At 68.9% G+C, this 50,342-nt stretch carries 44 protein-coding genes and 2 pseudogenes; 21 read left to right on the top strand and 25 right to left on the bottom strand.

The genetic code is table 11. The features are described from left to right. From G5C60_RS20560 to G5C60_RS53710, 6 genes and pseudogenes are all read left to right on the top strand, one after another. On the top strand, positions 1-303 hold a 303-nt coding region (locus tag G5C60_RS20560), incomplete at its 5' end, for an IclR family transcriptional regulator domain-containing protein (RefSeq protein ID WP_277611359.1). A 100-nt stretch (positions 304-403) separates the two neighbouring features. After that, positions 404-1,399, top strand: coding sequence for a 2Fe-2S iron-sulfur cluster-binding protein (locus tag G5C60_RS20555; protein ID WP_165261378.1), 996 nt, complete (start codon positions 404-406; stop codon positions 1,397-1,399). A gap of 44 nt (positions 1,400-1,443) precedes the next feature. After that, positions 1,444-2,658: a cytochrome P450 gene (locus tag G5C60_RS20550; protein WP_165261376.1), complete on the top strand. Its 1,215-nt coding sequence runs from the start codon at positions 1,444-1,446 to the stop codon at positions 2,656-2,658. Positions 2,659-2,927: 269 nt separating this feature from the next. Then, the gene (locus G5C60_RS20545; protein ID WP_338145875.1) at positions 2,928-3,656 is read left to right on the top strand and encodes a TetR/AcrR family transcriptional regulator; all 729 of its coding nucleotides are present in this window, start codon (positions 2,928-2,930) and stop codon (positions 3,654-3,656) included. Between the two features lie 674 nt (positions 3,657-4,330). Beyond that, positions 4,331-5,077 carry an SDR family NAD(P)-dependent oxidoreductase gene (locus G5C60_RS20540; RefSeq protein WP_206439774.1) on the top strand — a complete coding sequence of 249 codons (747 nt, stop codon included), beginning with the start codon at positions 4,331-4,333 and terminating at the stop codon, positions 5,075-5,077. A gap of 154 nt (positions 5,078-5,231) precedes the next feature. Then, positions 5,232-5,432: pseudogene (locus G5C60_RS53710) on the top strand (hypothetical protein); the annotation flags it as partial. Between the two features lie 93 nt (positions 5,433-5,525). Here G5C60_RS53710 and G5C60_RS20530 read toward each other — a convergent pair. The 4 genes from G5C60_RS20530 to G5C60_RS20515 all read right to left on the bottom strand — a co-directional run bounded on the left by G5C60_RS20530 (position 5,526) and on the right by G5C60_RS20515 (position 8,736). Beyond that, entirely contained in the window at positions 5,526-6,398 is an 873-nt protein-coding gene (locus G5C60_RS20530; RefSeq protein WP_165261374.1) for an oxidoreductase, read from the bottom strand. A gap of 127 nt (positions 6,399-6,525) precedes the next feature. After that, positions 6,526-7,284 carry an IclR family transcriptional regulator gene (locus G5C60_RS20525; protein WP_165261372.1) on the bottom strand — a complete coding sequence of 253 codons (759 nt, stop codon included), beginning with the start codon at positions 7,282-7,284 and terminating at the stop codon, positions 6,526-6,528. A 118-nt stretch (positions 7,285-7,402) separates the two neighbouring features. Then, positions 7,403-8,545 carry an FAD-dependent oxidoreductase gene (locus G5C60_RS20520; RefSeq protein WP_165261370.1) on the bottom strand — a complete coding sequence of 381 codons (1,143 nt, stop codon included), beginning with the start codon at positions 8,543-8,545 and terminating at the stop codon, positions 7,403-7,405. Continuing rightward, positions 8,542-8,736, bottom strand: coding sequence for a ferredoxin (locus tag G5C60_RS20515; protein ID WP_165261368.1), 195 nt, complete (start codon positions 8,734-8,736; stop codon positions 8,542-8,544). The genes G5C60_RS20520 and G5C60_RS20515 overlap by 4 nt, the downstream gene beginning before the upstream one ends. 565 nt (positions 8,737-9,301) lie before the next feature. Between G5C60_RS20515 and G5C60_RS20510 the strand changes: the two genes are divergently transcribed. The 3 genes from G5C60_RS20510 to G5C60_RS20500 all read left to right on the top strand — a co-directional run bounded on the left by G5C60_RS20510 (position 9,302) and on the right by G5C60_RS20500 (position 12,058). Beyond that, positions 9,302-9,724: a GlcG/HbpS family heme-binding protein gene (locus G5C60_RS20510; RefSeq protein WP_165261366.1), complete on the top strand. Its 423-nt coding sequence runs from the start codon at positions 9,302-9,304 to the stop codon at positions 9,722-9,724. A 114-nt stretch (positions 9,725-9,838) separates the two neighbouring features. Continuing rightward, positions 9,839-11,056 (top strand): alpha-hydroxy acid oxidase, encoded by a 1,218-nt coding sequence (locus tag G5C60_RS20505; protein WP_338145876.1) that lies wholly within the window; start codon positions 9,839-9,841, stop codon positions 11,054-11,056. A 249-nt stretch (positions 11,057-11,305) separates the two neighbouring features. Beyond that, complete coding sequence (locus G5C60_RS20500) at positions 11,306-12,058, top strand: dienelactone hydrolase family protein (RefSeq protein WP_165261362.1); 753 nt, start codon at positions 11,306-11,308, stop codon at positions 12,056-12,058. Between the two features lie 296 nt (positions 12,059-12,354). Here the strand turns inward: G5C60_RS20500 and G5C60_RS20495 are convergent, their stop codons facing one another. The 6 genes and pseudogenes from G5C60_RS20495 to G5C60_RS20475 form a co-directional block, all read right to left on the bottom strand. After that, positions 12,355-13,584, bottom strand: a complete 1,230-nt coding sequence (locus G5C60_RS20495) for a cytochrome P450 (RefSeq protein ID WP_241266938.1) — start codon at positions 13,582-13,584, stop codon at positions 12,355-12,357. Positions 13,585-13,626: 42 nt separating this feature from the next. Next, a pseudogene (locus G5C60_RS52200) lies at positions 13,627-13,695 on the bottom strand (succinyl-CoA--3-ketoacid-CoA transferase); the annotation flags it as partial. A gap of 379 nt (positions 13,696-14,074) precedes the next feature. After that, positions 14,075-14,875 carry an SDR family NAD(P)-dependent oxidoreductase gene (locus G5C60_RS20490; protein ID WP_206439773.1) on the bottom strand — a complete coding sequence of 267 codons (801 nt, stop codon included), beginning with the start codon at positions 14,873-14,875 and terminating at the stop codon, positions 14,075-14,077. 101 nt (positions 14,876-14,976) lie between these two features. After that, the gene (locus tag G5C60_RS20485; RefSeq protein ID WP_165261360.1) at positions 14,977-15,819 is read right to left on the bottom strand and encodes a fumarylacetoacetate hydrolase family protein; all 843 of its coding nucleotides are present in this window, start codon (positions 15,817-15,819) and stop codon (positions 14,977-14,979) included. After that, complete coding sequence (locus tag G5C60_RS20480; RefSeq protein ID WP_165261358.1) at positions 15,816-16,688, bottom strand: fumarylacetoacetate hydrolase family protein; 873 nt, start codon at positions 16,686-16,688, stop codon at positions 15,816-15,818. Before G5C60_RS20480 ends, G5C60_RS20485 begins: the two co-directional genes overlap by 4 nt. 83 nt (positions 16,689-16,771) lie before the next feature. Further along, the gene (locus G5C60_RS20475) at positions 16,772-17,386 is read right to left on the bottom strand and encodes a carboxymuconolactone decarboxylase family protein (protein ID WP_165261356.1); all 615 of its coding nucleotides are present in this window, start codon (positions 17,384-17,386) and stop codon (positions 16,772-16,774) included. An 87-nt stretch (positions 17,387-17,473) separates the two neighbouring features. Here G5C60_RS20475 and G5C60_RS20470 point away from each other — a divergent pair, with 87 nt between their 5' ends. Further along, complete coding sequence (locus G5C60_RS20470) at positions 17,474-18,325, top strand: IclR family transcriptional regulator (protein WP_206439771.1); 852 nt, start codon at positions 17,474-17,476, stop codon at positions 18,323-18,325. Positions 18,326-18,371: 46 nt separating this feature from the next. Here the strand turns inward: G5C60_RS20470 and G5C60_RS20465 are convergent, their stop codons facing one another. Beyond that, positions 18,372-19,127, bottom strand: a complete 756-nt coding sequence (locus tag G5C60_RS20465; protein WP_165261354.1) for an SDR family NAD(P)-dependent oxidoreductase — start codon at positions 19,125-19,127, stop codon at positions 18,372-18,374. Between the two features lie 363 nt (positions 19,128-19,490). Between G5C60_RS20465 and G5C60_RS20460 the strand changes: the two genes are divergently transcribed. Beyond that, positions 19,491-21,101: an MDR family MFS transporter gene (locus tag G5C60_RS20460; protein ID WP_241266937.1), complete on the top strand. Its 1,611-nt coding sequence runs from the start codon at positions 19,491-19,493 to the stop codon at positions 21,099-21,101. Between the two features lie 137 nt (positions 21,102-21,238). On the opposite strand, the gene G5C60_RS51170 is transcribed toward G5C60_RS20460, so the two are convergent. From G5C60_RS51170 to G5C60_RS20445, 3 genes are all read right to left on the bottom strand, one after another. Beyond that, positions 21,239-21,454: a hypothetical protein gene (locus tag G5C60_RS51170; RefSeq protein WP_206439770.1), complete on the bottom strand. Its 216-nt coding sequence runs from the start codon at positions 21,452-21,454 to the stop codon at positions 21,239-21,241. 188 nt (positions 21,455-21,642) lie between these two features. Further along, on the bottom strand, positions 21,643-22,542 hold the full coding sequence (locus tag G5C60_RS20450; protein WP_165261352.1) for a dioxygenase family protein: 900 nt from the start codon (positions 22,540-22,542) through the stop codon (positions 21,643-21,645). 32 nt (positions 22,543-22,574) lie between these two features. Next, positions 22,575-23,768 carry an FAD-dependent monooxygenase gene (locus G5C60_RS20445; RefSeq protein WP_165261350.1) on the bottom strand — a complete coding sequence of 398 codons (1,194 nt, stop codon included), beginning with the start codon at positions 23,766-23,768 and terminating at the stop codon, positions 22,575-22,577. 605 nt (positions 23,769-24,373) lie between these two features. On the opposite strand from G5C60_RS20445, the gene G5C60_RS20440 reads away from it, so the two are divergent. Further along, positions 24,374-26,083 (top strand): MFS transporter, encoded by a 1,710-nt coding sequence (locus G5C60_RS20440; RefSeq protein ID WP_206439769.1) that lies wholly within the window; start codon positions 24,374-24,376, stop codon positions 26,081-26,083. 165 nt (positions 26,084-26,248) lie between these two features. Next, entirely contained in the window at positions 26,249-26,668 is a 420-nt protein-coding gene (locus G5C60_RS20435; protein WP_165261348.1) for a nuclear transport factor 2 family protein, read from the top strand. A 28-nt stretch (positions 26,669-26,696) separates the two neighbouring features. Here G5C60_RS20435 and G5C60_RS20430 read toward each other — a convergent pair whose 3' ends face one another. Further along, the gene (locus tag G5C60_RS20430) at positions 26,697-27,476 is read right to left on the bottom strand and encodes an IclR family transcriptional regulator (RefSeq protein ID WP_165261346.1); all 780 of its coding nucleotides are present in this window, start codon (positions 27,474-27,476) and stop codon (positions 26,697-26,699) included. Positions 27,477-27,840: 364 nt separating this feature from the next. On the opposite strand from G5C60_RS20430, the gene G5C60_RS20425 reads away from it, so the two are divergent. From G5C60_RS20425 to G5C60_RS20415, 3 genes are read left to right on the top strand one after another with little or no spacing between them, the layout of a single operon-like run. Then, on the top strand, positions 27,841-29,538 hold the full coding sequence (locus G5C60_RS20425; RefSeq protein ID WP_165261344.1) for a thiamine pyrophosphate-binding protein: 1,698 nt from the start codon (positions 27,841-27,843) through the stop codon (positions 29,536-29,538). A gap of 41 nt (positions 29,539-29,579) precedes the next feature. Continuing rightward, complete coding sequence (locus G5C60_RS20420; RefSeq protein WP_165261342.1) at positions 29,580-30,398, top strand: SDR family NAD(P)-dependent oxidoreductase; 819 nt, start codon at positions 29,580-29,582, stop codon at positions 30,396-30,398. 59 nt (positions 30,399-30,457) lie between these two features. After that, positions 30,458-31,006, top strand: coding sequence for a VOC family protein (locus G5C60_RS20415; protein ID WP_165261340.1), 549 nt, complete (start codon positions 30,458-30,460; stop codon positions 31,004-31,006). 335 nt (positions 31,007-31,341) lie between these two features. Here the strand turns inward: G5C60_RS20415 and G5C60_RS20405 are convergent, their stop codons facing one another. The 6 genes from G5C60_RS20405 to G5C60_RS20380 form a co-directional block, all read right to left on the bottom strand. Next, positions 31,342-32,409: a maleylacetate reductase gene (locus G5C60_RS20405; protein WP_165261338.1), complete on the bottom strand. Its 1,068-nt coding sequence runs from the start codon at positions 32,407-32,409 to the stop codon at positions 31,342-31,344. 58 nt (positions 32,410-32,467) lie between these two features. Beyond that, positions 32,468-33,064, bottom strand: a complete 597-nt coding sequence (locus G5C60_RS20400) for a nuclear transport factor 2 family protein (protein ID WP_165261336.1) — start codon at positions 33,062-33,064, stop codon at positions 32,468-32,470. 236 nt (positions 33,065-33,300) lie between these two features. After that, a complete protein-coding gene (locus tag G5C60_RS20395) occupies positions 33,301-34,791 on the bottom strand; it encodes an aldehyde dehydrogenase (protein ID WP_165261334.1) in 1,491 nt (496 codons plus the stop codon). A gap of 143 nt (positions 34,792-34,934) precedes the next feature. After that, positions 34,935-35,348, bottom strand: coding sequence for a nuclear transport factor 2 family protein (locus G5C60_RS20390; RefSeq protein ID WP_165261332.1), 414 nt, complete (start codon positions 35,346-35,348; stop codon positions 34,935-34,937). Beyond that, the gene (locus tag G5C60_RS20385) at positions 35,345-36,307 is read right to left on the bottom strand and encodes a PDR/VanB family oxidoreductase (RefSeq protein WP_165261330.1); all 963 of its coding nucleotides are present in this window, start codon (positions 36,305-36,307) and stop codon (positions 35,345-35,347) included. The genes G5C60_RS20390 and G5C60_RS20385 overlap by 4 nt, the downstream gene beginning before the upstream one ends. Positions 36,308-36,316: 9 nt before the next feature. Beyond that, a complete protein-coding gene (locus G5C60_RS20380) occupies positions 36,317-37,615 on the bottom strand; it encodes a Rieske 2Fe-2S domain-containing protein (protein WP_165261328.1) in 1,299 nt (432 codons plus the stop codon). A 297-nt stretch (positions 37,616-37,912) separates the two neighbouring features. Here G5C60_RS20380 and G5C60_RS20375 point away from each other — a divergent pair, with 297 nt between their 5' ends. Further along, the gene (locus tag G5C60_RS20375) at positions 37,913-38,554 is read left to right on the top strand and encodes a TetR family transcriptional regulator (RefSeq protein WP_165261326.1); all 642 of its coding nucleotides are present in this window, start codon (positions 37,913-37,915) and stop codon (positions 38,552-38,554) included. Between the two features lie 177 nt (positions 38,555-38,731). Beyond that, positions 38,732-39,154 carry a GlcG/HbpS family heme-binding protein gene (locus G5C60_RS20370; protein ID WP_165261324.1) on the top strand — a complete coding sequence of 141 codons (423 nt, stop codon included), beginning with the start codon at positions 38,732-38,734 and terminating at the stop codon, positions 39,152-39,154. A 448-nt stretch (positions 39,155-39,602) separates the two neighbouring features. Here the strand turns inward: G5C60_RS20370 and G5C60_RS20365 are convergent, their stop codons facing one another. Together G5C60_RS20365 and G5C60_RS20360 are read right to left on the bottom strand one after the other, a co-directional pair. Next, entirely contained in the window at positions 39,603-40,769 is a 1,167-nt protein-coding gene (locus G5C60_RS20365; RefSeq protein WP_165261322.1) for an NAD(P)/FAD-dependent oxidoreductase, read from the bottom strand. Positions 40,770-40,801: 32 nt separating this feature from the next. Further along, on the bottom strand, positions 40,802-41,515 hold the full coding sequence (locus tag G5C60_RS20360; RefSeq protein ID WP_165261320.1) for a GntR family transcriptional regulator: 714 nt from the start codon (positions 41,513-41,515) through the stop codon (positions 40,802-40,804). Positions 41,516-41,929: 414 nt separating this feature from the next. Here G5C60_RS20360 and lat point away from each other — a divergent pair, with 414 nt between their 5' ends. The 3 genes from lat to G5C60_RS20345 are packed head-to-tail and all read left to right on the top strand — an operon-like array spanning position 41,930 to position 47,054. Beyond that, positions 41,930-43,270, top strand: a complete 1,341-nt coding sequence (lat, locus tag G5C60_RS20355) for an L-lysine 6-transaminase (RefSeq protein ID WP_165261318.1) — start codon at positions 41,930-41,932, stop codon at positions 43,268-43,270. Between the two features lie 41 nt (positions 43,271-43,311). Next, positions 43,312-44,865, top strand: a complete 1,554-nt coding sequence (locus G5C60_RS20350; protein ID WP_165261316.1) for an aldehyde dehydrogenase family protein — start codon at positions 43,312-43,314, stop codon at positions 44,863-44,865. Continuing rightward, on the top strand, positions 44,862-47,054 hold the full coding sequence (locus G5C60_RS20345) for a transketolase C-terminal domain-containing protein (protein WP_338145874.1): 2,193 nt from the start codon (positions 44,862-44,864) through the stop codon (positions 47,052-47,054). The genes G5C60_RS20350 and G5C60_RS20345 overlap by 4 nt, the downstream gene beginning before the upstream one ends. A gap of 24 nt (positions 47,055-47,078) precedes the next feature. On the opposite strand, the gene G5C60_RS20340 is transcribed toward G5C60_RS20345, so the two are convergent. Continuing rightward, on the bottom strand, positions 47,079-48,908 hold the full coding sequence (locus G5C60_RS20340) for an ABC transporter permease subunit (RefSeq protein WP_165261314.1): 1,830 nt from the start codon (positions 48,906-48,908) through the stop codon (positions 47,079-47,081). Between the two features lie 6 nt (positions 48,909-48,914). Further along, the coding region (locus G5C60_RS20335) for an ABC transporter substrate-binding protein (protein ID WP_165261312.1) at positions 48,915-50,342 on the bottom strand (1,428 nt) is incomplete at its 5' end.

Here is a 50,342-nt window from a genome sequence, read left to right as displayed (position 1 = left end):
GCCACCCCCGCCACCCCCGCGCGGCTGCGGGCCGTGCTGGCCGAGGTCCGCTGGCAGGGGTACGCGTACTGCCCGGGATACGTCCACCCGGACGCCCTGGGCGTCGCAGCGCCGGTGCGCGACGCGCGGGGAGACGTGGTGGCCGCGCTGGCGGTGATCGTCCCCAACGATGCGGGCGCCTCGTCCGTCGTGCCCGTGGTGCGGACGGCGGCACGCGGTGTCTCCCGTGCGCTCGGGGTACCGGACACCCCCGGGCGGCGAGACCCGGGTGACACGCGTGACGGCAGTGCAACTGCCGTATGACAGCCGTCGGAAGTTGGTCTCTCACTGATTGAGAATGCCGTCGCGACCGTCCCTCTTCGCCGCGCATCCTGCGTGCAACCCAACGACGGGAGGCGACGACGTGGTCGGAACCAGTGTGGTTGCGGATGCCCAGTCCGGCATCGGCAAAGGGAAGTCGGCGGCGACTCTGACGGTCTCCGCGAAGGAGCACGTCGCCGAGGGCGTCGTAGCACTCACCCTCACCCACCCGGGCGGCGCCCGGCTGCCTGACTGGACGCCGGGTTCCCACATCGACCTCGTGCTGCCGGACGGGACGACCCGGCAGTACTCGCTGTGCGGCGACCGATGGGACGCGTACACCTACCGGATCGCGGTGCTGCGGGAGCCCGCGAGCGGGGGAGGATCCGCGTACGTGCACGACCGGCTGCGTCAGGGCGACCGCGTCGGGGTCGGTGGCCCGCGCAACCACTTCCCCCTCGTTCCGTCGGAGAGGTACCTGTTCATCGCGGGCGGCATCGGCATCACCCCGCTGCTGCCCATGGTGCGCCAGGCCGAACTGCTCGGCGCGGACTGGCAGTTGCTGTACGGCGGGCGTACGCGGTCGTCGATGGCCTTTCGCGAGGAGCTGACGGCGGCCTACCGCGAGCGGGTGCACATCGTTCCGCAGGACGAGCTCGGACTACTGGACCTCGCGGCCTGGCTGGGCACACCGCGACCGGACACCAAGGTGTACTGCTGCGGCCCCGCCCCGCTGCTCGCCGCCGTCGAAGCGGCGTGCGCCCCCTGGCCGCCGTACGCCCTGCGCGTCGAGCGCTTCACCGCCGGCGCGCGGACCGCGCCGGTGCGGGACACGCCGTTCGAGGTGGAATTGCGCCGTACTGGACGCACCGTCACTGTCACTTCGGACGTCTCCGTGCTGGAAGCAGTCCGCCGCGCCGGCGCCGACGTGCTGTCCTCCTGCGAGCAGGGCACCTGCGGCACATGTCTGACACCGGTGCTCGAAGGGCAGCCGGACCACCGGGACTCGGTGCTGGCCGACCATGAACGGGCCGCGAACGACTGCATGTTCCTGTGCGTGTCGCGCTCCTGCGGCGACCGCCTCGTCCTCGATCTCTGAGCCGGTCTCCGATCTCGAAGACTTTCACTTCCCAAGGAGCCGCCATGACCGAGGCACTGGAGTGTGCTGTCGTGCCGCCCGTCAGTGACGCCGACCCGTTCACGCACGAGGCCCTTCTGGACCCCGAACCGCTGCACCAGGCCCTGCGCGAGGCCGGTCCGGTCGTATACCTCTCGCGCTACGACGTCCACGCCCTGGCCCGCTACGAGCAGGTGCACACCGCGCTGGTGGACTGGCAGCACTTCGAGTCGGGTTCGGGCGTGGGTCTGGCCAACTTCCGGCACGAGAAGCCGTGGCGTCCGCCGAGTCTGCTGCTGGAGGCCGACCCGCCCCGGCACGACGCCCCGCGCCGTGTGCTGCGCGAGATCCTGGCCCCGCCCGCCCTGCGTCGTCTGCGCGAGACGTGGCACGCGGTGGCCGAAGACCTGGTCGATCAACTCCTCGCCCGGACAACCGAGTTCGACGGCTTCACCGCGCTCGCGGAGGCGTTCCCGCTGCGGGCCTTCCCGGACGCGGTGGGCCTCGGCCCTGACGGACGGGAGAACCTCCTGCCGTACGGCAACATGGCCTTCAACGCCTTCGGCCCGCGCAACGACCTCGTCGCGGCGGACGCGCACCGGGTGGCCGAGCTGTCGGCATGGGTGAACGCCCAGTGCGCACGTGAGGCATTGACCGAGGACGGCTTCGGGGCTGCCATCTGGGCCGCCGCCGACCGTGGCGATCTGACGTACGAACAGGCGCCGTTGGTGGTGCGTTCCCTGCTCACCGCCGGCGTCGACACCACCGTGCACGGCCTGGCGGCCTGCCTGTACGCCTTCGCCACCTACCCCGAGGAGTGGCAACGGCTGCGGGAGCGGCCCGAGCTGGCGCGGGCCGCGTTCGACGAGGCGGTCCGCTGGCAGTCACCGGTGCAGACCTTCTTCCGTACCGCCACCACCGAGGTCACCATCGCCGGCACGGTCATCCCGGCGGACACGAAGATCCTCATGTTCCTCGGCGCGGCCAACCGCGACCCGGCCCGCTGGAGCGACCCCGACCGCTTCGATCTCACCCGCGACCCCTCCGGCCACGTCGGCTTCGGCATGGGCCTCCACCAGTGCATCGGCCAGCACGTGGCCCGACTGGAGGCCGAGGCACTGCTGACCGCACTGGTCCGACGCGTCGAGCGGATCGAACTCACCGGAACACCGCACCGCCACCCCAACAACACCCTGCGCTCATGGGCGTCCCTGCCCGTGCGCGTCCAGCCGGCTGCTTGATCAGCCATCGCATCATCTCTGCGGAAAGTGAGGGAATCCAGCAATGTCCCAGCCGCGCCTGTTCAGCGCGGGCGGCCCTGGTACTGCTTCAACACCCACAACGCGCGGCAGAAAATGACCCTCGCCGACGGCACCGTCCTGCAGAGCGACGGGCCTGTCGACCACCGTGACGTGTTCCTGTCCCTGAGTGGCGGCACCGGCGCTTCGCTGTGCGCGCTTGTGGTCCCGCTCGGGACAGGCGGAGCCGGAAGGAAGGCTATATTCGAAAGGTGATCGACAAGGACGAGCACGCCCCCGACCCCGCAGGGCGGCGCAAGCCGCATCGGCGCCCGGCCGATCCCCGCCGTCGACACGATCCCGAACGCACCCGCCAGAGCATCATGGACGCGGCGAACGAGGAGTTCGGCAAGCACGGCTTCAAGGGGGCACGTGTCGAGCGGATCGCCGCCGCGGCCGGAGTGAACCATTCGCTGATCACCTACCATTTCGGCGGCAAGAAGGGCCTCTACGACGCCCTCACGGAGCGCTGGATCACCAAGGGCGCCAACATGATGAGCGGCGCGGAGACGTTCGCCGAGATCGTCCGGGACTATGTGCGCTGGGACCACGACGACAAGGTGCCGATCGTCCGCACGCTGGTCCGCGCCGAACTCGACGGCAAACCCACTCCCCCCGAGGCATGGGCGAACCGCCTGCTCGACGTCGTCGACGAAACCCGGAACAGGCAGGCCAGGGGCGAAATCCGCGCCGATCTCGATGTCGGCGCGTTGACCCTTGCATTCTTCGCCGCGGCGATCGCGCCGGAAGTGCTGCCGCAGCTGGCCGCCGCCGTCACCGGCGCGGACCCGGCTTCCCCCGAGTTCATCGACCGCTACGCCGAACAGCTGGCGCGCGTGATGTACGCGCTCGCCGAAACCCCCGAGGAGGGACCGGGGAGTCGGATGGTCCCCTCTCGCGGCGTCGATGAGGCGCAGGACGGGGATCAGCCCGGCAGCTGACGGCGCCCGGCTGTAGATGGGCCGGCTGCCAACCGGCCCGCTCCTCAACCACACTCGCGTGGTGGCGGCCCGGATGACGAACGGAGTGCCGCGTGCCGGGGGAAGGCCGCCACGCGTCGATGGCTCCACCGCTGCGCACGACGATGCATTTCGGGGGCAGCAGGCGGCGCATCGCAGCCGGTCCGGCGGCCTTGGCTTCGAACTTCACGGCCTCTGCCGGTCCGACGGCGGCGGTGTCTCCGGTCGCCGGGGCCGGCGTGACTGCGGGGGCCTCGTTCACAGGTCCCGGTAGGCAGACGGCCAGCGCCTCCGCCCACGTCACGACTCTCCCACCGTCACGCTCCGGCTGCGGGAACAGCCCGCCGCGTCCCTGCTGCTCAAAGAGCCACGGGACCGGCGTGGCCGTCAGCCGAAGAGGGCGCACCGGTACGCCTTTCGTTGAACGGAATGCGGCGTATCACCGCGAGTGGAAGCCCCGCACCATGGTCGGTCAGGGGGTGCGCCGCATGCCCGGCTACGTGGGCGAGGTACGTCGTTCGCCGTGGGGGCGGCGCTGGGCCTCTCTCCCCGATCGAGCCGGGAGCTGGGCGCGGAGCACTGGTCTTGAGGTGCCGCGGATGGCTGAGCGGGCAACGCTCACGGACATCTCCGGCCCGCGGAAAAGGAGTTGTGTCATGGCGGGACGTCTTGCGGGAAGAATTGCTGTGGTGACCGGCGGCAGTGCCGGGATCGGTCAGGAGATCGCCAGGAAGTTGTCGTCCGAAGGCGCCGATATCGCGGTCGCCGATTTCGACGCGGCGGACGATACGCAGGGGTTCGTCGAGGGGAACGGCCGCCGGTTCTTCAGTACGAAGGTCGACGTCTCCGACGAGGCGCAGGTGAATGCCTTCGCCGCGGAGGTCCGGTATGCGCTGGGCCGGATCGACATCGTCGTGAACAACGCGGGTATCGTGCCGTTCGCCGACATCGACGACGTGACGTTCGAGCAGTGGAACAGGGTCTTCGCGGTCAACGTGAACGGAGCCTTCCTGACGGTCAAGGCTTTTCTCGAGGACCTCAAGCAGTCGGACACCGGCCGGGTGATCAACATAACGTCTGGGAGTTACTGGGTGAGCCCGCCGCCGTTTGTCGCTTACGTCTCTTCAAAGGGCGCCCTCAACGGGCTTACCAATGTGCTGGCGGCGAACCTGGCGAAACACGATGTCACGGTCAACGCGGTCGCCCCCGGTCTGGTCCCGACGGCCACGGCACTCCGGAGCGCTGGTGAGGAATTCTTCGACATGACCGTACAGATGCAGAATCTGAAGCGGCGTCAGACGTCGGCGGACGTCGCCAACACGGTGGCATTCCTCGCCGGCGACGAAGCCGCGTTCATCACCGGCCAGATCCTCGCCGTCGACGGAGGACTCACACGCCGCTGACGCCTTGACGTCGCAGGTGGTCCAGCCCGTACCGGATTCACGGGAGACTGCCCGCCACCGCGGCCGGCAGCCGATCTCGACGAGGAGACGCCGTGCCAACCACCGATCGCGCGCCTGCCGGCCTCTCGACCTCTGACCTGTTCATCGGAGGTAAGTGGCTGCCGGCAGAAGGCGGCCGGTACGTAGAGACGGCTCAGGCCCTGACCGGACAACCGATTGCCCGAGTGGCGGCTGCGTCTTCAGCGGACGCATACTCGCCGAGGCCGCCGCACAGGCGTACTCCGCGGGCGGTGAAGTGATCCCGTCCGACGTGCCCGGGCTGACCGCACTGGCGATCCGGCAGCCGGCCGGAGTGGTGGTCGGCATCGCGCCCTGGAACGCACCACTGATCCTCGGCGTACGAGCGATCGCGATGATGGGACACGCTTTGGTTCATCGGCGGATCGGGCTAAGGACTCATGGCGAAGCCAGTGTCGGTCAGTTCCTCGGACAGCGCCCACAGGCGTTCAGCCGCCGCCGGATCGCTCGCGGCCGCGGTAGGGCTGACCAGGGTTGGGCCGCCGCGCATCCCGGACAGTCCGTCCGGCCCGACGTAACTCGCACCGGGAAGATCCTGGGTCGCGGCGAAGAGCGTCGGCAGGGCACCGGCCTCAGCGCTCTGCGCGACCACCCGGATGAACATGCGCAGCACCGGTTTCGGGGTGCGCAGCAGGTCTGTCGCCGCGAGGCCGGGATGCGCGGCGAGCGCACGCACAGGCGATCCGATCTCGCTGAGCCGCCGCTGCAGCTCAAGCGTGAAGAGCAGGTTTGCCAGCTTCGACTGGCCGTATGCCTGCCGGGAGTTGTAGGCGCCGCTGAGGTCCGGGTTGTCGAAGTTGATTCCGCTCACCCACCGGTGCGCAGCGGCGGAGACCGTCACGACACGGTCGGTGATGTGCGGCAGCAGCAGATTGGTGAGCGCGAAGTGGCCGAGGTGGTTGGTGCCGAAATGCGTCTCGAAGCCGTCCTTGGTGCGCCCCTCGGGAGCCATCATCACGCCCGCGTTGTTGATCAGCAGGTCCAGATCGCCGTCCCAGGAGGCGGCGAACTGACGCACCGACGAAAGGTCGGCGAGGTCGAGGTGGCGGACCTCATGGCTGCCAGGGACCGTGGCCGCGGCCTGTCTGCCCTTGTCGAGGTCGCGCACGGCGAGCACCACGTGCGCGCCTGCCTTGCCCAGCGCCTGGGCTGTAGGGATGCCCAGGCCGCTGTTCGCGCCGGTGACGACTGCCGTTCGGCCGGTCAGGTCGGGCATCTGGCTGATGTTCCAGGTGCTTTTCATAGGGTCAATGCCGCGGTACAGCGCCTCATCCTTGTCACGGGGCCACTTTTGACCGGGCTCGCCGACCGACGCCAGCGAGCCTTTCGATCATCGAAATCCAGACCTCAAATCCAGACCTCAAGGAACATCAGGCGTTGGCGGGAAGGCGCCGTGAGATGGCATCCGCGGCTCTGCGTACCTCGGGTGCCAGCCGGTCCACCTGCTCCGCTTCCGGAGCCAGAACTCCGAGTGCCGCGACGAACCGGCCCTCGGCGTCGAAGACAGGCGCGGCGACCGATGCCGTTCCGACTGTCAGCTCACCCCACGAGTAGCCGACCCGCGCATCCCGTACCCCGGCCAGCTCGGCTGCCAGCCGGCCGGGACCGGCGATGGTCCGTGCCGTGTACCGGCGCAGCGACGTGCACTGCAGGACGGCGCAGAGGTCCGGGTCGTCCGAGTAGGCGAGGATCACCTTTCCCACACCGGTCGCATGCAGCGGGAGGCTGCCGGCCACCTCCGCCACATTCGCGACCGCCCGGGGCCCGGCGACCTTGTCGACGCACACTGCCTCGTGATGGCCGGCGACGGCCAGATGAACGACCGTGCGGGTATGGCCCGCCAGCGACTGCATGACCGGGCGTGCCGCGCGGCGGAGGCCACGCTGTCGCGGTGCGGCGGAGCCCAGTTCCCACAGCCCGATACCGATCTGGAGGCTACCGTCGTCGTTCCGCTCCAGGGCGCCCTCGGCTATCAGCTCCCGTGACAGTCGGTGGGCGGTCGCCACCGGGATCCCCGACCGGCGTGAGATTTCGGTGAGCGTCATCGGGGCGGGGCTGCGCCGGCAGGCGTTCAGAATCGCGAAAACACGGCTCGTGCTGCTGCGGCCCGGTTCATTCGAGGTTGGCATGATTGCGCCGACGCCGTCTCAGAGGGCCGCTCGAAGGCTGAGGCGCCGATGATCGGCTTGGCGGGCGGGGGAGAGCGGATCGTAGGGGGCAAGGCGCGGGTGAGTCATGGTCAGGTCCTTACGTACGGGCTCTCGTACGGGCCGGGACTGGCGTCGGTACTCCGGCGCCAAGGCGCTTGAGTTTGATGACGGGGAGTCGATGATTGACGGCCACGGCGGTTGCCGTACCCCCGTCATGGCGCCATCTCAGCAGCGCACAGCGGTCGTCCACCGATCCGGCCAGGACTTCGGGGGTTCCAGTGAGCGGGAGTTCGCCGCTGATCTTGATGTCGAGTCCGGACTGCTCGGTCCAGAAGTAGGGGTCCGGTCGGTACGGGCGCACCGACTCGCCGTGCAGCAGGCTTGCCGCGGCCGTACGCCCCTGCTCAACGGCGTTGGTCCAGTGGGGTGTTCGGCGTCCCTGGCGAGATGCGACGTCTCCGGCGGCGACGATGCCGGGAGCGACGCGGCAGCATGCGTCGACGACGAGGCCGCCGCCCGCGTCCAGGGCCAGGCCGGAGTCCTCCAACCAGTCGGTGTTGGGCACATCACCGGCCGCGCAGACGATCACGTCGGCCGTCAGGACCGAATCGCCGCAGCGCACGCGGTGTTCGTCGAGCACGTCGACGCCGTCCGGTGCGACCCGGATCCGTATGCCGTGATCACGGGCGGCCGCGACGGCGAGATCGGCCACCCACGGACCGAGCAGCCTGAGCAGCGGCGGTACGAGGTCGACGACGGTGACCTCCAGACCGAGGGCGCGGCAGGTGCTGGCGACCTCCATGCCGAGGAAGCCACCGCCCAGCACGATCGTGCTGTGGGCCGCGGCCAGCCGGGCGGCGAGGGTCGAGGCGTCGTCCAGGGTGCGCACCACCAGGTCACTGTCGCCGGTGAGGCGGCGTGCCCGGGCACCGGTGGCGATCACCAGGCCGTCGTACGGTATGTCGGTGCCGTTGGCCGTTGTCACCCGACGGCCGCGCGTGTCGAGCCGCACGGCCCGTGCTCCGGTACGGAACTCGATGTCCTCGCTCGGGGGCGGCAGCAGAGCCGACTCCACGGACTCCCGCCCTGCCAGCACGCCTTTCGAGAGTGGAACGCGCGAGTAGGGCGGATGAGGCTCCTCGGAGAGCACGGTCACCTGGCCGTCGTAGCCCTCGGTACGCAGGCTCTGCGCCGCCGTGACCGCGGCGATGGATCCACCGACCACGACGATCCGTTTCACGGCCGCACCTTCAGCGCCGCGACGGGACACACCCGAACCGCGGCCGCGACGACGCTCTCGTACTCCGCGTCCACCTCGTCACGCGTCAGGTGCAACTCGCCCTCGTCGTCGAGGCGGAACACCTCGGGCGCGGCCTGTTCGCACAGCCCGTGGCCCTCGCAGCGCTCGAAGTCGACCACGATCCGGGTCATCTCCCTGTCCTTCCATGAATGTCAGGCATGCGAGGGCACTCCGGTCAGGCTTCGAGGGAAAGAACCGTTCGATCAGACCGGGGATGAGGGCGACGTCCCTCACTCAGGGAAGCCTTCATGACGTTGCCTTTCATCGGGCGGCATCGTGGATTCTCCGGCCTCGACGGCTGCCCGACCTCTGCTGAAACCGCAACGTAGCACCCAGATGTCGCTTTGATTAATACCTTCGACAAAAGTTTGTCAGACCTGTTCAGTGAGGCGAGTCGCGGTGCTACGTTGATCGCGTCGCGGAGGCGGGGCGGTCGATGATGCCCCGTCTGATGGCGCCGAGTCCTCGGTGCGTCGTCCTCTGAGAGAGCGTGACGACTGAGGAACGTCGCCCTGAGCTGAAACAGCGTCGCCGATAGAGGCCGGCCGGGCGGCGCATCGATGTCCCGCCCACCTCGGGCCGCCCAACGACAACGCCGCCACCGTCACCGCCGGTGCCCAGTGGCGTGCGGCCTGACCACTCTTCAGCTGGCAGAACCGGTTGTGAATCCGGTAACACGCATGGAAAGGGAACGATATGAGGGAACCGCTGAGCTACGAGATCGCCCGCCGAGCCACCGAGGCGGCCCTTGACGCGGCGCGTGCCGAGGGAGAGCGAATCAGCGTCACTGTGGTCAACCGCAGCGGTATCACGAAGGTCGTGCTCGCTGACGACGGCGCCGGGCCGATCGCGGTCTCGACGTCGCGTCTGAAGGCCTACACAGCTGCGGTCATGGGCATGACGACCGCCGACTTCGCAGAGGCGGCCGCGAGCCCGGTCATGAAAGCCAATCCGGTACATCTGGTCGACCCTCAGCTGCACCCGGTGCCAGGGGGATTCCCGATCGTCGCGGACGACGGCGAGGTCATCGGCGGCATCGGGGTGGGCGGGGCTCATGGAGGTGTGGACGCCCGCATCGCGGGCGAGGCGCTGAAGAGCATTGCCGACCTGCTGACTTGAGGGATGAGCGTAGGCGGACAAGAGGGTGATCGAGGACGTCCTCGTGGCCAGGGCGCGGCACTTGATGCGCCCAGGACATGGCGACAGAAGGGATGAATCGCATTGACCGCCAAGGTGCACCGTCGGCTGCTGCGCCCAGCTGAGCTTCGTGAGCTGTTGCGCCCCGCTCCGATCCAACTCAACGGCACGGAGCGACGATTGGCGCGAGCGGCTTCCATCGCCGACCTTCGCGCTCTCGCACGACGGCGGGCGCCCAGGGCGGTCTTCGATTTCGCCGACGGAGGAGCCGGGGTGGGAGAGCTCGCGCTGCGTCGAGCTCGTGAGACCTTCCGGCGCCTCGAGTTCCATCCGTCGGCACTCCGCGACGTCTCCCATGTGAGTACGGAAACGGTGATCCTCGGTAAACCGTCCGCCCAGCCTTTCGCGTTCGCTCCCACCGGCCTTACGCGCATGGTGCACACCGGAGGCGAACGCGCCGCCGTCGCCGTCGCCGAGCAGGCCGGGATTCCCTACGCCCTCTCCACGATGGGCAGTACCACGATCGAGGACACAGCGACGGCCGGTCCTCAGGCGCGCAAGTGGTTCCAGCTGTTTCTGTGGCGTGATCGGAGCTCGGCCAAGGAACTGGTCGACCGTGCGGCCGCGGCCGGGTACGACACGTTGATCCTCACCGTGGACACCCCGGTCGCCGGGACTCGGCTGCGCGACGTGCACAACGGGCTCACGGTGCCGCAGCAGCTCACGTTGCGCACCTTCGTCAACGGAGCCCTTCACCCCCGCTACTGGTTCGACCTGCTGACCACCGAGCCACTCACCTTCGCCAACCTGGCGACCTCCGAGGGCACGATCGCCGACCAGATAGACCGCGTCTTCGATCCCGCGATCACGATGGCCGACCTCGAATGGCTCCGCGGCTACTGGCAGGGCAGCCTTGTGGTCAAGGGCATCCAGTCGGTGCCGGATGCCCAGCGAGTGGTTGATGCCGGCGCGGACGGCATCGTGCTCTCCAGCCACGGCGGGCGGCAGTTGGACCGGGCCCCCGTACCCGTCGAGTTGGTCCCGGCCGTGCGCGAGAGACTGGACGGGCGGGCGGAAATTCTGGTCGACACCGGTATGACGACCGGTGCTGACATCGTGGCCGCCCTGGCGTTGGGTGCCAACGCCGCGTTGGTGGGTCGTGCCTTCCTCTACGGCTTGATGGCAGGCGGTCAGCGTGGGGTCGCTCGTGCCGTGGAGATCCTGTCGCGTGAGGTCGTCCAGACCATGGCACTGCTCGGGGTCAACAGTGTCACCGAACTACGCCCGGAGCACGTGTCGATCCGCTTCCCCTGACCACTGGGGCGAGCGCGCCAGGCGTGCGGGTGGCGCCGGCCGAGCCGGACCGTGTGCCTCTCCCACAGTGCCGCCCGCGTAGCGACTGCGCCCGCCGCGCCACTGCCCGGACCTGGCGCTCTCGTGGACGCGCGGCCGTCTGCGGAGACCAGGTCGCTGCGCCGCAGACAGAACGGCCGCCTCGGGCTCCGAGTGCGACCCACGCTGACTGACAACTGTTCATCAAGCTCGGTAGGAAGTAGTGAGAGTATGGCCAACGAGATCAGTTCCCCCGCCACCGCCGATGTCCCGCGTGCTGGTGAAAACGTCACTGTGGCCGGGCTGAACGCGTATCTGTCCCGCCCGCGGGAGGCCTCCACAGGCGGAATGTTGCTGTTGCCGTCGATCACCGGGATCTCGCCGCAGTTGCGCGAGTTCGCCGACGGCCTGGCCGCCGCTGGAGTCACCGCGCTGTCCTGGGACATCTGGCGCGGTCGGCCCGGCAGCGATGACCCGTCACAGATGGAGACCCAGTTTCAGTGGGCGTCGGAGCTGGATGACGAGTCCAGCCTGACCGAAATGGGCCAGCTGCTCGACCACATGTTTGGCGAGCTGGGTTGCCGACGGGTCGGTGTGATCGGCTGGTGCATAGGCGGCCGGTTCGCGCTGCTGCTCGGTGGACGGGACAGCCGGATGGCGAATGTGGTCGCCTATCACCCCACCGTGCGAGACACCCCGGCACCGAACCACACCCTGGATGCCACGGAGTTCACCGCCCGGATCGCCGCGCCTACCATGATCCTTTATCCAGGTGCGGACGAGGTCGTGTCGGTGGAGAGCTTTCGTCGGCTGCAGGCCGCTCTGAACTCGCGGACCACCGGGCCGAGCATCGCGCATGTCTACCCCGGAGCCGGGCACGGCTTCACCGCCCGCGCACAGCACGGCAACCCGATCAACAAGGCGGCCACCGACCTGTCCTGGCCCCAGGCCCTCGCGTTCATCCGGGCCACCACCCTCGTCTGAGCGGACTCGTTCCCGCGTCTCGTCGGCAATGCGTCTTCGAGCAGGACATCCACGATCGCCGATGACCGAGCCCCCTTCCGCGGATTCGCGTAAGGGGGCGTCGACGCAGCGGGCGCTTCCTCGACCACAGCCCGCTCACCGACACCGAATACGCGGAAGCCGTCGTGACCCACGCGGTGATGTGCATCGGGGGCCCCAACGCGGCCCCCGATGCACATCGTCCAGCCGGAACACGGCCGGGTGATCGCCCCGCACAACTCGTGGCCGGCACAGTGCGTGGCCGGCCACGATGTCCTCTACCTGAGTGTTCCCGTCGTCACGGTGACCGGGAGACTTTCCAGACCTCGGATGACGTTGTTGAGGTGCCGTCGTGGCGGGCCGGCCAGGTGGATCTCCGCTACATGATCCAGCAGCGCCGACAGGATCGCGTTGCCCTCCACCCGTGCAAGTCCCTGGCCGGCACAGGCGTGCACGCCGGAGCCGAACCCGACGTGGTCCATCGGCGCCCGGCCCACGTCGAACTTGTCCGGCTCCGGCCACTTGCGCGGATCCCGGTTGGCCGAACCGAACAACATCGCCACTTGAGCCTGCGGCGGGATGGTGACGCCGTCGATCTCAACCGCTTGAGTCGTGCGGCGGAAGAACACCTGCACCGGTGACTCGAAACGCACGACCTCCTCGAAAGCGGAACGGAGCAACGTCCGGTCGGTGCGCAGGGCCGTCCATGCGGTCGGGTGCTCGGCGAACAACCACAGCGCACTGCTGATCGCATTGATCGTCGTGTCCATGCTCGCCACCAGGTAGGCGCGCAACAGCCGTCCCACCTGGTGCTCCTCGATCACGCCCCGGTCGGCCGCCTGATACAGCGCCTCGCCCCAGCCACCTGGCGCAAGGTTCTCGCGGTTCATCATCGAGATGAGCTCATCGAGCAGCCGGTCGGAGACCTGCACCGACGCCGTCGTCCGCTCGTTGAGGGGGCCGAAGGTGTTGAAGAACGCGTCGGCGAATACGAGCACCTCGTCCCGCGCGCGCAGGGGCATCCCGATCAGATCCGCCACCACTGTCAGCGGGAACACCCGCGCCAGATCACCCACGACGTCGAATGAACCGCGGGCCACCACTGACTCGACCAGCTCAGCCGCACGCCGGGCCATGCCGTCTCGCAGGCCCGCCAACGCACGCGGGGCCAGGCTCTCCGACAGCACCGCGCGCAACACCTCGTGCTCCGGCGGGTCCGTCGCCAGCACACCACCTCGGCGGCGTTCGTTCAGCGACGGCTCATAGCCCACGCTGTCCACGGAGGAGAACCGTTCGTGGTCGCGCAGCGCCGCCCGTACGTGCTCGTACCGGGGCAGGGCCCAGCAGTCGTAGCGCTCCAGGTACACAGCGGCGCCCGTCTCCCGCAACACCGCATAGGCGGCGTAGGGATCGGTCAGGACATCGTCGGTGAAGATGTCCACATCGGATACCGGAACAGCGGCCGTAGTCATCCTTGACTCCCCATCATTCATCGCGGTGAACCGCATCAGTTCGTCTTTGAAGCTTCATTGAGGCCGCCCGTTCGCAGGGGTGACGTCGAGGACGCCGAGGTCGGTGATGATCCGGTGGACGCAGCGTTCGCCGGTGAGGGGCAGGCTGGTTGGCCAGGTCGCTGTGTTCCGAGAAGACCTGCGGGGGGCGAGGCCACGGCGACCGAGCCTGCCCCGGCCTCCGGCCGAGTGGGGGTACCCCAAGCGGTAGCTGGGGGAGTGCCCGCAGACGCGTACCGCCAGGGCAATCCGCTCCGGGCGACGCGCCGTCGGGGATGTCGGCCACCGCATGCGGCCGCCGGCCTGGCCCCGCAGTGAAGCGGCGTGTCCGCTGGGTCCTGGGCGAGGGCCGTTTCCGAGTGCGGAGCCTGGACGTGGCACGCCTGCGCGGTGATGCTCTTGTCGCCTGGGCATTCGTCTCCCACTGAGTCGTGGGGAGGCCATGCGCCGCGTCAGGCCGGGCATGCTTCCGGGTCCGGCGCTCTTCTCAGGCGCCGATCATGTTGAAGCCGCCGTCGGCGTTGAGGTAGACGCCGGTCATGTGGGCGGCGTCGTCGGTGGCGAGGAAGAGGGCGGTGCCCGCGAGTTCGGCCGGGCCGGGGATGCGGCCCATCGGGGTCTTGGCGATCATGTCCTCGCGGCGGCCGGACTTCCAGTCCGCCCGGCCCAGGAGTGTCTCGGTCTCGATGAAGCCGGGTGCGAAGGTGTTGACCCGTACGAAGGGGGCGAAGGCCTGGGCGTAGGACTTGGTGATGCCGAGGATGCCGTACTTCGCGGCGGCGTACTGCGGGGCTCGCGCGCTGCCGCGCACGATGACCGTGGAGCCGATGTTGACGATCGCGCCGTGGCCCTGGTCCAGCATCCGGGAGCCGAACTCGTGCGTGCAGAGCATGGTTCCCTTGATGTCCACGGCGAGTACGTGGTCGATGGACTCCTCGGTCAGGTTCCGCCAGGACATCTGGTCGCCCGCCACGTCACCGACGTTGTTGACCAGCACGTCGAGGCCGCCGAACTGGCTGAAGACCTCCTCGGCCATACGGATGACGTCGGCGTGGACGGCGATGTCGGCCTGCACGGTGAACGCCTCGCCGCCCACTTCCTTGATACGGGCGACGGTCTTCTCGGCTCCGGCGGCCGAGCTGCGGTAGTGGACGGCGACGCGGGCGCCCTCCTGGGCGGCGCGGACGGCGATCTCGGCGCCGTAGCCGGTGCCGGCACCGGTGACCAGGACGGTTCGGCCTTCGAAGCGGCGGGGAATGGGCACGGGGGGCGGGGTGTGGTCGGACATGCGGGTCCTTGTCTGCGATGGTCGGACGCGGGTTCCGGGGCAGGGGTGACGGAGACAGGTGGCGGGCTGTCGCGGCCCTCAGCCTCAGGCGGCTGGGCGGGTCAAGGGCCGGTGAAGTGCTGGCGGATTTCGCCGATGCCCTCGATGCGGCTGACGAGTTCGTCGCCATCGGTGAGGTAGCGCGGCGGGTTCATGCGGTTGCCGACGCCCGCCGGGGTGCCGGTGAAGACCAGGTCACCGGGGAAGAGCGGCAGCACGGCCGAGAGCCGGGCGATGAGCTCCGGCACCGGGAAGATCATGGACTTGGTGCGGTCCTGCTGGACGATCTCGCCGTTCAGCACTCCGGTGATCTCCAGGTCGTCGGGGACGTCGAGTTCGTCGGGGGTGACCAGGACAGGACCGATGGGGCCGAAGCCGGGGAAGGACTTGCCCAGGCTGAACTGGGCTGGTTTTCCCTGGAGTTGGGTGATGCGTTCGGAGAGGTCCTGACCCACGGCCAGGGCGGCCACCGCCTTCCAGGCGCGGTCCTCGCTCACCCGGTACGTCTCGCGCCCGATCACCGCGACGAGTTCGACCTCCCAGTCGACCTTGCCCTGGGGGAGGGCGACGCTGGTGTGCGGTCCGGTGACGCAGGCCGGGAACTTGGTGAAGACGAGCGGTTCCTCGGGGGGAGTGAAGCCCGCTTCCGCGGCATGCGGCGGGTAGTTGAGGGCCACGGCGAACACCTGGCGGGGGCGGGGCACCGGCGCGCCGAGCGCGGTGGGGTCGACCGGGATGTCGTACGCATCCTCGGGCAGCCCGGCCGCCCAGTCGCGTATGCGTGGCCAGTCCTCCAGCAGTGCCATCGGGTCGGTGGGCAGTCTGCCCCGTGAGGCCCAGCGGACGTTGGCGGCCCGGGCGCCGCTGACCACGACGGTGTGGCCGTCGAGGACGCCGAGCCTCACCAGTCCACCTTCTCGGGTACGGGGGTCCCGTGCCCCTCCTGCCAGCTGACGATGGGGGTGCGCAGGACGCCGAGGCGCTCGACCTCGGCCTCGACGACGTCGCCGGGCTTGAGGTACATGTCCGGGTCGCCGCTGAAGCCGGCCACGCCCTGGACGGTTCCGGTGGTGATGAGGTCGCCGGCGCTGTAGCCCTGCGGGGAGTGGTAGGCGACCAGGTGCGGGATGGAGACCGACATGCGGTTGGTGTTGGACTTCTGCCGGACCTGGCCGTTGACGCGCAGTTCCATGTCGAGGTTCTGCGGATCGGGGATCTCGTCGGCGGTGACGATGTAGGGGCCGACGGGGCAGAAGGTGTCGATGGCCTTGCAGAAGGAGAAGACGCCGGACTTCATCTCGCGGCGCTGGATGTCGCGGGCGGTGATGTCGTTGAAGACGACATAGCCGGCGATGTGGTCGGGCGCGTCGTCGACGCCGAAGAACTTGCCCGGCTTGCCGATGACGACGGCGATCTCCAACTCGTAGTCCAGCTCGCTGGTCAGGTGCTCCGGGTAGATGACCGGCTCCTCCGGGCCGACGATCGCGTCGACGTTCTGGAAGAAGACGATGCCCTTGTGCATGGGGTGCGACCAGTCGACGTTCTTCGACTCGGTCTCGTGCTCACGGAAGTTGCCGGACGTATGGAAGAACTTCTTCGGCTCGATCGGCGCGCGCAGCGTCACGTCGTCCAGCCGCAGCCGCTCACCGGTCTCCAGGACCTTGCCGTCGCGTTCGAAGTACCCCCGGGTGCTGTGGACTTCGAGTGGCAGCACGAGCCGTTCCTCGAGTTCCAGCCTGCCGACCCGCCCGTCGTCGAAGGTGATCAGCTTCACGATTTTCTGCTTTCTTTCGTAGAGTGAAAGCAATATTCACTGTGTGAACTTTGAGTTGAGTATTGAAGGGTCACCGTGGACTGTCAAGGCGTTGCCAGGGGTTGAGGTCCGCGGTCATCAGAACTGGATGCGCTGCCCTCGTCCAGGAAAACGCGCAGCTGGAGGGCGAGCATCGAGTAGTAGCCGACCAGCGTCGTCAGCTCGAACACGCCTCGCTCTCCGACCGCGGCCACGGCGTCGGCGTACTCGTCGTCGTTCAATGTGCCGTGCCGCAGCAGCGCTGTCGTCGCCCACAGGGCAGCTTGCTCGGCCGGCTCGGTGAGCTCCGGCACCCGGCCGGCCCGCAGTGCGGCCATCTCCGATTCGGCCAGGCCGCCGCTGGTGCGGCCGAGGGCTTCGTGAGCTTCCCGCTCGAAGGCGCTGTCCCAGTGGGCCGCCACGGCGAGGATCGCCATTTCCCGCACGCGATCGCTCAGCGAGGAGCCGTAGCGCACAGCCGTGCCGAGGGCCTGCGTCGCCAGCCCCACCGGGGGGCTCAGCAGCATGGCGTTGAAGGGGCCGCGCAGTCGCCCCTCCTGGTCGGTCAGCGGGAACGCCTGCGGCCCCGAGGCGCGGGCGCCGCCGGTGATGGCCCGGTAGACCTCGGCCTGCTCCTCGTCCAGTTCACCGGGCAGCAGCCCGCCCAGTCGCACTCCCATTCCGTCCTCCTTGTCGTCGCCTATGGCAGATGTCTGATGCTGACTTCCATACAATGAAAGTGACCGTGTTCCGTCGTAGTGCTCACCATGCCCAGCAGACAGAAAGCGAGGCCCTTGGTGCCGCCGCCTGAAAAGCCGACCAGCCCTCTGCCCGCCGACGGCTCCGCGGCGTCCAAACGCAGCTACCAGGTCGAGGCGCTGGCCAAAGGGCTGCGGTTGCTCGGGCAGTTCTCCGAACAGCGGTCGTCGATGAAGCTGACAGACATGGCCGCCGGGGCCGGCGTGCCGTTGCCGACCGCCTTCCGGATGGCCGCCACCCTGGTGACCGAGGGGTTCTTGGAGCAGCTGCCGGACGGCGCCTACCGTCCGGCCCCCAAAGTCCTCACGCTGGGTTTCGCGGCGCTGCGTGGCATGAACGTGGTGGAACTCGCCGACGGGCCGCTGCGCCGGCTCGCCGCGGCGACGGGTCAGACGGTCAACCTGGGCACCCTGTCGGGCGACCAGGTGCTGTACCTGATCCGGCTGCGCAACAACGACCTGGTGACCGCGAACATCCAGGTGGGCTCGCGGCTTCCGGCAGTCGGCACGTCCATCGGAAAGGTACTGCTGAGCAGCCTGGACGATGCCGAGCTGACGCAGCGCCTGACGGAGGAGTCCTTCGCCGGGGCGACCGGCCCGAACGCGATCCGGTCGCCGGCCGAGCTGCGGCCGGCGCTGGCCGAGATCCGCAAGCGGGGCTGGGCGGTGCAGGACGAGGAACTCGCCTACGGGCTGCGCTCGGTGGCCGCGCCCGTGCGCGACGCGTCCGGCTCGGTGGTGGCCGCGGCCAATGTGGCGGTACCCGCGATGGGGTACCCCGTCACCCGCCTGCTCGACGAACTGCGCCCGCGCCTGCTGAACGTATGCCAGGAGATCACGCGGCTGCTCGGCGGAAGTTGACGGACGAGGCGGCCTGCGGTGCCGTCCCGTCCGGCCGGCTCCTGACTCAGACGAGTGTGCGGCCGCCGTCCACATACAGCACCTGCCCCGTGATGAACGACGCCCGCGCCGAGGCGAGGAACAGCACCGCGCCGACCACATCCTGCGGGGTGCCCAGACGCCCGGCCGGGACCAGGCTGACCATCTCCTCGCGCATCCCCGGCCTGTCCAGGTACTCGCGAGTGAGTTCGGTCTCGGTGTAGCCAGGGCCAACCGCGTTGACGGTCACACCGTCGGCGGCCCACTCCCGGGCCATCACCCTCACCAGCTGGTCAAGGCCGCCCTTGGTCGCCGCGTACGGGGCATGGTGCGGATGGGCGAGCCGGGAGGAGACCGAGGAGAAGAACACCATGCTCCCGCGCCCTGCCTGGCGCATCAGACGTCCCACGGCGCGCCCGGCATAGAACGCGCTCGACAGGTTCAGCGTGACGATCCGCTCCCACACCTCGTCCGGTGTGTCGACCACCGCCCGGCGGTCGTTGGTTCCCACCGCGTGTACCAGTACGTCCAGCCCGCCGAGTTCATCTGCCGCCGCCCGGACGGCTTCCTCGCACCCCACCGAGGTCGTGACATCGGCGGGAATCACCCGCACATCGGCGTCGGCGAGCGCCGGATCGGCTTGCAGGGCCTTGAGCTTGGCCTCGTCCACGTCCACGACGGTCAGGTGCGCCCCGGCCTGCGCGAGCCCCTGGGCGCAGGCGGCACCCAGGCCGCCTGCACCCATGACGAGCGCCCGGCGGCCCTCGAGTCCCAACCAACCCATGGCGCACTCCTCTATTGACTTTCATGCAATAAAAGTGACTTTCAAGCATGGACGGTAAGTCGAACGATGACGCGATGTCCATCGTTCCTGCCGGACCCGCTCTTGACCTTCACCCGGTCGCAGTGCTTTCGTTTGCTGACAGTTGAAAAAGTTACTTTCATTCTGTGAAAATCGTTGGGAGCGTGTGCAGGGGCTGCCTACTCCTGCACGTCGCTCGCCGAGGCGCTTGCGCAGCGGCTCGCCCCGGCCTGGAGCGCTGGGCGAGTCAGGAGTCTCCGGGCGACAAGGACGCCTTCCCGCTTCCGTACGTCGAGCGCTCGCTATGTGCTCCCTTGCCCTCACTCATTCATCTCAGGAGCCCCCTTGAGCGACTCGACCCCGGCTGTGGAGGCGGAGGAACACAACTCCTCCGGCACTCCTCGCCACTTCGGCCTCATATTCGCCGCTCTCATGGCGGCGATGCTGCTCTCGTCCCTGGACCAGACGATCGTCAGCACCGCGCTGCCGACCATCGTCGGCGAGCTGCACGGCGTGAACCACATGGCATGGGTGACCACCGCGTACATCCTCGCGGCCACCATCGCGATGCCCGTCTACGGCCGCCTCGGCGACCTGATCGGCCACAAGTCCCTGTTCCTCGGCGGCATCGGGGTCTTCCTCGTCGGCTCCGTGGTCGCGGGTGTGGCGCAGGACATGACCTGGCTGATCATCGGCCGGGCCGTGCAGGGGCTGGGCGGCGGCGGACTGATGATCACCTCGCAGGCGATCATCGCCGACCTCGTGCCACCGCGGCAGCGCGCGAGATACATGGCCCCGATCGGTGCCGTCTTCGGCCTCTCCGCCGTCGCCGGACCACTGCTCGGAGGCTGGTTCACCGACAGCATCGGCTGGCGCTGGTCCTTCTGGATCAACCTGCCGGTCGGCGCCCTGGCCCTCGCCGTCGGCGCGTTCGCCCTGCGCCTGCCGCGCAGAGCCGCCGAGGTCGCCTTCGACTACCTCGGCTTCGCCCTCATGGCGTTCGCGGTGACCTGCACGGTGCTCGTGACCACCTGGGGCGGCACGGAATACTCCTGGTCCGATCCGCTCATCATCGGCATGGCCGTCGGCGGCCTGCTGGCCTGGGTGGTCTTCTTCTTCTCCCAGAGCCGTGCCACGGAGCCGATCATCCCGCTGTGGCTGTTCCGCAGCCGGATCTTCAACATCGCCACCCTGATCGGACTCCTGGTCGTCGGCATCGGAATGTTCGCGATCCTCGGCTACCTGCCCACATACCTGCAGATGGTCTACGGTCTCAGCGCCACCGAGTCCGGGCTGCTGCTCATCCCCATGGTCGTCGGCATGATGGCCACCTCCCTCCCGTCCGGAAGGCTGATGAGCAGCACCGGACGCTACAAGGTCTTCCCGATCGTCGGCACGGTCCTCGTCTGCCTCGCCGCGCTGCTGATGTCCACTCTGGACACCGGGACCTCGCTCGTGCTGGTCTGCGTCTACGTGTTCCTGCTGGGAGCCGGCCTCGGCATGACGATGCAGCCCCTGGTCCTGGCCGTGCAGAACGACTTCCCCGGCTCCGACGTGGGCACCGCGACCTCCGCCAACAACTTCTTCCGCGAGATCGGCTCCACCCTCGGCACCGCGGCCGTCGGCTCACTGTTCACCCACCGCCTCATCGACCAGCTCGGCGACCGCCTCTCCGCCGACGCCACCAGGCCCGACACCCAGTCGCTCACCCCGGCCCTGGTCCACTCCCTCCCGGACAAGATCCAGGACGCGGTGATCCTGGCCTACCAGCACGCCCTCACACCGGTCTTCGGCTACCTGGTCCCGGTGTTCGCCCTCGGTCTCGTACTCGCCTTCCTCCTCCCGGAGAAGAAACTCGCCGACGACAAGGACCCCGGCCCCGACCCGACGTCGGCCGCCCAGCCCGGTGTGACAGGGCCGGACAACACTGAGGCGCCGGCACCGACAGGGCGCTGAGCCGCACGCGTCGTCAATGGAGTCGGCGCTCATTTGGCTTCCCGTGGCCACCGGTTCCAGCCGCCGGGCATGGTCGGTGACCCACGCCTGCATGTCCGTGTCCTGGCTCGGATCGTCCCATACCGTGACCAGCTCAATCAGGGTTTCTCCGAGGAGAGAGAAGGCCATGTCCGGCAGCTCGGGGCGTACTCGAGGTTCATCCAGTTGACGTGTGACCGCGGGGTGGGGAGCGAGGTGAGAGCCGCGTCGAGGGCCGGCACCAGGGCGGATGCCGACGCGTTCGACATGATGTTGTCGTGGGCGTACCGGAGACCGGCCGGGTACAGGTCATCCACGCCCGTGAGGTCCTGCATGCCCCCGATCGCGGCGGGGTCAATGTGCCAGATCGCCTTGTCCGCAGGGGCGCGTTCGTGAAGGGCGCGAGTGACTCGTCGGCCTCGCGCTCGGAGTCGGCGAAGGCAAACAGACCCAGCATCATCGTCGGGCCATCCGGGAAGCGGGCTGTTCGCGACCGGAGCCGCGGGGTCGGATGCGCGGGCGGTCAGGTCTGCTGCGGGGGGAGCACGATGTCGAATCGCACGCGGGACCAGCTCTTCCCGGACAGGTCGCGCCCGTCGGGGGTCGGGGTGCCCGCCGGCTGCCGTTCGAACCGCTTGACCAGCGAATCCTTGACGCCGAACACGGCGTCGGAGTCCAGCAGGCTGTCGCCCTCGACGAAGATGTGGGTGACGAGGGTGCGCAGGCCGGGTGCGATGGCCATGAAGTGCAGATGGGAGGCGCGCAGGGGTGAGCGTGCGGTCTTGTCGAGCAGGGTTCCGACGGGGCCGTCGTGGGGGATGGGGTACGGCGTGGGAGTGAGCCCCCAGAAGGCGTAGCCGCCCTTGTCGTCGGTGTACAGATGCGCCCGGCCTGCCAGGTGACCGTCGTCGTACTGCACGTCGTAGAGGCCGTCCTCGTCGGCTTCCCAGACCTCCAGGCGTGCGCCGGGGACGGGGTTGCCGTCGGTGTCGGTGACGGTGCCCTCGACCCAGCAGGGTTCGCCCGGGGCGCCGGCGGCCATGTCGCCGCCCAGGGGGATCTCGGGAGAGCCTTCGACGAAGAAGGGGCCGACGACGGTGGCTTCGGTGGCATCGGCGGTGGCTTCGTGGTTGATGTTGATGGTCTGCATGGACGCGCCGAGGACGTCGGAGAGCAGGACGAACTCCTGGCGGCGGTCGGTGGTGATGTGTCCGGTCGCGGTGAGGAAGTCGATGGCCTGCTGCCATTCGGCTTCGGTCAGGCGAACTTCACGGATGAAGGCATGCAGGTGCCGCGCCAGGGCCTGCATCAACTGCTTGAGGCGAGGGTCCGGTGAGTTCCGGAACGATGCGAGCACCGTCCGGAGCAACTCCTCCTCGACCTGGTGCTGTTCGTCCGACACTGCGGGAGCGGTGGTGGTCATACTCGGCTTCTTCCAGTCTTCGGCAGGGGTGTTCACGCGGCGGAGACCTCCTCGGCGTCGTGGCCGTAGATCCAGCCGTTGCTCACCAGGGGGTCGGACCCGGCCAGCGCCGCGTCACGAGCTTGTTGCTCGGGCCCGTCGGGCAGATGGTTGATGTCTCTACGGGCGCGACTGATCTGCTGAAGGCGCGTGGTGCGTTCGATGCGTGCCGACTCGTACTGCTTCAGCGCCTGCTCGGGGTCGTCCAGGGAACCGGCCAGGCAGCGCGCCAGTACGGCGGCGTCCTCGATGGACTGTGCGGCACCCTGGGCGAAGAAGGGGAACATGGGGTGCGCGGCGTCACCGAGCAGCGTGATCCTGTCCCGGCTCCAGTGCCGAAGAGGCGCCCGGTCCAGCAGTGCCCAGCGTCCGGGGACGCTGCCGGCTGCGATCAGATCCGTCACCCGCGGATCCCAGTCGGCGAACTCGGCGTGGAACTCCTCGATCGTGGCCGTCGCGCTCCACGACTCGTCGGTGAAATCGCCGGCGGGAGCGAAGGCCACGACGTTGACGGCGCTCCCGTCGCCGATCGGGTAGTGCACGAAGTGCCGTCCGGGCCCGAGCCAGAGGGTCTGGGCAGGGCGAAGGGCGAAGTCGGGCGCGGCGTGGGCGGGCACGATGGTGCGGAAGGCGCAGATGCCGGAGTACTCCGGCGGTTCGGGTTCGGCCACCGCGCCGCGGACGACGGAGTGCACGCCGTCGGCGCCGATGACGACGTCGGCCTCGACCTGGCTGCCGTCGGCGAAGCGCAGCAGCGCGCCGTCCGGGCTCGCGTCGACCGCCGTGCACCGGGCGCCCAGACGAATCCACTCGCCGGGCACGGCCGTCCTGAGGGTGTCGAACAGATCGGCTCGGTGAACGACGTAGGTGCGCTCGCCGTAGAGCCGCTCGCACACACCGCTCAGCTTCTCCACCGACAACACGCTGCCGTCCGTCCAGCGACGGAACTCCCAGCCCCAGTCGAGCGGAACGGCCCGGCGCAGAAACTGTTCCATGACGTCGAGCCGACGCAGCAGCCGTGCGGCATTGGGAGCCACGACCAGCCCGGCGCCGACCTCGGCGAGTGCGGGCGCCTGCTCGTAGACGGTGGCGGTCAGCCCGGCGCGGCGCAGGAAGGCGCCGGCGGCGAGACCACCGATGCCACCCCCGATGATGGCGATGCGCGGGCCGTGCACAAGGGCGGGCATGGACCCACTCCTCTGTCTCGAAGGAAACATCCTGGTCAGACCTCGATCCTCACCGATGTCCCGCACAGCCGAGAACGTCTATGTTCGTTCAATGGACACCTTCTTTCGGCAGCCGCCACGATGAGCTGAGTTCCGGCCCGGCCATTCCCGGCTCACCCTCGCCGACCCGACCCGACCCGGGAGACCGGGCTGCCTCATGCCACGGTGTGCCGGCCGGCGCTGGAGCTCGTCGAGGCCCGTTGAGAGAGCGAGGCGTGACCTCAGCGTCAGGCATCTACGGTCCCTGCCGCTTCGTCTGTACTGAGGCTGTCACTCATGGGCCTTGGGTGTCGGGGCTGCGGATGAGTAGTGGCTTGTTCGTCCAATGAACATGCCCATTGGGCGTGACGGGGGCCACACCCTACGTTGTCGCTGCTCGATGGGTTGGCCACCAGGCCGCGCGTCCTGAATCAGGTCCGGTCGAAGAGTCACGCGGAGGCGGTCCGCGAAGGCTCCTGGGGCGTTCGGCAGCGGTGTTGCCGGACGACCGAGACAGAAGCACCCACAGCTGGGTCCGGCGGCGAACGCCGGTCCGATGGCAGCGCTTTGTGCGCGAGGAGTCGTCCATGGTCCAGATCGATTCACCCAGTGCGTCAAAGGGAGAGGGCGGCAGATACACCCTGAGCCCAGGCACTCTCGCGGCGGTGGTTCTCGCCGTGTGCCTTGCGCAGATAGCCCTGTCCGTCCCCTCGCTCATCAACGGGCTGATCCAGCAGGATCTCGCGCCGTCCTCGGCCCAACTGACGTGGATCACCGAGGCCTTCATGCTTCCCGTGGCCGCGTTGGGACTGGGCTTCGGCGTGTTCGGTGACCTGTTCGGCCGCAAGCGCCTGCTCATCGGGGGCGCCGCGCTCATAGTCGTGGGCTCGGCTCTCGCGGTCCTGGTGCCGGCTGAGGGATCCTCGACCGACACTCGGGTGACGTTGCTGATCCTTGCCCAGGTCCTCAACGGCATCGGGGCCGCGGCCATCTTCCCGACGAGCCTCGCCATGGTGGCGGCAGGCACGCACACCACCGCCACTCGCGCCCGTGGTGTGGCGATCTGGGCCACCGCGCTCTCGGTCGGCGGCTTCCTCGGACCGTTGCTGGCGGGCGTCGCCGCCAAGATCGAACTCGGCTGGGCCGGGAACGCGAACTGGCGCTGGGCCTTCGTCGGCGTCCTTGTCATCGCCGCGGTGAGCGTGGTTCTGTCGCTGGCCCGCGCCCAGAACTCCGCCTCGCCGGAGGGCCGATCCATCGACTGGCCGGGTCAGATCACTGCCGCGCTGGGCCTGTTCGCTCTGATGTACGCCGTGATCCAGGGCCCGGAGAGTGGTTGGGGGAACCCGCAGATCGTCATCGCGTTCATCGTCGCGGCCGTCTTCCTCGTACTGTTCGTCTTCGCCGAGAGCCGTGCGGCCGAGCCGCTGCTTCTCCTGAATGTGTTCAGGAACCGGGCGTTCGCCATGAACACGGTGGTCACCCTGATCGGTATGTTCGCGTTCCTCGTGATCATGTACGGCACCAGTATCCGCCTCACCACGATCCAGGGATTCAGCCCACTGAAGAGCTCCGTCGCCTACCTCTTCTTCGGAGGCATCGGCTTCGTACTGCTGCCCCTCACCTCCAAGCTGCTCGAGCGCTACAACCCCCGGTGGGTTCTCTGCACAGCCCTGACCCTCATCGGCACCAGCGGGCTGTGGTTCGCCGGCGTTCCGACGAGCGATCGGGCCCTGGGCGCCATCGTCGGGCCTCTGATCCTCGCCGGCGTCGGCTCGGCACTCGCCTTCGCCTCCATCAGCGCGGTCGCGGTCAACACGTTGCCCAACCACCTCGCCGGTATGGCGAGCGGTGTCACGAGCACGTTCCGCGACCTCGGGTTCGCCCTCGGCCCCGCGATCGCCGGTGCTGTCGCACTAGGGCGAGCTGCCGACGAGATCGACCGCAAACTGGCCGGTGATCCTGAACTGCAGCACGCCTACGAGGCTTTCCAGGCCTCCGCGGCCAATGCTCCCGCGGAGCAGAGACCGCAGCTGGAGGCGGCGGTACACGCCGTGGAATCCGGCCCGCTCGGCGCCAACTCGGTGCCGGCCGACATCACCCTGCCGGATGGTCAGGTGGTGCCCTTCAACCCACTCAAGGACGTTGCTTTCGACGCCCTCAGCAGCAGTTACTCCCTCGCATACGTGCTCGGTGGTGTGGCTGCTCTCGTGGCGGCGGCACTCACTCTCGTCGGCGCACGCGGTGGTGTGGGCGAGTCTCATCTCGAGGACGACCCGCACACCCTCGAGGGCTGACCGCCTGACGAACGGCCGGCGCCGGGACACGGGTGGCAGGCCGGTCAGGACAACCGGTGCGCCCGCCGCGACTTCTCCCCGGCAACAGCAGTCGCGGCGGGCCACGGCGCACAACACACAACGATCACCAGACACACTCAGACAGGCTCTGACAGGAGACGAACAATGACCACTGCGCACCCAGGGGCGAGCGGTACGAACGACGTCCGCATGCCGGCCACGGTCGCTCAGGCGGAGGCGGCGTGGCTCGTCGCGATCACGAAGGGCGACGAGGAGCAGCGTGAACTCATGCTCCCCGACTGCGTGACCGTTCACGGCCCGGTCGGGAATGTCCATGGACGTGAGCACTTCCTCAGCTACAACGCGTCCATGGGACCGACCGTCGAGGCTGAGACCAGCGAGGTGACGTGTCTGGAGCGAGGGGGACGGGCCATCGTGACGTGCTTTCAGAAGATGCGCATCCGGCGCCTGCCCGACCTGCCGCCGTTCCTGGTGCAGGCCGTGGCCACCCGGGTGTGGTTCTCGACCGACGAGGGATGGCGCCTCGGTCACATGCAGCTCTCCCGGCGGCAACCACCGGCCTGACGTGCCGGTTTCCTCGCCCCACGAAGGGTTAGGAGATGCGAATGGGGATGCCCGGCCTCCAGCCGAGACTCCTCGACAATCCCAGTCCGCTCGTGACCAGTGAGGGGACGGCCGCTTGCAGTTTGATCGAGCCCGCAGCCACCACAACAGACAGAGCCGCGACGACTTTGCCGCGGCCATCAAGGATGCGCGTCGCGACCGACTCGGCCCCTTCGCTCATCTCTTCCTTGACGACCACCGTTCCGGTCGAGCGGCAGGACGCCAGTTCGCGACGGAGCTCGGTGGGGTCCACGATCGTCTTGGGAGTGAAGCGCTGCAGCCTTCCCGCCAGCACCTCATCGATGAAGGCGGGACTGCTGTGGCTCAGAAGGACCTTGCCGACACCTGAGCAATGCAAGGGCAGGAGGCCGCCGACCTGCGATGTCAGACCGACGGCGTTGACCGCCGACAACCGCTCGATGATCACGGCCTGGTCGCCCTGGAGAACGGCCAGCTGCACATGCTGGTGAAGAGCCGTGTACAGGTCTTCCACAAACGGCTGCGCGGCGCTGCGCAGCGTCTCGGCGCGCGGTGCGAGGGTTCCGAGGCGCCACAGAGGCAGGCCGATCGCGAACCGATTGTCGCTGGTGCGCTCCAGAGCACCGGCCTCCAGAAGGTCGAGCGTGAGGCGCCTGGCGGTGGCTTGCGGCATGCCGGTACGCCGGACCAGGTCGGCGAGGCTCAGCTCGGTGTGGTTGGGGTCGAAGGAGAACAGCAGATCCCACAGCCGAGAGCTGACTGAGCGTCCTGGCTCGTGCGCGCGAGGCATGGCTCTCCTCCATCGTTGGCGGCCTCGGTCACCCTACCTTTCCTGTTCGTTGGATGAACGTCGATGTTCTAACAATGCGCGCTTTGCTGACGCCCTGCACGCAGCCAGTCACCCACCCACCCACCTGGCGTACTTGCAGGCGGCACATGTGCGTCCCGGCCGGACATGGCTGGGAGCACGGTAAGTATCTGCAACGGGGTCCCGTACTTTCCATGCCGAACAAGGCGTTGACCATCCAACGAACACGGCCATTGTCGTCACCCGGGCCACACCCGAGACTCCGGTACGGACGGCCTGAGATACGGCCCTGTCACCAGCGACTTTTGTTGGAACCCTGAGTACGTCCAGAAGGGCGGATCACCGAATGGCACCCGCAACCGGTAGTGGGCTCGTCGTGCGAACACTGGAGCGAGCCGGAGTCAACGTCGCCTTCGGCCTGAACGGAGCACACGTCGACGGCATCTTCCAGGACGCCCTGGATGCCAAGCTCCGCATCGTCGACGTGCGCCACGAGATGAACGCCGGCCACGCGGCCGAGGGCTATGCGCGGGTCACCGGGGACCTGGGTGTCGCTGTCGTCACGGCCGGCGGCGGCTTCACCAACGTCCTGACCTCCATCGCCAACGCCCATCTGGACTGGACCCCCGTCCTCTACATCGCAGGCTCCGGTCCTCTTGAGACGGACCAGATCAACGACCAGCAGGCCGGATTCGACCAGATCGCCATGGCCGCCCCTGTGACCAAGTTCGCGCACCGCGTCACCCGTGCCGAGCTGATCCCCCGCCTGGTCGCCCAGGCGATCCGCATCGCACAGTCCGAGCCCAAGGGCCCGGTGCTCCTCGACATTCCCTGGGACGTCCTGCGCCAGTCGGTCGACGTCGACGAGGTCGAGGACTACCGCCTCGACATCGACGGCACCGGAATCGCCCCCGCCGGTGGCGTCGACCGGATCCTCGACGCGCTCGGCGCCGCCCAGCGGCCGATCGCGCTGGTCGGCAAGTCCTTCGTCACCGCCGAGGCACGGGCACAGTTGCACGAGTTCGCGGCCCGCACCGGAGTGCCCCTCTTCTCCGACTGGGAGGGCCTCGGGGCGATCGTCGGCTCGAAGCAGCACGTCGGTCTCGTCCAGACCCTGGCCACCGTCCCCGAGGACGAGCGGCCCGACCTGGTCCTTCTGCTCGGGCTGCGCTTCGGACTGGCCACCCAGTTCGGCACGGGCCGACTGCTCCCGACGAGTTCGCGGATCTTCCAGATCGACCCCGACGGCCGTGAACTCGGCCGTCTGCAGGATGTCGAACTCGGCATCCAGGCCGACCCGGTCGGCACGGTCGGCGTGCTTAACGAGCGCCTGGGCGACAGCCTCGTCCCCTCCGGGCGCGACGACTGGCTGGAGACCCTGCGGGACGTCTCGGCCACCCGGCGGTCCGCACTCGCCGCCGAGACCGAGGAGCACGAGGACGCCGCGATCCACCCGTACCTCGCGGTCCGTACGATCGCCGAGAGCGTCCCCGACAACGCCACTGTGGTAGTCGACGGCGCTCTGACCGAGCTGTGGCTCTCCGAGACGATCGCGCTGGCGCCGTTGGCCCACTACCTGGGGCACGGCTACCTCAGCTCGATGGGGAGCAACTTCGGCGTGGCCCTGGGAGCGCAGTGCGCGGCCCCCGACAAGGCGACGATCCTCGTCACCGGCGACGGCGCCGTCGGCTACAGCCTCGCCGAGTTCGACGCCCTCGTCCGGGCGGGACTGCCGGTCATTGTGATCGTCCTCAACAACCAGGCCTGGGGCGCCACTCTGCACACCCAGCAGTTTCTCTTCGGACAGGACCGCGTCACCAACAACCGCCTGGAGAACGGCTCTTACAGCGGCGTGGCACGAGCGCTCGGCGCGGACGGCGTCGACGTCACAGAACTCGACCAGCTCCGCCCGGCGATCGAGGCCGCCCTCGCGGCCCGCCGACCGACCTGCATCGACGTACGCGTGAGCCTTGCGCCCATTCCTCCGGAGGAGCGCGTCCTGAACGGCGGAGCTCCGTTCGGCGGCATCGAGATCGACGCATGAGCCGCCGCTCCCGACCGACCGACCGAGTACGAAGGAGAACCATGGACGACACGACTGATGCGGGAAGCCGAGACCTGGCCGTCGAGGACCGGCGTCAGCGTTTCCTCGGGAAGACCTGCCTCGTCACCGGCGGCAGCAGAGGACTGGGCCTGGCAGCCGCACAGGCGTTCGCGCGCGAGGGTGCACGCGTGGTCATCATCGCGCGAGACCCTGACCAGCTGAAGACCGCGAGCGATCTGATCGGCGACGGCACGATCGCCGTCCGGGCCGACCTCTCCTCGGTGACCGGCATCAAGGCCGCGGTCACGGAGGTCGCCGCACGAGTCGACCACCTCGATGCCGCCTTCCTCAATGCCGGGCAGGCGGGCATCAAACGCCTCGACGACATGGACGAAGCAACCTGGGACATGGTGTTCGACACCAACGTCAAGGGCTCGTTCTTCCTCATGCAGGGTCTCAGGCCCTTGCTCGCACCCGGCGGGGCCGTCGTCTTCTGCGGCTCGGCAGCCGGCCGAAGGGCCAGTGCGGGAATCGCCGCGTACGGAACCAGCAAGGCCGCACTCGAGCACCTGACACGCATCCTCGCCGCCGAAGTCATCGGCGAGGGAATCCGGGTCAACATCGTCATTCCGGGCGGCATGAACACCGACATCGCCACACGCACGACGGGCCTTCCGCCCGGCGGAGCCGACGCTTTCCGAGAGCGGGTCAGGCTCAGCACTCCCATGCTCCGAGAAGGAGAACCGGACGAGCTCGCCGACGCCGTGCTCTTCCTGGCCTCGTCCGAAGCCGGCTACATCACAGGTGCGGCTCTCCCGGTGGACGGCGGCGCCACCGGGTTCACCCGCCCGCCGACATAGAGGCGACGGCCGCCGTCGATCACCACCTGCGCCACAGGACCCGAGCGAGGACAACCACCATGGAGTTTCCCTTCGGCCAGCCGACCGACGCCATCATCCAGGTCGCGTACGCGGTCCCCGACCTCACTGCCGGGATGCGCTGGTGGACCGACGAACTCGGCGTCGGGCCCTGGTTCGTGAACGGGAGGATCGGCGGCGAGGGCTCCACCTACCGTGGTGAGCCGGGGAAGGCCGAGTTCACCCTCGCGCTCGCGTTCTCGGGGCACATGATGGTCGAGCTAGTCCAGACCCTCGACGACGAGCCCTCCATCTACAAGGACGCCTACGAACGCCATGGCTACGGCTTCCATCACGTCGCCAAGGCCGTGCCGAACGTCAGGGAAGAGGTCGAACGTCGTGAGGCGAGCGGAGCGTCGGTGCATTTCCACGATCGTGCCCCAGGGGGTGAGGTCTTCTTCCTGGACACCGGTGAAGATGCCCCGGGAATGATCGAGCTCGTCCAGGACAACGAGATCACGCGAGGGGTCTTCACCTCCGTCTGGCGGGCATCAGTCGACTGGGATGGGGCGCGACCTCTGCGCGACTTCGCGGAGTTGCTGCCGGACTGAGCTCAGCGCGTCGAGCTCGGCGTCCTACTGCCGCCGAATCCCTCCTGCCGTGCGGCGACAACCACCCTTGTTCCGCCGGTTACGTCACCGCTGACAGCGGCCTGCCTGAGCCTTCGCGGACAAGGAGGTGGCCGGACTCGCAGCCATCGCGACGGTGCGCGCCGCCGCGCGGCAGGACCCGCGGCTGCAGGAACTCATGATCTCCCTGGTCAAGGAGGCGGCTCGAGCCGCTGCTCGACTGTCTGCTGCTCCGGCGACACCTCGCGGTGGATCGTGCCGCGGTCGACGGCCTGGGCCGAGCCGAGGTTGACGTAGGTAGCCATGACGGGCTTCGTTCAGTCGATCGGGTCGCCGGCCCACGCCGCCTCCAGCAGCGCGGTCAGGTTCTCGTCCGTGAGGGGGGTGGGGTTGTTGGCCGGGACCGCCTTCATGATCGGCCCCACCGCCTTGGCGATACCGTCCTCGGGCATGCCGTAGTCGCGCAGCGCCTTCGGCGCGTCCAGGACCTGGCGCAGGGCGGCGAGGCCGGCGCCCGCCGCCTGGGTGTCGAAGACCGCGCCGAGGGCCTCGGCGATGCGCGCCTCCGCCTCCGGGGCGTGTGGGGCGTTGAAGGCCAGCACGTAGGGAAGCACGACCGCGTGGGTCTGTGCGTGCGGGAGGTTGAACATGCCGCCGAGAACGTGGCAGATCTTGTGATGCATGCCTGAACCCGCCGAGGCGAACGCGACGGCGGCGAGGTAGGCGCCGTACAGCGTCTGTTCGATGCCCTCGACGCTCGTCGAGTCGTCGGCCACCGCGGGCAGGCCGGTCGCCAGTGCGCGGATGCCCTCCTGGGCCAGCGCCCGGTCGAGCGGGTCGGCGCGTGGCCCCCACATCGAGTCCACGCAGTGCGCCATCGCGTTCAGGCCGCTGGCCACGGTCATCGCGCCGGGCAGCGTGGTCAGCAGACCGGCGTCGTACACGACCGACGCGGGCAGTACCCCGTTGTCCACACCGGTGGTCTTGGTGTCGCCTTCGGTCAGGCCCCAGACGTTGGTCGCCTCGGAGCCGGCGTACGTGGTGGGTACCGCGACGATCGGCAGCCCGGTGGTCATCGCCACCGCCTTGGCCAGACCGGTGGTCGAGCCGCCGCCGACACTGACCAGGATGTCCGCGTCGGCGGCGGCCGCCGCCTGACGAGCTCGTCGCGCGACCTCGACCGGTACGTGCATCACGACCTCGTCGTGACGCAGTACGACCGGGATCTCCTTGGCGATCGGGTCGGCCAGTTCCTTCTCGCGGTCCGATGCGATGAGCATGACCCGGGAACCGCCGAGTGCCTCGACCTCCGCCGCCACGGCGGCGGGTGACTCCCCGGCCGCGAACACCACCCGCTGGGGAAGGGTCTCGTGGGTGAACCTCATCGTTTGTTCCTCGGGTAGGTCTTCGGCTGGGTCGACCGCGTGCGGGTGACGGCCCGCATCAGGCCCCGGCCAGCCATTGTGTGCCTTCGGAGTGGAGCTGCTCCACTGCGGTGCCGGTGAGACCGGGAAGCCCGTTCTTCACCGTGAAGCCCGCCTTGGTCTGAAGGTAGGCCAAGTGCCGATATCCGGTCGGAAACCGATGCAGGAGCTCGGGGTCCAACGTCAGTGAGGCAGCGGGGTCGACGACGTCGAGCCGGTCCTTCTCGTAGATCGGCTGTCGGCGCACGACGGTCCAGCGGCCCTCGTCGCGGGAAAGGAAGTCGTAGAAGCGGCCGGTGCAGACGACGTCGACCTCGACGGTGTCGATGCTCGCACGCTGGTTGATGGTCATCTTCGTCTGGGCGATGGCTCGGTCGCCGACGATGTCCGCGGTGTGGCCACCCAGGAAGTGCAGGATGCTGACCCCGTTCTCGAAGCCTTCACGACTGGCCTTGATGAAGTCGGTGGCGCTTCCCTGGAACCAGGTGGCGGTCATCCAGCCGTCGCGCGGATGCCAGACCGTGGCGAATCGGCTCCAGTCCCCAGCATCGCGCCACAGTGCCCAGTTCTCGATGAGCTGCCGGATCTCGTGGCGGTCGGTGTCGGCCTGCGGCATTGTTGACTCCTTGGAGGGGCGGAGATCCCTGATACAGGGGCCTCGTCAGCCAGACTTGAGGAGTTCCTCCAGCTCTCGGTCGAGCCGCTGGGAGGCCTCTGTCTCTCGGGCGTCCACCAGCCATGCCGCGCCCACCGCCGGGCTGAACGCCGCGGCAAGGCACCACAGCAATGGGAGCAAGGGCCGGGGACGCGGCGCACGCGGTGTCACGGGCGCCGTACGACGTCGTCGCATCGTCAGATCGGGTAGTGCCGGGAGCCGGACTGGATGGTGATCCAGCGCAACTCGGTGAACTCCTCCAGCGCGGCGCGGGAGCCGAACCGGCCCCAGCCGCTGGCGCCGACACCGCCGAACGGCATCTGCGGTTCGTCGTGCACGGTGGCGCTGTTGATGTGGCAGATGCCGGACTTGATCCGGCGAGCCACGTCGAGGGCCGCTGCCGCGTCCTTGCCGAAGACCGCGGCGGAGAGTCCGTACTCGGTGTCGTTGGCGACCGCGACGGCTTCGTCGGTCGAATCCACCTCGATGATCGAGACCACCGGTCCGAAGGTCTCCTCGGTGTAGATACGCATGTCCGAAGTGACCCCGCGCAGCACGGTGGGCTGCACGAACAAGCCGTCGGCCGTACCACCGGTCAGGACCTGCGCGCCCTTGGCGCGGGCGTCCTCGATCAACGCGACCACGTGGTCCCGGGCGACGGCGTGGACCAGCGGACCGATCTGTGAGGCGGGGTCGCTCGGGGGTCCGACGACCAGCTTGGCGGCACGCTCGGCGAGGCGGGAGGAGAGCTCGTCGGCGACAGTTGTGTCCACGATGACGCGCTCGGTCGACATGCAGATCTCGCCCTGGTTCATGAAGGCACCGAAGCTGGCAGCCGCAGCGGCCTCTTCCAGATCCGCGTCAGCAAGCACCAAGAACGGCGCTTTGCCACCGAGTTCGAGGACCACACGGGTCAGGTGGCGACCGCCGAGTTCGCCGATGATACGGCCGACCCTGCTGGATCCGGTGAAGTTCACGCGCGTCACGGCGGGGTGGGCGATCAGCGCCTCGACGACGCTCGGACCGTCCTCGGGCGCGTTGCTGATGAGGTTGACCGCTCCGGCGGGCACACCGGCATCGAGCAGCACCTGGACGATGGCGGCCTGGGTGAGCGGCGTCTGCTCGGAGGACTTCAGCACCACGGTGTTGCCCCACACCAGCGGCCACACGATGGCGCGTACGCCGAGGATCAGCGGTGCGTTCCACGGTGCGATGCCGACGACGACGCCGACCGGCTGACGCACGCCGAGAGCGGTGAGGCCGGGCACGTCCGATGGGATGACCTCGCCGACCGCCGAGTAGGCCTGGGCCGCCGCCTCGACGAGCATGCCCTTCGCGACGTGCACGTTGAAGCCGCACCAGGGGAGAGTGGCGCCCATCTCGCGACTCATCGTGGCGACGATCTCGTCGGTGCGCTCGCCGAGCAGGACGGCCGCACGCTCCAGAACCGACCGCCGCGCGGCCGGCGGAAGGCCTGACCATTCCGGAAAGGCGGCCGCCGCCGCGTCCACCGCGAGGTTGACGTCCTCGACGGAGGCTGCCGCGACCCGTGCGATCGGTTCACCGGTCAGGGCCTCGGTCGTCTCGTAGTAGCGGCCGTCCCTGGCCGCGACGTGCTCGCCCGCGATGACGAGGTCGCTGGTCCGGACCGCGCCGGACGTGGGTGCCTCGGTCTCAGTGGCTGACATGTGTTGCCTCATCTCCACAACAGCGGCGATCGCCGCACGAACCCTGCCTGACGAACTCTCCGCCCACGGAGGCATGCCCTGAACCCTCATGTCCGTTCATCGAACAGCCGAGTGAGGGGCAGGGCGGTCGGTCTTCCCGGGCCTCAGCCCGGCGGCATGCGCTTGGCCTGGTGCAGGTGCGCCAGGCGCCAGCCCTCCGCGGTCTCCTCCCAGACCCGCGTCACCGCCTCCTGGACCGGGAACGGCGGGAGGTTCTCGTCGAAGACGATGTGCATCTCCTGGAGGCATGTGGTGATCGCGGTGGTGCCGTGCACCGTGATGCTGAGCTCCTCGGCCTTCGCGAAAACGTGGCGGCGGCGGGTCCAGGTGAAATGGGCGAAGGTCTCGCGGTCGTCGATCTTTCCGACCGGGCCGTGGACGGCCCGGCTGTCCGCAAGCATGAGGGCGGTCATCGCTTCCTCGCCCTCGGTGAGAGCCACGAGCCATGCGGCCTCTGCCTGCTCGATCGCCTGGACGGTCGCGGTGGGTCCGGTGGTTGCGGTGGATGCGGTCGTCATAGGTCGAGCTCCAGAATCGGTGAGTGTGCTCGCGATGAGCACGTGGTGAACATGCCGTCGGCGCGTTCACGGTCGGTCAGGATGTCGTCGCGGTGGTCGGGCTCTCCGGCGAGTACGCGCACGATGCACTCGCCGCAGATTCCCTGCTGGCAGGAGTAGGGGGCGTCGACGCCGCCCGCGAGCAGGACGTCGAGTACGCTCTCGCCGTCCTTGACCTCGTACTCGCCGCCGGTCTTGGCCAGCCGCACCCTGAACGTCCCGCCGGCCGTGTGCGCGGCGGCGTCTTCCACGGGCGCGAAGCGCTCCTTGTGGATCGCTTCGGCGGGCCATCCCGCTCCGAGTGCCATGGAGATCACGAAGTCCATGAAGCCCCCGGGGCCACAGACGTAGATCGCCGTGTCGGGGTCGGGCGGACCGAGGTCGGTGGCGGAGATGAAGCGCTGGTCGTCCGGGCCGTCGTCGAAGTGGAGCCGAACGCGGGGGTTCTGCTCCAACTCGTCGAGGAACGCCGAATCCGGCCGGCTTCGAGCGAAGTGGTGCAACGCGTACTCCGCGCCTCTGGCTTCGAGCTCGTGTGCCATGGCCAACAGGGGAGTGACGCCGATTCCGCCGGCCATCAGCAGATGGCGACGCGCCTGGTCCGAGACTCCGAACCTGTTCCGCGGACGCGAGATCCGCAGCCTGTCGCCCTCGCGGAGCCGATGCATCCCCAGCGAGCCGCCGCGCGAGGCCGCCTCGGCCAGCACCGCCAGCCGATATCGGGTGCGGTCTTGCGGCGGCCCGCACAGGGAGTACTGGCGCACCAGCCCGGCGGCACCATCCACCAGTACGTCGACGTGGGCGCCGGCGGCGAACTCCGGGAGCTCGATGCCGGCGGGACTGACCAGATCGAGCACCACGATCCGGGCCGTCGCATCGTGCCGGGCGACCACGATGGTGTCGAGCCACTCGTTGCTCATCGTTCTTGCTCAGACTGCGGCGGTGGCCGTGGCGTCGTCGCCCGACGGGCGCTTGCCGAGGGTGAAGAGGCCGGACTCGGTGCGGTGGACCTGCGACGCGTCGCGGACGATGTTGATCGGGTCGCGCCCGGCCTCGACGTCGTCGACCATCGCGAGAAGCATGCGACGCAGCATGACGACGCCGCGGTCTCCGGTGGCCAGGGTCTCCTCGGAGTCCAGGGTGATCGCTCCCTGCGAGCCCTGGGCCTCCGCGTCACCGGGGAACTTCTGGCGCTCCTCGTCGGTCAGTTCGTGGTTCTGCTTGCCGTTCTGCGTGATGCCGATGACGAAGTGGACCATGCGCTCGGGATCGTTCGTGCGGATCGAGAAGAAGAGCCGGTGGCTGGTGTCGTCGGAGGGCACGACCCACAGCAACTGGTCCGGCCGCTCGTCAAAGGTCATCTTCACGAAGTCCGGCAGGCCGAAGACGTTGGGAAGATGCTGCTCGACCGCGAAGCCGCACTCGGTGACCTCGCCGTCCTCGCCCTCGACCTCGAATCGCTGGGTGTACTTCAGCCCGTGGTCGGTGCGCTCGTACGTCACACGGTCGGCGATGAGGGCCGGGTCGAAGAAGTTCTCGGGGTAGCCGAAGGTGCCGGTGCCCATCATCTGGTACCCGCTGTGCGTGGAGTGGAGCCAGGTGACGTGCGTCGGGTCGGCGGAGTTCTCGTAGATGTTGAGCCAGCTGAAGTCCGTCGGCATGCCGAGGACCGCGGCGTGGGGAACCGGCCAGCTGGCGAAGTACTTCTCGTCCTCCGCGGGGTCCTCCAGCACGTCGTAGCGGGGGAGTTCGGGCTTGAGCTCGGGCGGGCCCATGTAGACGAAGACCAGGCCGTAGCGCTCCTCGACGGGATACCACGGCTGACGTGCGGCGTCGCGCCTGCGCCCCAGGCCCGGCTCGCACGCCTGCTCGATGCAGCGGCCCTGGACGTCGAACTTCCAGCCGTGGTAGCAGCAGCGGATGCCGTCGTCCTCGACGCGGCCGTAGTAGAGGCTGGCGCCGCGGTGGGTACAGCGCTCGATCACGACACCGGGCTTGCCCTGCCCGTCCCGGAACACGACCAGGTCCTCGCCCAGTACGCGGGTCTTCTGCGGCAGGGCACCGGCGATGAGCGTCTCGGAGCTGGCGACCGGGTGCCAGTAGCGACGCAGGGCCTCTCCCATGGGCGTTCCGGGCCCGACCTCGCGCAGACGGGCGTTGTACGAGGGTTTCGGGCGACCGTAGGCCGTGCCGGTGTCGACCCCTGAAGTGTCTGAAGTGGTGGTCATCGTTCTGTCTCCCGTGCGGCTCGGACGCACAGCCGGTGGCGCGCATGCAGGGCTGTGGGGGATCACCTGCGAGGGCAGCGTCGTGTGCGGCCTCAAATAGGATTGTTAATTCACATTCGCATTTAACCTGCGAGTGCGTCAAGGGTCACGTTCAGGTGCTCGTCGGCCGGGGAAGTGGTCGACCGGCGGAAGGCCTGGTTGGGCAGGATGCCGCCCAGGTGCACCGCCGATCGCGGCCGGGCGGTGCCGCGTACCGGGGCTGCCGGAGGGGCTGCAGGCGGTGTATACGCTGGGGCGGTGAGTACCGAACCGTCGCTCGATCTGCCGCCGGCACAACAGGCGCGCAGCCGGCTGACCCAGCAGCGGATCCTGGAAGCAGGCACGGCCCTCCTCGAAGAGGGTGGTACCGAGGCGCTCACCGTCGCGGCCGTCGCTTCCCGGGCGGGCGTCTCGGTGGGCAGCGTCTATCGGCGGTTCGGCGACAAGGACCGTCTGACCGCGGCTTTGCAGCACGATATGATCGATCAGTTTCGCGCTGACATCATTCGCCGCTTCACTCCGCTGCGCACGGATCCGGCCGCGCTGGTCGCCTCGGCGGTCGCCGGACTCACCGAGACATATCAAGCGCACGAGCGCCTGATGCGCGTCTTCTTGGCTGCGGGCGCCACCGATCCCGCAGTGGCTCGGGTCGGATCCGAGGCTGCCATTGATGCCGGCCGTGTCTTCCGGCAGTTCCTGGAGCCGATCGTGCCGACGATCGACGCGCCGGAGCCGGAGGTGCGCCTGGATGTCGTCTATCGCTTGATCTACGGGACCTGTCAGAACCGCGTGCTGTACGGCGAAGTGTTCGAGTCCGACCGGCCTCTGACGTGGCGTCAGCTCACCGACGAGCTGGTGGACGTCGCCTGCCTGTACCTGCTCGGCACGGCTGCGCGGTGAGTCCTCCTCCCTCGATGTGAATGCGATTCCCCCTTCACATTCGCGCCGGGCGGCGACATACTGAGCGAGCTCCTGGCGCCTCCGGGGTCGGCGAACGCCTGGACCGAGGGTGCCCAAGAAGACCGCGGAAGACGGCCGGTCGATGACTCTTCGGTCGTCAAGGGAAGGAACCGCTCCATGCGAGAGCCCCTCAGCTACGAGATCGCGCACGGCGCCGCACTCGCCGCTCTGGAAGCAGGAAGGGCCGAGGGGCACAAGGTGTGCGCTGTCGTGGTCAACCGAAGTGGCGTCGCGAAGGTTCTGCTCAGTGACGACGGCGTCGGGCTCCTTGGCGTGGAGACCGCGCGACGCAAGGCTTACACCTCGGCCGTGAGCGGTGTCCCCACAGCCAAGTTCGCGGCCTTCGCCGCGTCGCCCCAGATGCAGGTGGCGCCTCCCCATCTGGTCGATTCCAACCTTCTGCCCGTCGCCGGCGGCGTGCCGATCGTGACGGCCGACGGGGAGGTCATCGGCGCCATCGGTGTGGGAGGGGCGGACGACACCACAGACGACCGCATCGCGCAGCAGGCTCGCGATTCCGTCGCGAAGATTGTTGCGTAGGTCTTCCTCCTGGTCGGTGCAGCGGCTGTGTTGAACGTCGCTGCCGTCGTCGCGACCTGGGTATGGCTACTCCGACGCACACGCGGTTCGGGTTTCGTCAACCCGTGGGGGCGGGTTGAGGGTCGTAGAAGGTGCCGTCGCGGAGCGGAGCATCGCGAAGAGGGCGTCGGCTCGTCGTCTCGCGAGGCTGGGCAGGATCAAGGCGGCCGCGTCCGTGCATCCGCACCGAGAACACTCCGACACGGAGCCGGCCAGACCATTGCGTGGATCTTCAGGGCCTCAAGGATGCCCAGCGGGAGTGTTGGCCGACGGCCGGCTATGGCGCATTACTGTCCCCAAGCCCTTCGGGTGAGCTCCTGCGCCTGCGGGGCCCTTTTTGTGTGGGTCGTTTCCGGTCTTCGGGGTTGAGCACGCCGCTCATCGGCGCCTGTTCAGGCGGCACGGGCGGCTATTGCTCACCCAGGTTGGTGGCGTGTTGGTCTACCTCGATGTCCGAGCGCCGTACGTCGGTGAAGCGTGTGGGCCGGAAGGACCGAAGGAGGTCCTGTTCCTGATCGGTTGTGATCTCGGCCGCGACCAGGCGTCCCAGAATCGGCGCCAAGGTCACCCCGCTGTGCGAGACGAGGCAGTAGACGCGGGACTGCGCGGAGGCATAGCCGGCGACGGTGTGGCCGTCCGCGGGCAGTGACCGGAAGCCGATACGCAGGTTGATCTTCGGTGCCCGGCTCGGGTCGGTCAGCAGTGCGGAGAATCGCCGAGCGAGGGTGTTTGCCAGGTCCCCGTCCATGGACGGAGGGTCTGCCGGATCGACGTCAGCGTTCAGATCGAGAGCCTGAAGGACGGTATGCCCGTCGGCTGCGGGGCGGAGGTTGAGGCCGGGGCTGTGGATCACACAGCGCAGGTCGAGTCCGGGGGACCTGGCGTACCCGAGCAGACCGACGGTCTGCGCTCCGCGACCGGTGTCCGTCACCATGGGAACGTCGATCCCGGCCCGTGCGGCGAGCCGTTCTGTCCAGCGGCCTGCCGCCAGGACGACTCGATGGCCCCTGCAGACCTCGCCTCCGGCCAGGGTGACGGCTACTTCGTCAGGCCTGTCGTCGATGGCCACGACCTCGCCGATCGCGCACTTGGCTCCGTGCTGCTCGGCATCCGCCAGCAGGTTGTTCACGAAGAGCTCCGGCAGTACGTATCCCTCGCTGGGGAAGTGTGCGACGGACGTGATGGTCGCCGGGATGCGGAGGTCGCCTGCGATCCGCGTTGCTTCGTCGGGCGTGACCCAGTGAGCGGGGTAGCCGATGGCCTGGAGACGCTCCACGTTGCCGGCGAGCCTCTGCTCGTTTGCGGCGTCCGCCCACTGCAGCGCCCCGCTGGGGAAGTACGACGGCGCGCCGCGCAGTTGCTCGGCCAGCCTGGCGTGCTCCTCCATCCCCGCGAGGTTCAGCCGGTGGTAGTCCGGGTCGGGTTTCCGGCTGGAGTTGGTCCAGGCGAAGGTGGTCGCTGTCGTACCGGTGCCGGCTCCCCGCTGATCGAGCAGGAGAACGTCCTCGCCGGCGAGGGCAAGCTGTCTCGCGACGCTCACGCCCAGCACGCCGGCACCGATGATGATGACCTTCATTGCGTGATTCCTTTCCGGCAGCGACACGCTGCTCACATGGGGGGGACGGGCAGCTCCAGGAAGAACTCGGCGGTTCCGGGACGGACGAGGGTCGTGACCACCTCGACGGTGCTTCCGTCATCGGCACGCAACTCCCTGCGTCTCATCAGCGCGGGCGTTCCGGTCTCGCTGTGCAGCAGGGTGGCGTCGTGCTCGTCGAGGGTCACCGGGTCGAGGTAGAGCCGGATCGCGTCGATCGGTACTCCTCTGCGTTGGAGATACGGGAGGGTGACGAGGTCTTCGAGGTTCTCGTTCAGCAGGTCGGGGGCCACTGCGAAGAGGACTACGTGCCGCTCGACCGACTGTGGCTCCTCGCGCACGTCGAGCTTGCGGCGGACCAGTTCCACCACGGCCGTGTCGGCGGAGGCGCCGGGGAGAGTCAGGATGGCGTCGGCGGCCCTGACGATCCGCGAGGAAACGACTTCGTGTCTGCCCGGTACGCCCTTCGCGGCTGCCGCGGGGGTGACGAAGTTGAGCAGATTGATCTGCCGTGTCACGTCCGCGACAAAGGTTCCGTGGCGCCGTCGGCGGATCGCCAGTCCCGCCTCGGCCAGGTCGTTGAGGACGCGTTGGGCCGTGGCACGGCTGACGCCGTGTTGGGTGGAGAGGTCCTTCTCGGTCGGCAGTCGCGCGCCAGGGGGCAGGTCCCCGGCTCGGATCTTCGCTTCGATCTCTCGCCTGATCTGTACGTAAAGCGGCACGGTCATGCCTAGACCGTACATTCAGTGAATTGACTGGTAAGAGCGGGCTGACCAGCCAGTTCTTCGGGGCATATGGAGCGTTCCGGAACGCCGGTCGCGGGTGGTGATCGGGCCCGCCTCCGCCGATTCGTCATGCGTTCTCCCGCCTGATCTGCGCGGCGACCGCGTCAATGATAAGACCGTACAATGACTCAATTGACCGGTCAATACTGAGATCTGCTCGGCAGTCGCCTTTCGGAGAGGAAGGCCGGTGCCGACAGGAACGGGACCGGCGTTGCAATCGGCGGTCGATGTGGGCTACGAGCGTCCATCAGTGAACGAAACCTTGCGGCTGTTGTCGCGCCCTACCTAAAATAATCTCGCTGCTTCTCGTGTTTGGCGAAGAATGTTCTGCGAACGGCTATCGAGAGTAGGTGCTCCATGACGGTTGCTGCTGCGTCGACAGTCCGCCCGGACGAGGTGCACGAGAGACTCGGCCGCCATGTGCTGACCGACGGTTTCAAACTTGTGCTCGACCCGCTCACCAGCCGGGGCTCGTGGATCGTCGATGCGCGCACCGGTGAGAAGTTCCTCGACCTCTACTCGTTCTTCGCGTCCGCTCCGCTGGGGCTCAACGCGCGGGGCATCGTGGACGATCCGGAGTTCATGGCCCTGCTGGCGCAGGTGGCGGCGAACAAGCCCGCCAACCCGGACGTCTACACCACGCACTACGCCGAGTTCGTCGAGACGTTCGCCCGGGTGCTGGGTGATCCGTACCTGCCGAGACTGTTCTTTGTCGAGGGCGGGGCGCTCGCCGTCGAAAACGCGCTCAAGGCCGCGTTCGACTGGAAGAGCCGCCGCAACGAGGCCGCAGGCCGCTCACCCGATCTCGGCACCAAGGTGCTCCACCTTCGGCAGGCGTTCCACGGCCGCAGCGGTTACACCCTCTCGCTGACCAACACCGAGCCCGCCAAGACGGCCCGTTTCCCGAAGTTCGACTGGCCGCGCATCGACGTGCCCGCTGTGCGGTTCCCCCTCGAGAGCCACCTTGCCGAGGTCGAGGAGGCCGAGCGAGGTGCCCTGGAGCAGGCGCGTCGAGCGTTCGAGGACAACCCGCACGACGTCGCCTGCTTCATCGCCGAGCCGATCCAGGGTGAGGGCGGCGACAACCATATGCGTCCGGAGTTCCTGCAGGCGATGCAGGCGCTCTGTCACGAATACGACGCACTGTTCGTCCTCGACGAGGTGCAGACCGGGGTGGGAATCACCGGCACCACCTGGGCCTACCAGCAGCTCGGCCTCGAGCCGGACATCGTCGCCTTCGCCAAGAAGGTCCAACTGGGCGGGATCATGGCCGGCCGCCGGGTCGACCAGGTACCCGACAACGTCTTCCGGGTCTCCGGGCGGATCAACTCCACCTGGGGAGGCGGGCTGGTCGACATGGTCCGGGCACGCCGCATCCTGGAGATCATCGAAAAAGACGACCTGGTGGCCAATGCCGCCGCCGTGGGAGCGTGGTTCCTGGAGGGACTACGTGATCTGGAAGTCCGACACGCACCAGTGGTGTCCAACTCGCGGGGGCGCGGACTGATGAGCGCCATCGATCTGACCGACAGCGGCGTCCGCGACGAGGTGGTGCGCCGGCTGCGCACCGAGGAGCAGGTGATCGCATTGCCGTGCGGTGAGCGTTCGGTGCGCTTCCGTCCTGCCCTGTCCATCACCCAGGACGAGCTCGGGGTCGCCCTGCGGGCCCTGGACCGGGTGCTCGCCGGTCTGCACTGATCCCCGTACCAGCGGATTCCCAGCGGACAAGGAGCAAAGTCATGGCACGTTCCGTCGCCTCGGTCGTTGCCGGCCACCCGGTCGCCGGCGCTCCCGGCGGGACCCTTCAGCGGCCCAATCCCGGTCGTACCGCCGAGCTGGTCTCCGAGGTCTCGCTCGGGGACGCCTCGACGTTCGTCGCGGCCGCCGAGGCCGCGACGGCGGTTCAGCGGTCCTGGGCGGACACCCCGGCGCCGGTGCGCGGATCCGCGATCGGAAAGATCGGCCGGCTCGTCGAGGCCAACAAGGACCGGCTCGCGCGCATCGTGACCGAAGAGATCGGCAAGCCGTTCGCGGAGGCTCTCGGCGAGGTCCAGGAGATCATCGACACCTGCGACTTCTTCCTGGGCGAGGGCCGCCGGCTGTACGGGCAGACGGTGCCCTCGGAGATGCCCGACAAGCAGCTGTTCACCTTCCGCAACCCCATGGGCGCGGTCGCGGTGATCACCGCGGGCAACTTCCCGGTGGCCGTGCCGTCCTGGTACCTCGTGCCGGCGCTCGTGACCGGTAACACCGTGGTGTGGAAGCCCGCCGAGTACGCCGCCGCGAGCGCCAAGGCCCTCTTCGAGCTGTTCGTGCACGGAGGCGGCCTCCCCGACGGCGTACTCAACCTCGTACTCGCCGACGGGGAGCAGACGTACGCCGGTCTGGAGGCCTCCCTCGAGGCCGGTCTTGTCGACAAGGTCGGCTTCACGGGGTCCACGCTCGTCGGCCGGAAGATCGGCGCCCTGTGCGGAAGCCACCTGCAGACCCCATGCCTGGAACTGGGCGGCAAGAACCCCCAGGTGGTCACCCCGAGCGCACATCTCGACCTGGCGGTCGAGGGCGCGTTGTTCTCCGGATTCGGCACCGCGGGGCAGCGCTGCACCTCCCTCGGGACGCTCGTCGTGCACGAGTCGGTGCACGAGGACTTCCTCGCCCGCTTCGACGCCGCGAGCCGTGCGGCCCGGATCGGCGACGCGTTCGAGGACGTCCTCTACGGCCCGATGCTCGACGAGCGGTTCGCACAGCGCTACGAGACCTTCCTCGGGTGGATCAAGGACCACCACCGGACGTACGGCTCCGACGGCATCGGGCGGATCACGGCCGGCAACCCGCGCAAGGGCTTCGTCGGGGACCCCGAAGCGGGCATGTTCTACCACCCGGTGATCGTCGACGGAGTGCGCCGCGACGACGACCTGTTCCTCACCGAGACCTTCGGCCCCATCGTCTCAGTGACCACCTACCGGGACTTCGACGAGGCCCTCGATCTGGCCAACGCCCACGGTTACGGGCTGTCCGCCGCGATCTACACCACCGATCCGCACGAGGTGTGGACGTTCCGGCGCGGCACTTCCGCGGGCATGGTCAGCGTCAACAACACCACCTCCGGAGCCGAGGCGCACCTTCCGTTCGGCGGCAACGGCAAGTCGGGCAACGGCAGTCGCCAGTCGGGGCAGTGGGTCCTCGACCAGTTCACCCGCTGGCAGTCGATGAACTGGGACCACTCCGGCCGTCTGCAGAAAGCGCAGATGGACGTGGCCACGCTCGAGCCCGACCTGTCGTTCCGCCTGTGAACGGCGTCGAGGACCTGGACCGGCACTTCCGCGAGGCGGTGGCCGGTCCGGCCGGAAGAACGGAGGCGGCGAGCCGGCTGCAACGCGGCGGACTGGACACCCGTACCGCGCTGGACCTGTTCGACGCCCAACTGGAGAGCCGGCACACCGACGCCGCCGCGCGCTGGATGCAGCAGCAGGGCCGTGGCTACTACACCATCGGATCGAGCGGGCACGAAGGCAACGCCGCACTCGCCCTCGCGTTGCGCCCCACCGACCCGGCGTTGCTGCACTACCGGTCCGGCGCCTTTTACTGCGCCCGCGCCCGGCAGGCCGGCGGCGTCGACGCGGTCAGGGACATGCTGCTGGGGGTGGCCGCCGGGGCCGACGAGCCGATCGCCGGTGGACGGCACAAGGTGTACGGGCGCCGCGAACTGGCCGTCATCCCGCAGACGTCGACGATCTCCTCGCACCTGCCCCGGGCGGTCGGGGTGGCGTGGAGCATCGCCCGCGCCAAGAGGCTCGGGGCCGAGTGCGCCTGGCCAGGCGATGCTGTCGTCTGCTGCTCCTTCGGTGACGCCTCGGTCAACCACTCCACGGCGGCAGGCGCCATCAACAGCGCCTGCCACGCGGCTTACCAGGGCCTCCCGATGCCCGTGCTGTTCGTCTGCGAGGACAACGGCCTGGGGATCAGCGTGCCGACACCGCACGACTGGGTGCGGCGCGCCTACGGCAACCGGCCTTCTCTCGCCTACTTCGCCGCGGACGGATGTGATCCGTCGGCCGCCTTCGACACCGCGTGCGCGGCAGTGGCCCATGTACGCAAGCGCCGGCAACCTGCGTTCCTGCACCTGTCGATGGTGCGATTCCTCGGCCATGCGGGCTCGGACGCCGAAGCCGCCTACCGGATGCCCTCGGAAGTCGCCGAGGATCTGCGACGCGACCCGCTGCTGGCCACCGCCCGGCTGCTCACAGCGGCAGGCGTTCTCGACCAGCAGCAGGTTCTCGACCGGTACGACGAGGTAGGCGCACGGGTGTTCGCCGTTGCCAAGGAAGCCCTCGAGAGTGAGTCCCTGACCACCGCCACGCAGATCGCCGCCCCCATCGCACCCCGCCGTCCCGACCTCGTGGCGGCTTCGGCACGCCGTACGAGCGAACCACCCGCGGTGCCCGTGGGCGAGCCCGTCACCGTCGCCCAGGCCATCACCCACACACTCGCCGACCTGCTCGGCAGCTACCCGGAGATGGTCGTCTTCGGCGAGGACGTCGGCCGCAAGGGCGGGGTCTACGGACTGACCCGGGGACTGCAGCGGCGTTTCGGTACCGCTCGGGTCTTCGACACCCTGCTCGACGAGCAGGCCATCCTCGGCCTCGCGCTGGGGGCGGGCCTGTCCGGGCTGCTCCCGGTGCCGGAGATCCAGTATCTCGCGTACCTGCACAACGCCGAGGACCAACTGCGCGGTGAGGCCGCCACGTTGCAGTTCTTCTCCCAGGGCCAGTACCGCAATCCCTTGGTGGTCCGCATCGCCGGCTACGGCTACCAGCGCGGCTTCGGCGGTCACTTCCACAACGACAACGCGCTGGGCGTCCTGCGTGACATTCCCGGTCTGGTCATCGCCTCGCCGTCCCGCCCTGACGACGCCGCCGCGATGCTGCGCACGTGTGTGGCGGCCGGGAAGGTGGACGGAACGGTCAGCGCCTTCGTCGAGCCGATCGCGCTTTACCACACGCGAGATCTCCACGCGGAGGAGGACAACGCCTGGCTCGCGGCGTACCCGTCACCCGCAGAGCACGTACCGATCGGCCAGGCACGCACCTACGGCACCGGAACGGACCTGACTCTCGTGACATTCGGCAACGGCCTGCGTATCTCGCTTCGGGCCGCACGCCGGCTGGAGCAGCAGGGCATCGCGTGCCGGGTCGTCGACCTGCGCTGGCTGGCACCTTTGCCGGTCGACGATCTGCTGCGGGAGGCTCGTGCGACGGGACGCGTCCTCGTGGTCGACGAGACCCGCCGTACGGGAGGCGTGTCGGAGGGAGTCGTCACCGCCCTGGTCGATGCCGGATTCACCGGCGCGATCCGAAGGGTCGCCGGCGCGGACAGCTTCATCCCGCTGGGAAACGCAGCGCAGTTGGTGCTCGTGTCCGAGGCCGACGTCGAGCGCGCCGCGGGCGAGCTGCTCTCAGCAGGCCCGCATCCTCACCGGTGACGGCTGGTCAGGCCCGGTGTGCCATCACATTCTCCCGGAAGCCGGACTCGCGCCGCCGGTGAGGCTCTTACGTGCTCCTCGCGGGACGGTGGAGCGGACCGTCCGTCGGGGTCCAGCTCGTCCCGACGTCGTGCCGGACACGGCGAGAACGGCGAGCAGGATGAGTGCGCAGGCCGGCCCCAGTACGATCCAGGGCGCCAGTTCCACGTACGGCTGGTTCTCCGACAGCAGGCGGCCCCACTCCGCGGTCGGCGGCTGTTCGCCCAGGCCGAGGAAGCCGAGGGAGGCGAGCACGAGGACGGTGGTGGGCAGGCGCAGGAGGGCGTTGCGCAGTACCGCGGGCAGTACTGCGGGCAGCAGGTGATGGCGGAGCAGATACGCCGGGCCGGCGCCGAAGGAGAGGGACGCGAGCATGTGGCCACTGGCCCGTTCCTGTTCGAGCAGGGCCGCGGACTGGGCGGCGTAGGGGGTCCAGCCGACCAGGCAGACCGCGCACGCGGCACCCCAGGCCGACGGGCCGGTCACCGCGGTCGTCAGCAGTCCGGCGAGGACCGCAGGCAGCGTCGACACCGCTTCCGTCAGGCCCGCGCCCAGCTGTGCCGCCATGCCGAGCAGCAGCCCGGTGACGGTGCAGATGGCCGTCACCGCGAGGGCCGTGCCCACCGTGCGCAGCGCTCCGTGGCCCAGGCGGGCGAGCAGATCACGACCGAGCGCGTCGGTGCCCAACGGGTGCGCGGCCGAGGGCGGGAGCAGCCGGGCGGCGGTGTCCACGTGCAGGGGATCACGCAGCAGTCCGGCCACGACCAGGGCGAGCAGGGTGACGGCACAGATTCCGGCGATCCAGCGGGTGGAGCGGCCTCGTGGGAGGTCCGGTGCGTGCAGGGCGGGCAGGGCGCCGTCCCGCAGTGCCGGGCCGAGGAGGGCGCGGCGCAGGGCCTGGATGAGGAGGCCGGCGGCGATGCCGAGCAGGACGAGGACCAGTGTCGCGGTCTGCAGGGGCGGGAGATCCTGGGCCACGGCGGCATCCAGGGCGAGCCGGCCGAGCCCTGGAATGTTGAAGATCTTCTCCACCGCGACGGCACCGCCGACCAGGGCCACGACGGTCGGCAGGAGTTGCGGGAGTACACCGGCCAGCGTGCGGCGCAGCGCGTGCCGGGCGACGTGGCCGGGCGCGAACCCGTAGGCGTACCAGGTCCGTGCCCAGGGTTCGTTGAAGGCGGCGGGCAGTGACTGGTCGAGCAGACCGCCGATCATCGCCCCGGACGGCACACCGAGGGCGAGCGCCGGCAGCACCATCCACTGCGGCCCCTCCCAGCCCTGGGACGGGAACCAGCCCAGCCACACCCCGCACACGGTGGCGAGCAGGGAGGCGAGGAGGAACTTGGGCAGCGCGGCGAGGACGGCGGCCCCGGTGGCCGCCTTCCCCCGGTGCAGTCGCCGCCGGGATCCGAGATACAGGGTGCGGGCGCTGACCAGCGCGGCGACCGCGATTGTGACCACGAGGGCGCCGAGCATCATCGTGACGGAGACCGCGAAGGCGGCGGTCACCTCGGGCAGGACCGCATCGCCCGACACCCAGGAGCTGCCCGCGTCGCCGCGCGGCAGTCCGCCCAGCCAGTGCGCGAGATGCGTGAAGGGGCCCTCGTCCAGGCCCAGTTGCTCGCGTACGGCGGCCAGCTGCGCGGGGGTCGGATCCTGGTCGGCGGAGCGGGCCCGCAGGACCGTCAGCGCGGGGTCGGTCCCGGACAGCCAGGGCAGCAGAGCCACGGCCGTCAGCAGCGCGCCCCCGGCGGCGAGGCGGCCGGCGCCCGCGCGCCACCGGACCGGGCGGGCGTCGGCCGGCGTGACGCTCATCAGCCGCTACTTCAGGTGGGTGTCGACGTCGATCAGGGAGCGCTCGCGGGGGTCGAGGAGCACACCCTCGACCTCGTCGGCGATGCCCTGGACGACCTTCTCGTGGACCAGCGGCACGACGGCGTCGGTGCGCAGGATCTCCGCCTCGGCCGACATGATCTTCTGCTGCCGCTTCGCCGTGTCGCCTTCCCCGGCGGCGGACTTGATGGCCTGGTCGACCTGGGAGTCCTTCAGCCCGGCGATGTTGTAGACGCCTTCGCTCGTGTAGTCGCTGGCGAGGTAGGCGACGGCGTCGCCCGTGTCGAGCAGGGTGACGCGGGAGAAGACGAGAGCGTCGTACTCCCCGGCGAGGAGGTCGGCCTCCATCTGCGTGTACTCGCGCACGTCCTGCTTCACGGTGAACCCGGCCTTCTCCAGCTGCTGCTGGAGGACGCTCGCGGCCTCGGGGAGTTCGGCGCGGTTGGTGTAGGTGGCCAGGCGCAGGACCTTGCCCTTGGTGTTCGCCTTCACCTCCGCGGCCGTCGCGGCCTTGGCGCGGCCGGTCACCTCGGCCCTGTTGTCGGCGGCCCAGGAGACGGCGGGCCCGAACAGGCCCTGTGCGGGGTCGGCGTACCCGCCGAAGACCGAGTCGACGAGGGCGGAGCCGTCCACGGCCTCGCGGGCGGACGCGCGCAGCGCTTCGTCGGTGAAGATGCCGCTTCGGGTGTTGAGGATCAGGCTGTCGGTCCGTACGGAGGGCACCTCGTGGCGGGCGTCCTCGGCCAGCAGCTTCGCCTGGGCGGTGGGGATCCACTCGGCGATGTCGACGTCGCCGCCGCGCAGGGCGTTGGCGCGGGCGGTGCCGTCGGCTATCCAGGTCACGTCGATGCCGGACGTCTTCGCCCTGCCGCCCCAGTAGCCGTCGAAGCGGTCGAGTGCGGCCTTGGTCTTCCCGGTGAGCTTCGTGATCTCGAAGGGGCCCGTTCCGGTGCCGACCGGGCTGACAGTGCCGTCCTTGCCGTACGCCTTCGGGGAGAGGATGCCGAGGGCGGGGCTGGCCAGCCGCAGCGGGAGCACCGGGTCGGCGGCCTTGGTCGTGATGGTGACGGTGTCGGCGTCGTCCGCCTTCGCGGACAGGGTCACGTCGCTGAGGACACGCGGCTTGGTCTCGGCGGCGTTCGCGTGGTCGAGGGCGCCCACGACCGACTCGGCGGTGACGTCGGTGCCGTCCTGGAACGTGGCCTTGCGCAGTTCGAAGGTCCAGGTGGTGGGGTTCTTCCGGGTCCACGACTTCGCCAGCGCGGGTGCGGCGGCCCCGCCCTCGTCCAGCCCCGTCAGGCCCTCGGCGACGGAGAGCTTGCTCAGCACGGTGGCGTCGTTGCTGTACGGCGACAGGGCCTGCACCGGCGGCACCGCGAGCGCGACCTTCAGCCGCCCGCCCTGTCCCTTATACAC

Source organism: Streptomyces scabichelini (assembly GCF_011045015.1).
GTDB lineage: Bacteria > Actinomycetota > Actinomycetes > Streptomycetales > Streptomycetaceae > Streptomyces > Streptomyces scabichelini.
The sequence above is the reverse complement of the archived record's forward strand: the minus strand, read 5'-3'. Positions and strand labels throughout refer to the sequence as shown.

Coding starts and splice junctions, on each gene's coding strand:
- G5C60_RS20550 (WP_165261376.1), top strand. CDS start 1,444: ATGACCGAGGCACTGGAGTGTGCTGTCGTGCCGCCCGTCAGTGACGCC.
- G5C60_RS20540 (WP_206439774.1), top strand. CDS start 4,331: ATGGCGGGACGTCTTGCGGGAAGAATTGCTGTGGTGACCGGCGGCAGT.
- G5C60_RS20530 (WP_165261374.1), bottom strand. CDS start 6,398: ATGAAAAGCACCTGGAACATCAGCCAGATGCCCGACCTGACCGGCCGA.
- G5C60_RS20525 (WP_165261372.1), bottom strand. CDS start 7,284: ATGCCAACCTCGAATGAACCGGGCCGCAGCAGCACGAGCCGTGTTTTC.
- G5C60_RS20515 (WP_165261368.1), bottom strand. CDS start 8,736: ATGACCCGGATCGTGGTCGACTTCGAGCGCTGCGAGGGCCACGGGCTG.
- G5C60_RS20510 (WP_165261366.1), top strand. CDS start 9,302: ATGAGGGAACCGCTGAGCTACGAGATCGCCCGCCGAGCCACCGAGGCG.
- G5C60_RS20500 (WP_165261362.1), top strand. CDS start 11,306: ATGGCCAACGAGATCAGTTCCCCCGCCACCGCCGATGTCCCGCGTGCT.
- G5C60_RS20495 (WP_241266938.1), bottom strand. CDS start 13,584: ATGCGGTTCACCGCGATGAATGATGGGGAGTCAAGGATGACTACGGCC.
- G5C60_RS20490 (WP_206439773.1), bottom strand. CDS start 14,875: ATGTCCGACCACACCCCGCCCCCCGTGCCCATTCCCCGCCGCTTCGAA.
- G5C60_RS20475 (WP_165261356.1), bottom strand. CDS start 17,386: ATGGGAGTGCGACTGGGCGGGCTGCTGCCCGGTGAACTGGACGAGGAG.
- G5C60_RS20470 (WP_206439771.1), top strand. CDS start 17,474: ATGCCCAGCAGACAGAAAGCGAGGCCCTTGGTGCCGCCGCCTGAAAAG.
- G5C60_RS20465 (WP_165261354.1), bottom strand. CDS start 19,127: ATGGGTTGGTTGGGACTCGAGGGCCGCCGGGCGCTCGTCATGGGTGCA.
- G5C60_RS51170 (WP_206439770.1), bottom strand. CDS start 21,454: ATGCAGGACCTCACGGGCGTGGATGACCTGTACCCGGCCGGTCTCCGG.
- G5C60_RS20450 (WP_165261352.1), bottom strand. CDS start 22,542: ATGACCACCACCGCTCCCGCAGTGTCGGACGAACAGCACCAGGTCGAG.
- G5C60_RS20445 (WP_165261350.1), bottom strand. CDS start 23,768: ATGCCCGCCCTTGTGCACGGCCCGCGCATCGCCATCATCGGGGGTGGC.
- G5C60_RS20440 (WP_206439769.1), top strand. CDS start 24,374: ATGGTCCAGATCGATTCACCCAGTGCGTCAAAGGGAGAGGGCGGCAGA.
- G5C60_RS20435 (WP_165261348.1), top strand. CDS start 26,249: ATGACCACTGCGCACCCAGGGGCGAGCGGTACGAACGACGTCCGCATG.
- G5C60_RS20430 (WP_165261346.1), bottom strand. CDS start 27,476: ATGCCTCGCGCGCACGAGCCAGGACGCTCAGTCAGCTCTCGGCTGTGG.
- G5C60_RS20425 (WP_165261344.1), top strand. CDS start 27,841: ATGGCACCCGCAACCGGTAGTGGGCTCGTCGTGCGAACACTGGAGCGA.
- G5C60_RS20420 (WP_165261342.1), top strand. CDS start 29,580: ATGGACGACACGACTGATGCGGGAAGCCGAGACCTGGCCGTCGAGGAC.
- G5C60_RS20415 (WP_165261340.1), top strand. CDS start 30,458: ATGGAGTTTCCCTTCGGCCAGCCGACCGACGCCATCATCCAGGTCGCG.
- G5C60_RS20405 (WP_165261338.1), bottom strand. CDS start 32,409: ATGAGGTTCACCCACGAGACCCTTCCCCAGCGGGTGGTGTTCGCGGCC.
- G5C60_RS20400 (WP_165261336.1), bottom strand. CDS start 33,064: ATGCCGCAGGCCGACACCGACCGCCACGAGATCCGGCAGCTCATCGAG.
- G5C60_RS20395 (WP_165261334.1), bottom strand. CDS start 34,791: ATGTCAGCCACTGAGACCGAGGCACCCACGTCCGGCGCGGTCCGGACC.
- G5C60_RS20390 (WP_165261332.1), bottom strand. CDS start 35,348: ATGACGACCGCATCCACCGCAACCACCGGACCCACCGCGACCGTCCAG.
- G5C60_RS20385 (WP_165261330.1), bottom strand. CDS start 36,307: ATGAGCAACGAGTGGCTCGACACCATCGTGGTCGCCCGGCACGATGCG.
- G5C60_RS20380 (WP_165261328.1), bottom strand. CDS start 37,615: ATGACCACCACTTCAGACACTTCAGGGGTCGACACCGGCACGGCCTAC.
- G5C60_RS20370 (WP_165261324.1), top strand. CDS start 38,732: ATGCGAGAGCCCCTCAGCTACGAGATCGCGCACGGCGCCGCACTCGCC.
- G5C60_RS20365 (WP_165261322.1), bottom strand. CDS start 40,769: ATGAAGGTCATCATCATCGGTGCCGGCGTGCTGGGCGTGAGCGTCGCG.
- G5C60_RS20360 (WP_165261320.1), bottom strand. CDS start 41,515: ATGACCGTGCCGCTTTACGTACAGATCAGGCGAGAGATCGAAGCGAAG.
- lat (WP_165261318.1), top strand. CDS start 41,930: ATGACGGTTGCTGCTGCGTCGACAGTCCGCCCGGACGAGGTGCACGAG.
- G5C60_RS20350 (WP_165261316.1), top strand. CDS start 43,312: ATGGCACGTTCCGTCGCCTCGGTCGTTGCCGGCCACCCGGTCGCCGGC.
- G5C60_RS20340 (WP_165261314.1), bottom strand. CDS start 48,908: ATGAGCGTCACGCCGGCCGACGCCCGCCCGGTCCGGTGGCGCGCGGGC.